This is a genomic window from Pantoea sp. X-Soil-YNGN-844, assembly GCF_059730595.1.
In genome coordinates, this window is sequence record NZ_AP036008.1 from 281,758 (window position 1) to 338,667 (window position 56,910).

A 56,910-nucleotide genomic window follows, 5' to 3' on the forward strand; every position below is an offset into this window, starting at 1 on the left:
TACTGCAATGTAAAGAGTCTGTGTCCATCAATGTGATTATATGTAAATAACAGATGGCGTCATTAGCCTTACTGGCTGCAGGAAATGTGCGCCTGCCATCGATTAGCTCGCCCTGAACACGCCTTCCAGACCGTAAAATGCCTTCTGCTCCCTTGTTTGCGTAACCGGTTCCAATTACGTTATTGCTTAAATAAAATACTGGATATTTGAACAGTTGTTTGTATAATAAATGGACTGCCCGCCGGGTATTGGTAGCGTTAGCGAGGGGTGAACCCATGATGATTTCGACTGAAAGCCTCAAATCTCTGGAACAATCGGTCACAATGAGCAGCCGTGAACTGGCTCAGATGACAGGCATTACACACGGAGAAGTGAAGCGGTTAATCAAAAGTCTGGAAACGGCTCAGCATCTTTCTCAGCCACTCAAAGTGAATGACTATGAGCGGGATGGAGAAGTGCGCCAGGAGTATCGTCTCAGCAAGCGTGACTCTCTGCTGGCTGTAGCGCGTCTTTCCCCGGGCTTTACGGCTGAAGTGCTGGACCGCTGGCAGGATCGTGAAAAAACCACGCATCTGCCTGACTTTACTAACCCGGCTGAAGCGGCTCGCGCATGGGCTGAGCAGTTTGAACAGCGTCAGGCAGCGGAGCAGCAGCTGGCCCTCTCGGCTCCCAAGGCGGCGTTCTTTGATAGCTTCGTAGAAGTTGACGACTCGCTGGGTTTTCGTCAGCTCTGCAAGATGCTGAAAGTGAAAGAGCCGGAGTTCCGCCAGTTCCTGCTGGAGCGCAACATCATGTATCGCGCCAAAGGAACGCTGACGCCGCAACACTACCATCTGCAGGCGGGCTACTTTACGCTGCATACCGGTACCGGTGAAAACCAGCACGCGTTTTCTAAGGCGCGCTTCACCTCAAAAGGGGTGAAATGGGTAGCGAGTCTGTGGGCGGGACATCTCTCTGCTCAGCCTAAAGGTGCAGCCGCATAACTTCACCTCTGGCTTTCCTGACGGCTGCCTGCACGCAACCCGTGCCGACAGGCGTGCAGCTGAAAAATGCAGATATAATAAAGGCCGCATCAGAGTGCGGCCTTTATTGATCGTTCAGGATCGATTACCGGGCGGTTTACCAGCCTTTAATGGCATCACCCTTGTAGACTTCTTCCGCTTTGGCCGCAACTTCCGGTGACTGCAGCGCAGACTTCAGCTTCTGAATTTTGTCGCTGTCTTTATTATCTTCACGTGATACCAGTGCATTGACGTAAGGCGACGAGGCACTTTCCATAAATAAGCCATCGCGGTGTGCTGATAATCCAGCCTGAGCCGAGAAATTGGTATTGATGATGGATAAAGAGACGTTTGGATCGTCTAACGTGCGGGTCAGCTGTGGCGTGTCCACTTCAACCAGCTTCAGATTTTTTGGATTTTCGATGATATCCAGCGAGGTCGGTAAATAGCCGACACCGTCTTTCAGTTTAATCAGACCCTGCGCCTGAAGTAACAGCAGGCTGCGTCCCAGCGTGGTCGCCTCGTTAGAGATAGTAACAGTGGCACCATTCTGCAGTTCACTGATGTTTTTGATTTTGTGCGAATAGGCCGCAATCGGGAACACGAAAGTCTTGCCTACCACCGCAAATTTATAACCGCGCTCTTTCGACTGATCTTCAAGATAAGGCAGGCTCTGGAAGGCGTTGGCATCAACCTCTTTGTTATTCAGTGCTTCGTTTGGCAGCACATAATCATTGAAGCTAAGAACTTCGACATCGAGCTTGTATTTATCTTTGGCAACCTGCTGTACCACCTGCCAGATTGCTTCATCCGGCCCGGTATTAATCGCGACTTTAACTTTGTTGTCGTCGTCTTTAGAGCAGGCGGATAATAATAAAACAGAACTGGCGAGTAATGCCGTAAACAAACCTTTCATTATCAGAAATCCCTCAGATAGTAGATGGCTTCAAAGATAATACAGAACGTAAAGGTTGCGTACTGACGGTGGAATATATCTTATAACCGCAATGCAAATTTCGAACATTAATTAACCATCCACTCTGCTGGCACGATCATTCCCGCTATTTTTTCTGCATTGGCTGACTGATCGTTTCCTGATTCATCACGTATGAAACCCTCAGCGCCATTTTCTTCTACGCTTATTGCTCAGTCACTACTGGCATTCTATTGAGTAACAACAGGGATTAACCATGTCAAAGCAGGATAACGAGATTAACGCGGTCGAAGTGATGCGCAGCAGCCAGGCCTGGAACGGTGAGGTGATTAATGCTTATCCCACAGGCGAACCTGAACTGACAGTGATGCGACTGTCACTGCCTGCTCATACGTCATTGCCCTGGCACACCCACCCGATGCCGAATGTGGCGTTTATTCTTTCCGGCACTCTGATTGTTGAGGATAAAGAGAGCGGCGAACAGCGCACGTTCACAGCAGGTGAAGCTCTGAATGAAACGGTTAACAGCGCGCATCGTGGTTACACTCTGGATGAACCCGCTGAACTGGTGATCACGTATGCCGGTGTAAAAGGGCAGGAACTGACCGAGCCGCTGCCGGGAGAACCCGAAGAGTTTTAAGTAGCGGCGTTTGCCATAACACATGACGGCAGTGTTTTCGCTGCCGCTGCTAACCTCTGAAATAAACCCTATCCGGATTTGATTCGGATCAGTAAACGGTGTATCTGCACAGACCAGGATTAACGTTCTTTGCTCCATCCACACTCACAATGTAAAAGGATTTTTTCATGGATAAGAACGTTGCCCTGCTGCTCGCGCCCGGTTTTGAAGAAGCTGAAGCCATTATCACGCTCGATATTCTTTCACGTCTGGGCGTTCGCGTGACCACTGTGGCCTGTCAGCCCTACAGGGAAGTGACCAGCTACCATCAGGTGAAGGTCGTGGCCGATGAGCTGCTGGAAGAGAATCGCGAGCGGCTGTTTGACGCGGTGATTGTGCCGGGCGGCCCGGACGGCAGCAAAAATCTGTCAGCAAATGCTGCGGTGATTGATTTTATTCGCCGGCATGATGAAGCAGGTCGTCTGGTCTGCCCAATCTGTTCCGCAGCGGCCAGAGTGCTGGCACCTCACGCGCTTTTAAAGGGACGGCGTTATGTCAGTTCCGGCACCTCTTCAGAGGGTGTGACCGATGGCGTTTACGTTAATGCATCGATTGTGAAAGATGGCAATCTGCTGAGCGGACAGGATCTGGGCGCGGCGTTTGATTTCGCCTTCGCCATCGCTTTTACTCTGACAGGTGAAGGCGGCAAAGCCACCGAACAGGCGGAACACATCAGTCACAAGCTTAAAGTGGATTTCACTAAGCTCTGATTCGATTTTGCGCCCCCGAAGCGTCAGGCTGACGGGGCGCACAGTAACAGAAAAAACGTTCTTTATTCACAACCAAATCCCGCATCCCGCAGTACCCTTTTTGCCTGCTCTGAACCTAAGAACGTCACCAGCCTTTGCGCCTGTGGCGTGATGACAGCACAGGCATAGCGTGCAACAGGATTAAGAGCCGCCGGAATCTCCACTATCGTCAGCCCGGCAATCCGGCTCAGGGCTGTCCGATAGCTGGCATAGCCGATAAGCAGATCCGCCATATCCTCCTGAATAATCCACTCCGCTGCCAGCCTGCCTGCGGGAATTGCTGCTGAGTCACGCCCGCCAACCAGCGGGAGGGCGCGCTGACGCACCGCTTCACCGGCATTACCCATCCGGGAGAAAAGAATCTGCGTATAGTCACCCGACGGGTCGGCACCAGGTGTGGACGTGGCGATTCGCAGCGAGTCACGGGTGAGCAACGTGTACCAGTCATCTCCAGGAAGAAGACAATCGCTGCGCACCGTAATGCAGAGCCGGTTGGTGGCAAACCGCATGACTGCCAGCGCGCGTCCGGCAGCCCGCAGCGTCTGCGGATGATCTTCACTGGCTGAAGCGAAGAGGTCGCACCGCTCACCGGCCTCAATCCGTTCGCGGAGCAGACCGGCGGGACCAAAACGGGTTTCAGCCGGCTCCGGAAAGGACGCCATTAGTGTCGGCCAGACGCCTTTCAGGCTGCCCGCCGCCAGTACCTGCATCACTCTGGCCCCTGATAAGGGGTGCGATAAAAACGCTGATACCAGCGGTTAGCCAGTTTGTTCATGTCGACATCCTGAAACTTCTGCGGATAGAGTTTTTTTGCCATCCACAGCTCGCCAAGCCCCATCGCTTCCGGCATCGGATAGCCCCAGGCTTTGGCGTAGTCCGGCATCAGATAAACGCGATGTTTTTTGACCGCGTCAATCGCCTGCCACTGTGGAGAGCTGTTGATTTCATTCACGACAGAAGGGTAACGGTCCTGGACAAAAATCACCTGCGGATCCCAGGCGATCACCTGCTCCATCGACACGGTTTTAAATCCTTTCACGGTCGCCGCGGCGACGTTAACCGCACCCGCATGATGCATCATCAGACCGGTATATTTCCCGGAACCATAAGTAGTCAGTTGCGGATTGGCCATATAGGCGCGAATACGTTTCTCCGCCGGAATGTCTTTCAGGCGGTCGCTGACGATTTTGCGACCCTGATCGGTGGCGTCAATCAGCGCTTTCGCTTCGGCGGGTTTATTGACGATCTCGCCAATCAGCGTAATGCCTTCGCGCAGACCTTTGTCATAGGCCATTTCCTCATCACTGAGAGTCGGGTTCATTTTGTCCTGTTCACCCGGCATATCATGACGCAGTGAGATAGCCACGACAGGGATCCCCAGCGCGGTAATGCTGTCGATCATCTCTTGCGGCGCATAGTTGGTGACAAACACCACCTGCGGATGCAGCGCCACCAGTTTCTCCGGATCAACATGCGTCAAATCCCCAAGCGTAGCCATGTGGTTCAGCTCAGGGGCCAGTCGCGCATAGCCGTCGCCCAGTTGCTGCTTCCAGTTCGCCATCACCCCGACGATTTTATCGGTGGCGTTCATCTGCACCAGCAGGTTCAGCGTCTGGTGCTGAAGCACTACAATGCGGTCAACGTGGTCAGGAATTGTGACCTGACGGCCAATCTGGTCGGTGATCTGGCGCGATGCCAGGGAAGAGAGCGGAAGGTGTATCAGTAAACCGAATATGCATATCTGCCAGAAGCGCTTCATTAACTATCCTCGAAAATCGTTATGCATTGGATTATATAGCGATAGGTGATGTGCGTCACGTTCTGGGGCATTATTTTGGGAAAGCAGCAGGTAGAAAAAGCGACTGATTGCGCATATCGCCCTTACCCCCAACACAGCACTGATTATGTGCAATGCCAGTTGCTGGTTCACCATCCCGGTGCCTTCTGTGCCGAAATCCGTCTACCTTGCTGATATTTCTGGCTTTAATTTCTGGCACGCCATTTGCTGAAGTCTTAGCAGTAAGCAGCGTATGACACATTGATAGCAAATAGCTGGCTAGGGTTCCGGTTCACGCAGGTGAATGTCTGGTCCGAGAGCTGGCGACCTCTGCGAGGTTACACGGCGGGACAAAAGCCCGGGAGACAGCGGCACCATCTGGTGTCCTGCGCTGCTCCCGTTTTTTTGTGCCAACCAGAGGTCAACCATGAAGAAATCCCCCCTCCTGAAGCTGATTCTTTCGCTGACGCTGCTGGTCAGCGCGCCGTCTTTCGCCGCCGTCAAAAAAGAGTTCAACATCTGCTGGACTATTTACGCGGGCTGGATGCCCTGGGGCACCATCAGCAATGAGAAGATCATTGATAAATGGGCCAGCAAATATGGCATCAAAATTCATATCACCCAGCTCAATGACTACATCGAGTCGATCAACCAGTACACCGCCGGGCAGTTCGACGGCTGCACCATGACGAATATGGATGCCCTGACCATTCCTGCAGCCGGCGGCATTGATAGCACGGCGCTGATCACCGGCAGCTATTCGGATGGTAACGACGGCGTAGTCCTGAAAGGGGAAAATAAGAAACTCAGCGATCTGAAAGGGATGTCGGTCTATCTGCCTGCGCTGTCGGTGTCGCACTATCTGCTGGTCCGCGGGCTGGAGAAAGCCGGACTGCAGGAAAAAGACGTTAAAGTTGTAAATACCTCCGATGCCGATATTGTCTCAGCGTTCGGCACCAGCAACGTTAAAGCGGCTGTGGCCTGGAACCCGCAGCTTTCGGTCATCAAAAAGACACCGCTGACGACAGAAGTATTCAGCTCATCGGCCGTGCCGGGCGAGTTAATTGACATGATGGTTGTCAATACCGACACCCTGAAAGATAACCCCGCACTCGGCAAGGCGCTGACCGGTGCCTGGTTCGAGATGATGGCGAAGATGCAGGCCGGAGACACCCAGGCGCTTAGTGCCATGGCGGCCGATTCCGGTACGGACCTCACCGGTTATAAGGCACAGCTGAAAACCACCCACCTGTTCTGGACGCCAGCCGAAACCCAGACCTTTGTCTCATCCCCTGAACTGGCGAAAACCATGCAGCGCGTCGCTGCGTTCTCATTTGATAAAGGATTGCTGGGTGAGGGCGCGCAAAGCGCTGACTTCATCGGCATGCGCTTCCCGGGCAAGGTCACCGTCGGCGACACCGCAAACATCAAACTGCGCTTTGACGACAGCTATCTGAAGCTGGCCGCTGCGGGCAAGCTGTAATCACCGGACTCAGGAGTTTTTGCCATGCGCCACATCAACCGCCATCCCCGGCAGGGAATGCGCCTGACGCTGATGCTGTTACCGTTTGTGTTGCTGATCGCCGCGTGGTTTATCAGTTCGGCAGTGCGTCTGGAGGCGAATCCCCACGACAAACTGCTGCCCGGCCTGTCGCAGATGATCGCGGCCATCGACCGGATGGCGTTCACGCCGGACAAGCGCAGCGGGGAGTATCTGCTGTGGGCGGATACGTGGATTAGCTTAACCCGTCTGCTAACTGGCCTGGCGCTCTCTTCGGTCATTGGCTTGTGCATCGGCATTGCTGCGGGCGTCTTTCCGATGACCCGCGCGGCGCTGTCACCTTTCATGACAGTGGTGTCGATGATCCCGCCGCTGGCGCTGCTGCCAATGCTGTTTATCGTCTTCGGGCTGGATGAGCTGTCAAAAGTGATGCTGATCGTCATTGGCATTACGCCGATGCTGGCGCGCGATCTGGAACATCGGGCGCGGGAGATCCCCGCAGAGCTGTTTATCAAAGCGCAAACCCTGGGAGCGAATAGCTGGACGGTGGTGCTGCGGGTTGTGCTTCCGCAACTCTTATCGCGGCTGATCACATCGCTGCGTCTGCTGCTGGGATCGGCATGGCTCTTTCTGATCTCCGCCGAAGCCATTTCCGCAACCGCCGGGCTGGGTTATCGCATCTTCCTGGTGCGACGCTATATGGCGATGGATGTGATCATTCCTTATGTCATCTGGATCACGCTGCTGGCGTGGCTGATGGACCTCGCACTGCGTCAGCTGCACAAGGCCTGCTTCCCCTGGGCAGAAGGAGGCCGGGAATGAGTTTTATCGATATCAAAAATATCTGGCAGGAGTATGGCGACCACGTGGTGCTGGAGCGCATCAATCTGCAAGTGAATGAGGGCGAATTTTGTTCGCTGGTAGGGGCGTCCGGCTGCGGTAAATCGACATTCTTACGCCTGCTGCTCGGTCAGGAGAAGCCGAAGCGGGGATCAATCACGCTGGACGGTGAGCAACTGCCCGGAGAGCCGGATCGCAGCCGTGGCGTGGTGTTTCAGCGCTATTCGGTTTTTCCCCATCTCAACGTGCTGGATAACGTCGCCATTGGCCTCGAACTTCCGGCGTCACCCTTTGCCGGGCGGCTGTTTGGTGCCCGAAAACGCCAGGCACGCGAACAGGCTAAACAGATGCTGGAGAAAGTCGGGCTGGGCCATTCGCTGGATAAATATCCGGCGCAGCTTTCCGGCGGAATGCAGCAGCGGCTGGCGATTGCACAGGCGTTTGTGATGCAGCCACGCGTACTGCTGCTGGACGAGCCGTTTGGCGCACTCGATCCCGGCATCCGCAAAGATATGCATGCGCTGTTGCTCCAGCTGTGGAGCGAAACCCGGATGACGGTGTTTATGGTCACGCACGACCTTGCCGAAGGTTTCAATCTCGGCACCCGGCTGCTGGTGTTCGACAAGGTGCGCATCGACCCGCAGGCCCCCAATGCGTGGGGCGCACGTATCACCTACGACATCCCGCTTAATGAAACGCGGCTGTCTCAGCTGGCGACCGGCAGCAGAAACAACATTTACCCTTTAAAGGAGACCGCTCAATGACAGAGCTTTTTCATTCAGCCCCGAGCCTGCGCGAAGAGTTGCTGCCCGGTGGCGCGCATACCTCGCTGATTCTGCGTAAAGGGCAGATCCTGCGCCTGACAGATGTCGAAGGCGGCGCGAACGTCAGCATGATGATGCTCAATCCGCACGAGAAAAGTGAACGGCTGAATCTGCCGGACACCCTGAAAGGCCAGCACACTGCTCGCCTGACCACCGGTCACTGTTTCTACTCCGATATGGGTCGCGTGATGGCCGCGATCGTTGCGGATAGCTGCGGCTGGCACGATCCGTTCGGCGGCGTCCTCAACGCGGCGGAAACACAGGAAAAATACGGTGCCGGGCGCTATCAGGAGCTGCGCAACGGCTTCTATCGCAACGGCGTGAATAATCTGCTGGTTGAGATGGGCAAATGGGATCTGGGTCTGCAAGATCTGTTGATGGTCGTTAACTTTTTCAGCAAGGTCACGGTTGATGACCAGGGCCGCTTCGGGTTCAGCGCAGGCAATAGCCAGGCAGGTGATTTCGTTGAGCTTTACGCGCCCATGGACGTGCTGATGGTGCTGACCGCGCTGCCACATCCGCAGGATCCCGCCACTGACTATCTCCCGCGTCCGGTCCAGCTGAGCTGGTATCAGGCCGACGATATGCAGGTTGTCAGCGATGCGATGATCACTCGTGGTGAAAATCAGCGTGCGTTTCACAACACTCAACTTTTTGCCCTGTAAGGAGGCTGCGATGACCCTTATCCACTCTGATCGTCGTCCTGAAGATGCTGTCTATCGCCACGTAATCCCGGCAGGCGAGCCGTGGCTGTTCGAAGTCAAAAAAGGGCAAACGCTGCGCCTGCTCGACCTCGAAGGCAATCAGGCGATTGATACCCTGTTTTACAACACCGACAACCCGCGTGAACGTTACGATCCTCAGCGCACGCTGCGTCGTCAGAGCAAGGTCTATCTGACCACTGGCAGCGTGCTCTATTCGAATCTCGGCAATCCATTGCTGACGATCGTCGCCGACACCTGCGGTCGCCACGATACCCTGGGCGGTGCCTGTTCTCAGGAGAGCAACACAGTGCGCTATGCCCACGATAAACGCTACATGCACAGCTGTCGGGATAACTTTCTTTGCGCCTGCCTGCATGATGGCCGTCTGCACAAGCGGGATATCGGCGCCAACATCAACTTTTTCATGAACGTTCCGGTCACGCCCGAAGGCGGTCTGACCTTTGAGGACGGCTTATCTGCGCCCGGCAAATATGTCGACCTGGTGGCCGAATGCAACGTAATGGTGCTGATCTCCAACTGTCCGCAGCTGAATAACCCCTGTAATGGCTGGAACCCGACGCCCGCCGAAGTGCTGGTGTGGAACTGAGTCAGCCCTCTGAACTTCTCCGGCCACCTTTTTAGTGCCGGTCAGCCCCGGGGACGGCCCCAGGGAATATCGTATTTTGCGGGACGACCCGCATCCCTGAGAGTTCGCCTATGTTTGATACCTTACTGATTGCTAATCGCGGCGCGATCGCCTGTCGCATCCTTCGCACGCTGCGTGCCATGCAGGTGAAAGGCGTCGCCGTTTACTCCGAAGCCGACCTGAGCAGCTTACATATTCGCGAGGCGGATGACGCGTTAAGCCTTGGCGAAGGCCCGGCGGCACAAACCTATCTGGTGACAGAAAAAATCATCGCCGCCGCGCAGCAGAGCGGGGCCAGAGCGATCCATCCGGGCTACGGTTTTCTTTCCGAAAACGCCGCCTTTGCGGAAGCGTGCGAGGCCGCCGGTCTGATTTTTGTCGGTCCCACGCCGCAGCAGTTACGGACCTTTGGCCTGAAACATACAGCCCGCGCGCTGGCGAAGGCCGAAGGCGTGCCGTTGCTGGAGGGCAGTGAGCTGCTGGCGGATGTCAGCGAGGCCCGCCGCGCCGCAGAGCGTGTCGGCTATCCGGTTATGCTGAAAAGCACGGCGGGCGGTGGCGGCATCGGTATGCGCGTCTGTGGTGATGCGAATGAACTGTCAGACGCGTTTGAAACCGTACAACGCCTCGGCCAGAACAACTTCAGCGACGCCGGGGTGTTTCTTGAGAAATATATCGAACGCGCCCGTCATCTCGAAGTGCAGATTTTCGGTGACGGGATGGGCGAAGTTATCGCACTGGGCGTCCGCGACTGCTCGGTTCAGCGACGTAATCAGAAAGTGATCGAAGAGACGCCTGCGCCGAATCTGCCAGCTGGCATGGCCGAAGCGCTCTGTTCGGCGGCTATCGCCCTGGGGAAAGCGGTGAACTATCGCAGCGCCGGAACGGTTGAATTTGTTTACGACAGCGCGGTGCAGCAGTTCTATTTCCTTGAAGTGAATACCCGCCTGCAGGTTGAACATGGCGTGACAGAGCAGGTCTGGGGCGTGGATTTGGTGCAGTGGATGATAGAGCTGGCGGCAGGCGATCTTCCGCCGCTAAGCGCATTAGCAGCCACGCTGAATCCACAGGGCCATGCCGTGCAGGCGCGCATCTATGCAGAAGATCCGGGACGGCAGTTCCAGCCTTCGCCCGGACTGTTAACTGAAGTCCATTTCCCGGCAGCCGACGGTAAAAACCTGCGCATTGACCGCTGGGTGGAGGCCGGATGCGAAGTCCCGCCATTCTTTGACCCGATGCTGGCAAAAGTGATTGCCTCGCGTCCCACGCGCGAAGACGCTATCGCCGCACTGGCTCAGGCGCTGGCAGAAACCCGTTTTTATGGCGTTGAAACCAACCGCCGCTATCTCCAGCAGATTTTAGCCTTTGCGCCCTTCACGGCGGGTGAACCCTGGACCCGCTGTCTTGAGCAACTCAGCTATCAGGCGGCAACCGTTGAGGTGCTGAGTGCCGGCACCCAGACTAGCGTGCAGGACTATCCCGGACGACTGGGATACTGGGCGGTCGGTGTGCCGCCGTCGGGGCCGATGGACGATCGCGCCCTGCGCTCAGGCAACCGTCTGCTGGGCAATGACGAGAGTGACGCCGCGCTGGAAATCACTCTGAACGGGCCCACCCTGAAATTTAACACGGCGATTCAGGCGGTGGTTTGTGGCGCGCCGCTCAGTGTCATGCTGGATGGCGTTGAACAGGCGATGGACGCTGTGTTTACCCTCCCGGCGGGATCGACGCTGAGGCTGGGCGCGATGCGTGGCGAGGGCGTCAGAAGCTATCTCTGCCTGAGCGGCGGGATACAGGTGCCGGACTATTTAGGCAGCAAAAGCACCTTTACCCTCGGTCAGTTTGGCGGACACGCTGGTCGTGCGCTGCGCAGCGGTGATGTGCTGCATCTCGCGCCACGGACTAAGAACACCGCCGGAACAGAATTGCCCGCTGCGCTGCGCACCGATCTCGCGCCGGTTCGCACACTGCGCGTGATTTACGGTCCCCACGGCGCGCCGGAGTTCTTCGCGCCGGACTATATTGCTACCTTCTTTGCCACAGAATGGGAAGTGCACTTCAACTCCAGCCGAACCGGCGTGCGCCTGATTGGGCCAAAGCCGATCTGGACACGCGACAGCGGCGGCGAAGCGGGACTGCACCCCTCGAATATTCATGACAATCCTTATGCCATTGGCGCGGTCGACTTTACCGGTGATATGCCAGTCATCCTGGGACCGGATGGCCCGAGTCTCGGCGGGTTCGTCTGCCCGGCGACGGTGATCGAAGCGGATCTCTGGCAACTGGGACAGCTCAAAGCGGGTGACAAAGTGCAGTTTGTTCCGGTAGATATCCCGACGGCACGGCGACTGGCAGAGGGACGTCGCAACGAGCTGACCACGCTACAGCCACAGGACATTCTCTGGGAGCCTGCGCCGCTGATGTCGCCGATAATAATGACCTGCGGCGAGGCGGATAAACGTCTGGTGGCGCGGCTTTCAGGCGATACGCATCTGCTGCTGGAGGCAGGCGAGCCGGAGCTGGATCTGGTGCTGCGCTTTCGCATTCACGCCCTGATGCAGGCGCTGGAAGCGCAGTCCCGCAACGGCATCATTGATATCACGCCGGGCATCCGCTCGCTGCAAATCCACTTCCAGCCCGAGACGCTGACGCCAGATGTGCTGCTGGCGTGGGTGCGCGGTGAGTGGGAGACGGTCTGCATGAGTGACGACCTTCAGGTACCCACACGCGTGGTGCATCTGCCGCTCTCCTGGGACGATCCCGCCTGTCAGAAGGCGATCGAAAAGTATATGACCACCGTGCGCCCGGACGCGCCCTGGTGCCCGAGCAACCTTGAGTTTATCCGCCGGATAAACGATCTGCCGGATGAGCAGGCGATCTGGAACACCGTGTTTGAGGCCAGTTATCTGGTCATGGGACTGGGCGATGTCTATCTTGGCGCGCCGGTTGCCACGCCGCTGGATCCTCGGCATCGGCTGGTGACGACAAAATATAATCCGGCCCGCACCTGGACGGCGGAAAACTCAGTGGGCATCGGCGGCGCTTATCTGTGCGTTTATGGCATGGAGGGGCCTGGCGGCTATCAGTTTGTCGGCCGCACGCTGCAGATGTGGAACCGATATCACGAAGTGGCCGATTTTGGCGGTAAGGCCTGGCTGCTGCGCTTTTTTGATCAGCTCCGTTTTTATACGGTTTCCGCCGAAGAACTGCTGCAGATTCGTCGCGATTTTCCACTGGGTCGCTATCCGCTGCGCATTGAGCAAAGCACGCTGCGGCTGGCGGCATATCAGGATTTTCTCGCGCGTGAAGCGGAGAGTATCGGCGAATTTCGTGAGCATCAGCAAAGCGCGTTCAATGCGGAACGTGACCGCTGGATGGCCAGCGGCCAGGCCCATTTCGACAGTCAGGAAAATGTAGCGGAAGAAGGCGGCGACGCACCGCTGCAGCCGGGCGAGCAGGGGGTTGAAAGTCCGGTATCCGGCAATCTCTGGCAGGTGCAGGCGACCGCAGGCAGCCGGGTGCGGGAGGGGGATATTCTTGTCTTGCTGGAGTCGATGAAGATGGAGATCCCACTTCTGGCTCCGTGCAGCGGCATTATTCAGCAGGTCAGCGTCCAGCCAGGCAGCGCAGTACGTGCAGGGCAACGCGTGGCGGTAATCGTTGAAGATAACGCATAACGACGATCACAACCGACCAGCCGGATAAGATCATGCTTAAGTGACAATCTGTTGCAGCCCCCGCTGGCGGCTTCATGCTGGCGGGCGCAGGCAACATGCATCACAGCAGCCAGGTATCAGCACCGCGCGCCCAGTTCTTTTAACCAGCCGAGCATCGCTTCACTGCCAGGCTGACTCAGCGTGCGTTGCGGCCACGCCAGAAAATAGGGCTTGCTCAGCGGCAGGCAAAGATCATCCACCACCACCAGGTCGCCACGCGCCAGCTCTGGCGCGATAAGGCGTCGCTGTCCCAGCAGCAGTCCCACACCAGCGACAGCCGCATCAATCGCCAGTGAGGTCAGGTTAAAGCTGAAAGCTGGTTGCGGCAGCGGTTCATCCATGCCTTTTGCCTGAAACCAGCTTTGCCAGTCCGGCAGGAATCGTCCTTCATTACCCCAGTCGAGGTGGATCAGCGGCGCCTGACTTAAGATCGTTTCCGGCGTGAAACGTCGTAGCAGAGACGGACTGGCCACCGGCAGCACCTCATCCTGAAACAATCTGATCTTATCCAGCTGCGGGTAGCGATCTTCACCAAAGCAGATTACGAAATCGGCGGGCATTGCCGTGAAATCGACCGGTGAATGGGTGCCATGTAACGAGAGATCGATATCCGGGCAACGATCACGCCAGTAGGTCAGTTCGGGCAGCAGCCATTTCGACGCCAGCGCCGGTAGTGCGTAAATCGTGAGTTTTGGGGCGCTGGCCGCATGGCGGATGTTCTGCTGGCCGAGGTGCAAAATATCAAAAGCTTCGGTGACATAGCGCAGATACTCTTTGCCGGTTTCGGTCAGCATCACGCCGCTCTGCGTGCGCAGAAACAGCGCGCTGCCGAGTTGTTCCTCCAGCTGGCGAATCTGCTGGCTGACCGCCGCCGGGGTCAAAGCCAGCTGGGCGGCGGCTTTTGCCAGGCTGCCCAGTTCGGCGGCCACTTTAAAGGACTGTATGACGCTGATTTTGGGCAACCTTGGCAATTGGGCAGGCATTAACTCTTCCTTATCAGGGCAGTAAGTTTTTATCGTTACGCAGCGTGGCAGGCGACAGGTAGAGTAACATCACACCTGTCCATCATGAGAAATGTTGCTATGTCTGGATCCCTCGTTCGTCTCGATCTTCATCCGCTGGCCGATCAGGGCTGGCGTCAGCGCTGCCGTGAGCAGTTAAACCACGCCGGCGCGCTGGTACTGCGTCAGTTTTTACAACCTCATGCTCTGGAGGCGATTATTGAAGAGGGCAATGCCCGGCGTCATCTGGCCTATCACACCCGCAGCAAACACAATGTCTATCTGATGAAGCCGGATGAGGCGTTCAGCGCGGATCACCCGCGCAACCGGGATGTGCTCAGCACCAAAGGATGCATTACAGATGATGTTATCGCTGCCGACTCGCCGCTGCGCCAGCTTTATAGCGATGACCTGTTTAAACATTTCCTGTGCGATGTGCTGGGAGAGGAAGCGCTCTATCCTTATGCCGATCCGCTTTCGTCGATTAACCTGCACTTTGCGCCTCACGGCCAGGAGCTGGGCTGGCACTTCGACAACTCCTCATTTGCTATCACCTTGCTGGTCCAGAAACCGCTGGCGGGCGGCGTGTTTGAGTATGCAAAGGATCTGCGTGATGCCGATGCCGGTGAGATGAACTTCGGCGGCGTTGACGCAGTACTGGACGCGCGCCAGCCGGTTGACGCACTGGAGATTGATGCCGGCGATCTGGTGCTGTTTCGTGGCCGTAACTCCCTGCATCGGGTGACCCCGACCGAAGGCGAGGTCACGCGGATGCTGGCGGTGCTGGCTTACAACACGCAGCCGGATATCGCGCTGTCAGAAACAGCCCGAATGACCTTTTACGGCAGACTATAAAATCAGGGCGTGTCTGTGAGGGCACGCCAGCCGCGCTGAAAGATTTGCTGCGTGCGGAAAGCCACTAACGCTCGCCAGTCCGCATCGTCAGGCCAGAATCCCTCGATCAGTTGCTGCTTTGACTTCTGGCCAGCCGCACTGGCCGGATCGCCAGTGAGATGGAGCCAGTGATCCTCTCGCACCCGCCGGTGCATTTCCTCTCCCTCGTAGGTTCCACATTCCACCACTAACGGCAATATCAGCGTGTCAGGAAGGGAACTCAGCAGGTATTGCGACAGATATCCCGCTGCAGTGGCGGTCACACCGGTTACGCTGTCACGTCCGGTACCGGTCAACAATACGGTCAGCCACTCACCGTAAATGGCTTTGCCCCACTCATGAGCAGCATAACGCTGCTCTGCAATGGACAGCAGCATCGGATGCCCCCACGCGCCAGCGCCGGTATGCAGATCAAAGCTGAGGATGGTTTTTGCAACCGAGAGATGCTGCTCGATAATCGTCTTCATCGTAAGGTGAGACCAGCAGGGCTGGTGTCCGCCGAAGAAGAACCCATCCGCAAACGTATATTGTCCGGCTTCCACCACGTGTTTAACTGCCTGCCAGCCCTGGCCCTCCAGCGTCTCAGCCAGTTGCCGATCCGCACTGACACGGTCGCCATGATAGATTCCGTGCCACTGCGCATAATCCAGGTTAACCGGAACGGTCTGGCTGAAGTCGATAAAGTTACGATTGAGATCGATATTGTCTTCGTTTACGCGCCGTAAATGGGCTGCTCCCCACGGATTGAGCAGGTGAATAAGCAGCAGCGCCGTATCAGCGGGTAATGCTTTTTCATCCAGCGCAGCGAGCCAGGCGATCTGACAATCCGAACCATAATAGCCTTCGACGCCGTGCGTGCCAGAGACAACCAGCATCAGGCGCGATGCCGTGGCGGGTCCCAACCGTGCCACATCCGTATACAGCGTTTCTCCCTGCGGGCCAGGGAGTGGGTGCGGGTAAGAGGTGATCTCTGCGCCTTTATTCTGCGCAGCGGCAAGAAAGCGTGCGCGCTGAGCGTGATAATCGGGTAATGCCATGTTCAGCCTCCTGCGATACGGCGCGCGATACGCTTCACGGATAAACGTTGAATTTGAAGTATTTTTTGGTCAGTTGATCGTAGGTGCCGTTTTTATGGATCTCTGCCAGCGCCGTGTTGATCATCTTCAGATTTGCCTCATCGCCTTTGCGTAACGCGATACCGACACCATCACCAAAGATGACTTTATCCACCAGCGTCCCTTTAATGGCGTACGGCTTGCCTTCCGATGTGGTGAGGAATCCCTGCTCAGCAGAGACCGCATTCGCCAGGCTGCCATCAAGACGTCCGGCGACCAGATCCGGGTAGACTTCCATCTGATTAGGATATGAAACGATTTTGACGCCCTGCGACTCCCATTTGGTTTTGGCGTAAGTTTCCTGGATGGTGCCCTGAGCCACACCAATTGTCTTACCGCGCAATGAGACAACGTCGGTCGTCAGCTTGCTGGCCGCGGGCGCCAGTAAGGCACTCGGCGTGTTGTACAACATATCGCTGAATGCTACCTGCTGACGACGTTTGTCGGTCATCGACATTGCCGACAGGATGGCGTCAAATTTCTTCCCCTGAAGGGCAGGGATGCTGCTGTCAAAACCCATCTGCACCCACTGGCACTTCACCTTTGCCTGCGCGCAGATGGCGTTGCCAATATCAATATCAAAGCCCTTTAACGACCCATCAGCCGCTTTAGATTCAAACGGCGGGAACGTCGGATCAACACCAAAGCGCAGTGTCTGTTGGGCCAGAGCTCCCTGGGTGAACGCGGTAAGCGAAAACAGTAATGCAAGAGATACGCTCTTTTTCATATTTTATTTCCCGACAGGTGAAATTAAGCACGACATTTAAATTTAATAACATGCGGCCTGTTTTGCTGCCAGCGAATAAACCGCGTTCTGCCAGAGTAAAATCTTATGTTATTAAGGGACTGTGCGAATTATTGATACGGTGTTAAATTATTCTTAATACTAAAAGCTGTTAGGGAAGGATGGATTGAGAGGTCCGGAACTGGAGCCTGAAAGCAGTAATTAATTTAGCTTCGACTCAATTTTATTGTTACATGCTAAATCAGTTAAACTGACTTACATCGTATGTGAAAAAGGAATTGTCCAGTGCGTACCCGTAAATCTGCACGTTTACTGATCATGAACTCTCTCAATCAGATTTTATTATTCAGGTTCAGGCATGAAAGTGATGCGCTGGCAGGCAGAGTATACTGGGCAACGCCTGGTGGAGGCGTGGAAGCAGGAGAAACTTTCGAGCAGGCAGCCCTCAGAGAACTCAGGGAAGAAACAGGTATTAATGTTGATGCGGTGGGGCAGCCGCTAACAGAGAGAACTTTTGAAATGACGCTACCCAGCGGTGAGGTAGTTATGGCGCATGAGCAATTTTATTTCATTAAAACAGGTGATGAAGATATCCGTACCAGCGGATGGACTGATAATGAAAAAACAGTCATTGCCAATTATCACTGGTGGGATCTGAATGAACTGAGAAATACTGACGATATCGTTTTTCCCTCAAATATTCCTGATATCTGCTCAATACCGGATTAGTTATCAAATATCTTCTGACTCCGGGCATGTCAATCAAGGGCTCAGGTCAAAAGCGCCGCACCAGTGGCATCATAGCCGGTCTTTCAGCATATCACGCGAAACGGCCAATCGCAGACCTTAAATGCGCACAATCTATCTTATGTTAAATAGGCTATCAAGCTCATGTCCAGTTGCCTGGTAAACTCCCCCTTTCACTTTTTGCTTAAACTCTGAGTATGTATCGCAACTAATCTTCATGATTATATCTCTCTGGCATTCCATATCTTTCAGGACAGACATTCATTCCGCTTACAGAGAACTTTTCGGCTTCTCAGGTTCAGAGAACAGCGTGATGATATCCCGTGAACCATGAAGGAGCCTCTCTATTCGGACTTCGATGTCCAGCACCCTGAACACGATAAGATAGCGTCCGTAAGCACAGGTTCTGACGCTTTGTCCCAGTTCAGGCCTCTCCTTATAGATAACCGGGGACTCTGCTATAAGCAGGCACTGCTGATACAGTTCTTCCGTGAAACTAACTGCGCGCACCGGGTTATCCTGCGCGATATAGTCACCGATGGCCTCTATATCCTGTTCTGCCAGAGGCGATATACCCAGTTTCATTACGCTTTACCACCCTCAGCCTGCCGCCGATATTTTTGCGACAAACGACCGAATACTTCTTCCGCATTTTTGCTTTCGCCGCTGTTAATACCTGCATTGACCGCTTTTTGCAGAGCATCAAGTTTTATCTGTTGTTCGCGTTCTTCCAGTGCTCTCAGACCCGCACGGATCACTTCACTGGTGTTGTTATATCGTCCACTTTCGATCTGTTCACGGATAAACGCTTCAAAATAAGGTGTTAGTGCTACGCTGGTTGGCATGCTGTTGCTCCCGCCGGGTTACTATCAGTTAGTAACTGTTAGTATTTCAGAGTAACGCTTTTCCATCAACTCCAGGCTTAACGGTCTGCTACTGCTTTGTCTGCTTAACGTAGTGGCAAAAGTGCATAACGTTCTGAACTCAATAGCAAAAACCCCGACATTTGTCGGGGTTTTAAGCCACTCACTCCTTCGCTATCGGCGTCTCGCTGACATCAATCTTCGTTTCCCCCTGAATAGTCTTAATGCGTTTCTCAACGTCATTCACCTGTTCGCTGCTGTGCAGCAAGGTGTACGTCAGGTCAAATGCCGTACTGGCGCCCGGTTGCAGTTGCTTGACGCGCTTTTGCTCGCGTTCAATGGTGACCGGATAAGCGTAACTGGTGCCTGGCTCGATGCCGGTCACGTAGCCCTGTTTCAGGGTGTCGGTATTTTTCCATAAGGTCAGCATCGGCAGCTGACGGGTGTCGAACTGAATCGATGCGCCGCTGTTTCCGGCTTTGTTAATCACTGCGGCGACGGTCTGGTGATTGCTGTCGGAAAGTGGCTTGATGTTGAATACCATCTCATCAAAGCCTTTGGTCGGACCTTCGTAGGTCTGCCACTCCTTTAAGCCGGCTTTTGCATAGTCATTGAACGGACTGATGCCGGACATCGGGGCCAGGAAACGGGCGCCCTCTTCCAGAATAGGCTGGCCGAAGTTGCTGTGATAGATAATCTGATAATCGTGCGGATAGTCAGCATGATTGGTTAACACATCATGCAGGCTGAAACTGTTGCTGCCCGGCACATAGCGCAGCTCGGTCATGGTCTGCAAATCCGTCTTCTTGAAGGTGCTCTCTTTAATCAGGCCGCGGATACGGATTTCATGCGGTGCCGAATCAGCCACTTCAACTTCCAGCTGCGAAACCGGCGTGTTACCCGCTTTACCGTGCAGCGTGTAAATGCGGCCCTGATCGGTAACCGGATGTCCGGTCCACTCATAGCCACAGCGCACCATCATCTCGTTGAATCCGTCCAGCCAGCCCAGACCATTGCGGCTTTCCAGATTGATATAAGCGGGATTAACCACCTCTTTCACCGGTGAATCCCAGCCCATACGTGTGCAAAAGCCCTCGACGCGCAGCAAATTCATGCCCCGGGTCGGGCTTAACGTAATGGTCAGGCCATCCTGGCTATGAATTGTGATGATTTTACTGCCTTCCTGCTTGCCACCATGAAGCACTTTTTGCTCAATGCTGAACGGTTTCCCCTGGAACTTCAGCTCACTGCTGGAAATCTGCCAGTTGCCCTGCTCGGTGCCCTGTTCAGCACTCGTCAGCACCCAGGTTTTCGCCGCTGCTGAACCTGAAACCAGAACCGCCAGTACTGTTAACGCCAGTTTAATCTTCATCATCCGCCTCATTTGCTGAATCGTTTTTTCATTCCACAAATGGAATCTACTGTCTGAAGCTGACCAGAAACGTGACGATGCTCACCTGCCAGAAAACCGGTGCTTTTTAACAAAATTATTGCGGGTTAAATCACATAAATTTTGTTCAACAAAGAATAACCACGACGTATTTTGTGAGTTACAGACGCATGAGCTGTACTCGATTCAGCTGACGATGCAATGAAAATCGTCAATCCGGAATCAACGTCTTCTTAAATAAAACGTTAAAAAAATTTCAAAACCGCGCAACTTTTTCCCGTTTTAAACGAACCTTAGAAAAGAGACGTCAGACAACCCCGTCTGTTCGTTAATGGAGAGAGTCACGCCAATGAAAAACACCCTGAAAACCCTGGCCGTCGCTACGCTGCTGGCACTGAGTGTTCCGGCAACATCCGCTTTTGCGGCGTTACAGGTCGGTGAAAAAGCACCGGATTTTAAACTCGACGCCGCGCTGGCGGGTAAATCGACCACCTTCTCATTACAGCAGGCGCTGAAGAAAGGCCCGGTTGTTCTTTACTTCTTCCCGGCGGCGTTCAGTGCGGGTTGTACGCTTGAAGCGCATGACTTTGCTGAAGCGACCGATGAATTCAAAAAACAGGGTGCGACCGTCATTGGTGTCACCGCCGGTAATACCGATCAGATTGCTAAATTCTCGCAGCTGGAGTGTCGTGACAAATTTACTGTTGCCGCCGATCCGGGTGCCAAAGTCGCCGAAGAATATAAGAGCACAATGGAGATGAAGGGGCAGAAAGTCTCCGACCGCACCTCGTATGTGATTGCGCCGGACGGCAAAATCCTGCTGAGCTTCACCGATAAAAATCCTGATACGCATATCCAGAAAGCGATGGATGCCGTTAAAAAATATCGCCAGGCCAATCCGGCATAACTTCATCATCTGAGCAGGTACACCATGCTGACTGCGATTGCAGCCGCCTTCCTGGGCGGCATTATTCTGAACCTCATGCCCTGCGTGTTTCCGGTGATCTCACTGAAAGCACTGAGCCTGATCCGCCACCACGAATCCCCCTCCCACGCCCGTGCTGAAGGCCTGGCTTTTTTGCTCGGCGTCGTGGTGACGATGGTTGCCTTGACCGCCGTATTGCTGCTGGCCAGGGCGGGCGGTGCGTCAGTGGGCTGGGGATTTCAGCTACAATCGCCGCTGGTTATCGCCGCACTGATTCTGGTGATGCTCGGCTCAGCACTGAACCTGCTCGGTCTGTTTGAAGTCGGACTGTCGATCCAGCGGGTCGGCGAAGTGGGCGGCGATCGCGGTGGGCTGGTGGGTTCAGCCCTGACCGGGGCACTGGCCATCATCGTCGCCACCCCCTGCAGCGCGCCCTTTATGGCCAGCGCGGTAGGCTATGCGCTGACCCAGCCTCCGCTGGTCAGTGTGGTGATCTTTATAGCGCTGGCGCTGGGCTTTGCTGCGCCCTTTACCCTGATCTCATTCTTCCCGGTGCTGGCGAGAATATTGCCAAAGCCCGGTGCCTGGATGATCACTTTAAAACAGGGTCTGGCGTTTCCGATGCTGGGAGCGGTGGGCTGGCTGATCTGGGTACTGGAACGTCAGGCAGGATCGGCGGCGCTGGCCGCGATTCTGGCCTGTTGTTTACTGTTTAGTTTTGCTGCCTGGCTGTATGGCATGGCGCAGAAACGCCGTATGATGGGACAGCGTCATGTGGTACTGCATGTTGCCACCGCGTTCTTTCTGGCGCTGGTCGTGGTGCCGTTACTGAATCTGAACAGTTTTGCCACGGCACCGGCTGAGACCGAAGCCGCCTCACCGGCCGCTGCTGCGGTGGACTGGTCGCCCCAGAATGTCGACGCAATCAAAGGCCAGGGCAAACCGATACTGGTGAACTTTACCGCCTCCTGGTGTATTACCTGCCAGGTTAACGATCGCACGTCGCTGTCGACGCAGGCGGTAAAAGCGGCGATGGCACGTACCAGCACCATTTACATGGTCGCGGACTCAACTAAATACAATCCCGATGTTGAACAGGCGCTGAGTGATTTCGGACGCGGTGGATTACCTCTCTACGTGGTCTACCCGGCTGATGGCGGCAAACCGGTGGTACTCCCGCAGGTGCTGACGCCGGGCATCGTGATTTCAGCGCTGGATCAGGCAACGGAAAAAGGAAAGAAAACCTGAGACGATTGATGAAACGATTTTCTGCTCCGGTATCAGTACACGACGACAGTGTGCTGATCTGCTAATGACTGATGTCAGACACTGACCAACGCGCACAGCACTGGCCAGCCTTAATGGCCCGGGCGCAGGCGGGCGACAGAGCAGCCTATAACCAGTTACTTAAAGCGATGGTTCCGGCCATCCGGGCACTGGTGTGCAGAAAAATCGGTGATGAGATGCTGGTTGAGGATGTGATTCAGGATACGCTGCTGGCAATCCATCGGGTGCGGCATACCTACGATCCGCAGCGCCCGATTCTGCCGTGGGTGGCCGCTATTGCTTCTGCCCGAACGATTGACGCGCTGCGCCAGCATGGACGTCGTCAGGAGGTTCAGGATGATGAGGCCCTGCAGCAGCGGCCCGCTGAAAGTGCAGAAGCCTCAGCCGATCCCGATATCCTCTCAGGCTATCTGGATACCCTCCCGCTACGTCAGCGGGAGATCGTCGAATCCGTGCATCTGCGCGAGCAGAGCCTGGCGCAGGCAGCCGCTGAAACCCATCAGTCTCTCTCTGCCGTTAAATCCCTGTTGCATCGCGCAATGGTCAATCTTCGAAAATATGGACGGGGTCATCATGAGAAATCATGACCAGTTAATCGATCAGCTCAGCCAGTCTGCCCAGCCGGTGCAGCGTGTCTGGCCCACCGCCTGGCGCGTTGCGGGCTGGATCGCGCTCGCCCTGCCTTGTGGCGCACTGACCAGTTGGGCGTTTCACAGCAGGTTTACTGACTGGAGTCAGCCTGGCGCATGGCTGGCATTTGTCGCCGTACTGCTCTCTCTTATCATCGCGGGCAGCACGCTGGCGGCAGCCTTTACGCTGAGTATCGCAGGACGTAAACCCGTCAGCCTGCGCTGGCCGCTGCTGCTGGCGTTGATGTGGCTGGCACTGAATCTGATCAACATGTCATCTGAGACCCCACATGCGGGCGCGAGCCGCTTTGGTGAAGGGATACATTGCTATCTGTTTATGCTGTCGGCCAGCGCGCCGATGATGCTGATGTCCGTGATCGCCCTGAAACGCACCCGTTCGCTCTATCCCGCGCGCAGCCTGGCGCTGAGCGGCTGTGGCAGTGCGTTTACCTCATCGATGTTGCTGTCGCTGTGCCATGACACCCATCTGCATATGCTCGATTTTTCCATGCATCTTGCGGCAGGCATCACCATTGTGGTGCTGACGGTGCTGGCAGGACGCCGCTGGGTCCGACTGGGCGCATAATGGCTTTTTAATTACTCTGCGATCAGCTCAATCAGGTTTCCATCCGGATCGCGAATAATCGCTTCATAATAGCCGTCGCCCGTGCGGCGCGGTGCCGCGACCAGAATCCCCTTTTCTGCCGCTCTGGCGGCCATCTCATCGACCTGCAGCTCATCACCGACGCTTATTGCTATGTGTGCCCAGCCAGTGACTTCCCTGCCCGGCTGCCCCTCTGCCAAATCGGGCAGGGTCATCAGCTCAATGGTTGCGCCCTGCTCCAGTTGCATAAAGAAGGAGGCGAAGCCAGGACGGTTCCGGCTTTGATAGCGCGCATTGCTCTCCGCGTTAAACCACTCGCGCCAGAATTGCTGCTGCGCCTCAAGGTGACGTGTCCAGAGTGCAACGTGGGCAATTTTCATCTGTTTTCATTTGCAGTAATGTGGCCCAGATTAAGGGTAAGAGAAACCGCGCCGACGACCAGCATCAGCGCCATGATCAGTGAAAATGAGAAACCCAGATGGGTGTAATGCGCCACGTAGCCAATGACGGCGGGCCCGCTCAGCACGCCCAGATAGCCGAGCGTGGTAATAGCCGGTATGGCGACCGCCTGCGGCATCACCGTCTGACGTCCGGCAGCGGAGAACATCACCGGCACGATATTGGCGCAGCCTGCACCGACCAGGGTGTAACCCAATAGTGACAGCGGCCAGGAGGCGATAAAGGTCACCATCGCCATGCCTGCTGCGGCAACCAGTGCACCACCCAGCACCACAGGCAGACGACCCAGCGACGAGATGATGCGATCGCCGGTCAGGCGCGCCACCGTCATCGCAATGGCAAAGCAGGTATACCCCAGCCCACCCAGTGAGACCGGAATGGCCCGGACATCAGTCAGATAGACCGCACTCCAGTCCAGCACGGTGCCTTCGGTCAGGAAGACTGCAAAGCAGATGATGCCGATAATCAGTACGCTGCCACGCGGAACCGCAAACACCGGGCCTTCAGCGGGATTAGCGTAAGTCAGTAAACCCGATACGCTGACCAGCGCCATGATAATCACCGCCGCTACCGCGAGTAAGCAGCCGGTCAGCACGCTAAAACCCATCGCCAGCAGCAACGTCATAAAGCCAGCACCCGCAATGCCGCCCACGCTGTACATGCCGTGAAAGCCGGACATCACCGGTTTTGCAGTCTGCTTTTCCACCAGGATCGCCTGAATGTTCATGGCACAGTCGGTGACCCCGATGCCGATGCCAAAAACCAGCAATGCCAGAGCCAGCAGCAGCGGATTGCTGAGTACTGCCAGCCAGGGTGTACTGATAACGATCAGCGCAATGGCAACCAGGATCACCCGGCGACAGCCAAAGCGGCTGGTGAGCCAGCCCGTCACTGGCATTGCAATTAATGCACCGACGCCCAGACAGAGCAGTAACGTGCCCAGCTGTGCTTCATTAACGCCGGTATTAGCACGCGCGAAAGGCACAATCACGGCCCAGGTCGCAGTAATAAATCCAGCCAGAAAAAAGATGATGCGTGTTGCCTGAGCGGATGAGACGTTATTAGCCATTGCGATCCTTAAGTAAATGCTGGAGAGACAAGTAAGCGTATCGATTAGCCGCTATTGACACCCAGCCTGTCCGTGAACGATCATGCTCACTATAGCGCGTTCATGAACACTCTGGAGTTTACATGCTCGATTATGCAGCTTTCCCGCAGCAGCGGCAAGCCCTGATTCGTGAGATCCTGCAGCAGAATGGTCGCGTGGTCTGCGTGGATCTGGCCCGGCAGATGGCAGTGTCTGAGCACACGATCCGCCGCGATCTGCATGAACTCAGTAAAGAGGGCTTATGCAAAAAAGTGTATGGCGGCGCAGTTTTGCAGTTGCAGGACGCAGGCACGTTTATCAGCCGAAAAGAGCACGATCACGCAGCAAAAGCCCTGATCGCGCAGCGCTGTGCCAGTCTGGTGAAAGCCAGCAGCTGTATTTTTATTGATACCGGCACCACCAATCTGGCGCTGGCAAAGGCGCTTCCGCCTGAGCTGAGTCTGACCGTTGTCACCAATGCGCCCGATATCGCCGCGCTGTTGATCAATCATCCTGTCGCAGAGGTGATCCTGCTGGGCGGGCAGATACAAAAGAGCACCGGCGGCGCAGTCGGGCAAACCGCGATTAACCAGATTCAGGGGATACTTTTCGATCAGGCGTTTATTGGCGGCTGCGCCATGAGCCCTGAAGCCGGGCTGACCGGTTTTAACTATGCGGATTGTGAATTCAAGAAAGTCGCCATGGCCCAGAGCAATCAGATTATTGTCGGGCTGACCGCGGATAAAATCCCCGCTGTGGCGCGGTTCAGCGTGGCGAAATGCCGTGACATTTCAACGCTGGTGGTGGAAGAGAAACTCGATAAAACCCTGCTTGAAGCCTTTGCGGCTGAAGAGATCACGCTTATCACGGTCTGAACCTGCGCAATGCTCAGCACGAAATAAATTAGCTCGCTCTTACCCGGCTCGCGAAACAGATCAGCGAAAACCACATAAGAGCGAGCCTGTTATTTTGTGAAAAGTGGGTCACACATGCGCCGCAAACCACGCCGTCTGCACCTTAATGACTGACGCGAAGTGCTGACCGCTGTAAATATCGTAATGACGGGCCTCTTCGGCCATAAAGAGCTGTTTGTCCTTCGCAGCGACAGCCTCAAACAGTGCGCACCCCTGCTCCGGCGGGTTCACGCTATCCTGACCGGCGACCACGATCAGCGTCGGACAGGTGACCTTTGCAGCATTCACGGCTGGCTTGTAAAGCAAGGTTTCTCTGAAGTTAAAAACGGAATTTTGATGTCCATTTTCGGGTGCTGATGCCGGTTCTCCTTAAAGAACGCTTTTGATTCGTCATCATTCAGCACGCGCGTGATAGCAACAAACATCTCCTTGCCGCTGCTCTGGCGCTTTTGATCCATTTTCTCCAGCGTAGCCATAAAGCCCGCCTTTTCTGTCGCGTCCATTTGCCCGGTTACGATCGCTTCGCCATCCGCAAAAGCCAGCTGACTGACAACACATTTCACATCCGGGTTGTTGGCTGCTGCACCAAAGACGTGACAACCACCAAAGGAAGTCCCCCATAAGCCGATCCTGTCAGGATCCAGCGCCGGTTGCTGTTTGACCCACGCGATGACCGTAAGAATGTCATCAATCTGCATTGTCGGCACCAGACGGCCCCGCTCGCCTTCACTGTCACCGAAACCACGATAATCGAAAGTCACGGTGGCGTAACCCGCCTGGGTGAATGCCTCAGCGAACGCAGGCAGTAAAATCTCCCGGATTCCGCAAAAGCCGTGACAAAGAATAATCACCGGAGATTGAGTGGCTTTTTCAGGCTGACGCAGCGTCAGCACGATGCCTTCGCGCAGCTGGTGGGTTGATGACTCCATCATTGTTAATGCTCCTTGTTAAACGGTTAGAGGTATGAATAGTCAGCCCGCACCCTTTCACAATCGAACCCTTTTTACTTCGATCCAGATCAGAAGGAGGACACTTTCTGTCTGAATTATCGACAACGCCGTACCCGTTGCTGCCAAACCTCCGGCTTTGGCGTAGGCTGAAAGCTGGCGGGTTAAATGACAAAGGAGATCGCGATGCAAACTGAAATGACAGCGCAATGCCACTGCGGCGCAGTGGCATACCGGGTAACGCTGAAGGATGGATTCAACACCGTGCGCCGCTGCAACTGCTCGTTTTGTCGGATGCGCGGCGCGGTGGTGGTATTTGCGACAAAGGTCGAGCTGACGCAGGGTGAAGCACAGCTCACACAGTATCGCTTCAACAGCAAAGAGGTGGGCCACTACTTCTGCTCCGTCTGCGGCATTTATACCTTTCACCAGAGCCGCTCGCAGCCCGATCAGTTTGGGGTTAACGTTGCCTGTCTTGAGGGAATTTCACCCTTCGATTTTACCGACGTGCCGGTTTCCGATGGCATCAACCACCCTAAAGATGGTGGCGCAGGCGGTGTAGCCGGTCATCTGATCTACACCCCCACACAATCCTGAACGATCGCAGGCTAAATTACTCGCGGGTGGGCTTGCCACTGAAGCGGGTAATTGGCTTCTGCTCTTCACGGTCAATCTGCTGTGAGAAGGCCTCCAGCGCGGCGAAGATCGGCCGCAGCCCGCGCCAGAGATCCTCGTCATTAAGTAACCGGATAATGCCGCGGATGCCCGGCGCGGCTTTGTCCTGACGCGCTTCATCGCGCGCCGGTTTGACTGCCATCGCGGCATCACGAACCGCCAGCAGCAGATGATTAAATCGCTCTGGTGGCACGCTGCCCAGCGTCATCATCAGCAGCGAAAGATTCTGAAGCGCGTTCTGGGTACCGGGCTGATTAAGACCTGAGACCAGAATTTTCCCCACCTCACTGTTTGACTTAACCAGATCGTTCGCCAGCCGCAGAAAGCCATGCTGGTGGAGATTTTCAAGCAGATCATCCATCTCCTCGCGGGCGGTCGGCTCGGTGCGTGTCGGCGTGACCTGATATTTCATCCGTTCTGCCATTAAAATTTCTCCGGTTTGTCTACGTGTTCAGGCGGTTCACGGTAGCCTGCCTGCTGCCATTTTTGTTCAATCGGCAGATGGTCCAGCGGGGTACGACTGCCGTAACGGAAGTTATGTAGCGGCAACGGATTGCGCTGCGTCCGCCGTTCGATTCGCTTCATGTTCACGGCAAGCTCTTTATAAGCCGGTGTGCTGACGTCGGGATCGTGATGTTCGCCAGTGAGTGCGTTGACGCCATCCTTACCATGATGAATCGGCATAAACAGCACGTTACCCGCTACGCGCCCGGTGATAACAACCGGGACATCCATCGAGCCGCGCCTTGAGGTAATGCGCACCCATTCTCCTTCGGTCAGCGCGCGCGAGGCAGCCAGTTCCGGTGAGATCTCAACAAAGGCATTAGGCGACAGCGACATCATGCGGCCACCCTGCCCGGTCTGGTTCATCGACTGGAAATGCTCCAGCATCCTGCCGTTATTCAGCAGCAGATTGTACTCTGCGTCCTCCTGCTCAGCAGGTGGCTGCCAGCTCAGCGGATAAAGCCGGGCTTTGCCATCCGGAAAATTGAACCGTTCCGTGTAGAGACGTGGCGTGCTTTCACCTGCAGCATTGACCGGCCAGAGCTGCGACTGCCAGCCGACCAGTTGCTCATAGCTGACGCCAGCGAAAATATCTGCAATGTTCGCCGCTTCCGCCATGATCGCGCCCGGATTCGGGTAATGCCACGGGTGACCGAGGCGCGCGGCGAGATCGGTGAAGATTTGCCAGTCTGGACGACAGTCGCCCAGCGGTTTCATGGCAGGCGAGAAGTGCTGAATGCGCCGCTCGGTGTTTACAAAGGTGCCCTCTTTCTCCACGCTTGGCGCGCCGGGCAATACCACATCGGCAAATTCAGCCGTACGTGACATGAAAATGTCCTGAACCACCATAAACTCCAGCCTGCTGAAGGCGGCATGCACGTTATCTGAATCTGCATCGGCAAACGCGGTCTCTTCGCCGGTGATGTACATTGCGCGAATTTTGCCTTCACCCGCCTCCTGCACCATTTTGAAGTTATCCGCGCCGGGCTTGTCAGAGAGTGCATCAAAAGAGACGCCCCATGCACGCGCCCATTTTTCCCGCACCGCATCGTCAGTGACTTTTTCATAGCCGGGATAGAGGTTGCTCAGGCAGCCGAAGTCGCTGGCACCCTGCACGTTATTATGTCCACGCATCGGGTAGCCGCCGGTGCCAGGCCGTCCATAGTTGCCGGTGACCAGCAGCAGGTTCGACAGCGCCGTACTGGTGTCAGCCCCGTGGCTGTGCTGGGTAATCCCCATCGCCCACAAGATACAGGCGCTGCCCGCCTGGCCGATCATCTCCGCCGCCTCTGTGAGTTCGGCTTCGCTCAGGCCGCAGATTTCGCTGGCATAGTGGAGCGTAAAGGCATCGAGCGAGGCGCGGTACTCTTCAACCTGATTAACACGCTGTGCCAGAAACGCGTCATCGGCATAACCGTGATCGAACATATATTTCGCCATCGCCGAGGCCCAGACGAGATCAGTGCCAGGCCGGATGCGCAGATAGCAGTCAGCCCGTTCCGCCATTTCGTGACGGCGCGGATCGACAACCAGCAGTTTCTGACCTTGATGTTTATGGCTCTGTTTGATGTGCGAAGCAATAACCGGATGGTTCTCGGAGAGATTGCTGCCGACCAGCACAATCAAATCGGTCTGCTGCAGATCCTCAATCGTTCCGGCATCGCCGCCGTAACCTACGGTGCGGAACAGCCCTTCTGTGGCTGGGTTCTGACAATAGCGGGAAGAGTTATCGACATTGTTTGTGCCGAAGATTAAGCGGGCGATTTTCTGGGTCAGATAGGCTTCTTCATTACTCGCCTTGCTGGAGCCGATAAAGCCTATCGCGTCACCGCCATAGTTCTGCGCAACGCCACGTAATCCATCAGCAACCCGCTGTAATGCCTCATCCCAGCTGGCAGGCCGGAAGCGGCCACTCTCGCGAATCAGCGGCGTTGTCAGGCGTTCAGGACTGTTGACGAAATCCCAGCCAAATTTGCCTTTAACACAGGTGGAGATGCCATTGGCTGGCGCTTCGGCAACCGGCTGTACTTTCAGGATATGACGATCGCGGGTCCAGATTTCAAAGCTGCAGCCCACACCACAGTAGGTGCAGACCGTTTTGGTGCGTTTGATTTCAGACTGACGCAGCGCCACGTCAATTTTTGATACGCCGGTAATCGGCTCCATGCCGATACTGTTTTCCAGCGTTTTCACAAAGTCGATAAGCGGACGCTTCAGCCCTTCATCCATGGCGGTAAACGGTCCCGCATCGGGCTGCATGGTTTTTTCCAGCAGTGCATTGCACGGGCAGACTGTAACACAGTGCCCACAGCTGACGCAGCTGGAACCGGCAATTTCTGTGCCGCCATCCCACAACACGCGTGGATGCGCCTGAGTGTAGTCAATGGAGAGCGTCTCGTTGACCTCGACATTCTGGCATGCCTCGACACAGCGACCGCATAAGATGCACTGATCAGGGTCGTAGGTGTAAAACGGATTGGAGTGATCTTTCGCGTAAGGCTTGGGCTGATGAGGATAGTACTGAATCGGAATGTGCATATCGGCTACTGCGTTATGCAGCGTACAGTCACCGGTATTGTGTTCGCAGACGGTGCAGTAAAGCTCATGACGATTAAGCAGCCGATCCATGCCCTCCTGCTGCGCGGCTTTCAGCGCACTGCCCTCGCTCCGGACCGTCAGACCCTCTTCGGTACGAAGCGTGCAGCCGCGAACCCGCTCGCCATTGGCATCGACCCAACAGACATCACAGCTTTGTAGCGGCGTTAACGCCGGGTGATAACAGACATGAGGCAGTTTTTTCCCGTGAGCATCCAGAAAATCGATAAGCGGTTGATCAGCTAACCCTTCTAACCGTTCACCATTGAAAACAATGGTGCAGTAATTTTCACTCATATGAGCCTCATGACGACAGGGCGGATAGCACTGGGCTGGAAAAATATCCCCGAAATTAAAGGGTTGTCTTCAAAGCGTAGTGAGTATTATCAGCCGCGCCATGAATACCGCTACGCTTATTGAGGTTAATCGCTGACAGTTAAGGCTTTTTTAAAATGTAATGACTTCTTACCGGATGAAATCAGGGGGTTTTTACGACTGCCTGGCGGGAACGACAAAAAAGAAGTCTTATGCTGCTAAGCGATGAACAACCGGCTGCCAAACGTCGGGTTTAATAAAAATACTTATGTATGTTGTAACTACTACGTGTGGGCAGGAACCCTTTTTTTGGTATCACGCGTACATCGCAGCACTGTTCACTCTGGAGTACGTTAACCACTGATTGCTCGTTACCGTGCCGCTTATTCCAGAGATGAATTAAGCACTGGCACGAACTTATTACGGCATTAAAAAAGCGTGGAATATTTAATCCAGTGAGCAGTTTTATGGACTATTTCAGCGAATAGCGATCACTATTCTGCTGGCCGCAAGGAAACGCTCTGTTGATTGCAGAAATATGGCGCTCAGATTACAGACCAATACCCATCAGATCGGAATGACGACGCTCAGCCTACAGAATAACGCTCACGATTTAATCATATCTATCAGTAATTTATCTGATTTTTAACATGCTGTTAATTATAAGATGATAATGATAACTGTTATGGTAACATCCTGTTGACCCTGCCGGATGCTCACTGTTCAGGGCCTCTTTACACATCATGTTTAATTAAATTATCAGTAAATCCCTGGCTGGATTGAGGTCCCTATGAATCCCATCGTATATATTGTTGACGACGACGCTGCTGTAACTTCAGCATTGCGTAATCTGCTCAGCGCCGACGATTACACGGTTATCTCTTTTTCATCGGCTGATGATTTTCTGACTCATGCAATGCCTCCCCTTCCCTGTTGCCTGATTCTCGATATTAATCTGCCCGGCGCAGATGGATTCGATGTCGCACAGGCGTTGCTTGATCGCGGTTACACGATCCCCACCATCTTTTTAACCGGCTTCGGGACCATTCCGGTCACAGTGCGGGCGATGAAAACCGGCGCTTATGAGTTTCTGACTAAACCGGTAGATCCCGATCGTATGTTGCAGGCGGTAGCGGAAGCGTTGCGCATCGCTGAAGAGAATATGGCCTCCTCTGAGGAGCGGCGGGAAATATTCCAGCGACACCAGACCCTGACGCCGCGTGAAAGCGAGGTGATGCTGCTGGCGATTAGTGGCCTGCTGAATAAGCAGATTGCCGCCGAAATGGGCGTCAGTGAAATTACGGCTAAAGTCCACAAGCGGCGGGTGATGGAGAAGATGAATGCGCGCTCGCTGACCGATCTGGTGCGTGCGGCTGAGCGGCTCAATATTGATCATACCCGCCGTCGCTAAGGCCAGCTTCTAAAGCTGGCCCGCACGCTTATTCCAGTGGCAGCGTAAACCAGAAACGGCTGCCGCCTTCCGGCCGGTTATCTGCGCCTAACTCTCCGCAATGCTTTTTGATGATCCCTTTACAGATGGTTAGTCCCATACCCATGCCGCTTTTCTTGGTGGTGTAGAACGACTCAAAGATCCGTTCACGCACGCCATCAGGCAATCCACAACCGCTATCCAGCACCTCAAATCGCAGCGTGTCAGCCGTAGGATTCTCGGAGGTGAGGCGCAGCAGGGCCGCGCGCGGTAAATCATCGGACATGGCATCGATAGCGTTGATGACCAGATTGAGCAGCACCTGCTGAATCTGAACGCGGTCGCAGAAAATATCTGCCCTGGCCGCCCTGAGTTTCAGTTCCAGTGAAATGCCCCGCCGTTCCAGCTCGATCCGGGAGAGCGCCAGAATATCACGGGCGATCAGATGCAGGTTTTCCGGCGCGAAGCTCGGTTCATGATTGCGGGTCAGCGCCTGCAGACCACGAATAATCTCTCCAGCACGTTTACCCTCTTTAATAATCTCGTTCAGACTGCTGCTGGCATTCTCCAGCATCAACGGCTCACGCCTTAACCAGCGCAGGCTGGCACCGGCGTTTGCCACAATTGACATCAGCGGCTGGTTAATTTCATGGGCGATGGAAGCGGTCAGCTGCCCGACGGTGGTGGCACGGGTGACCCGAGCCAGGTCCGCCTGCGCCATACGCGCGGTATCTTCTGCCTGGCGCTGTAAGGTGATATCCGAAATGGTGCCGAAATACTCTTTCACCTCGGGGAAATTGTCCACTGGTTCGCCGATGCCCTTGATATAGCGGCATTCCCCATCCGGCCGGAGCACACGGAACTCAGCCTGCATACTGCGCCCCTGGCTGACGCTAAGCGTGACCAGTTCACTGATGCACGCATGATCATCGGGATGAACGCGGGTCAGAAAATCTGCCATCGACAGCCCTTTTTGTTCAGCTGGCAGGCCAAGAATACGGCCATATTCTTCAGAGACCATCATCATGTCCTCTGTCACTTCCCAGCGCCAGGTACCGGTATGGCTGATCTTCTCACCGAGCATCAGCGAGGTCTTGCTGGCTCGCAGCTGCCTCTCAACCCGCCGCCGATGCGTGTTCTCCTCCAGCAGCTCCGCGTAGAGCCGTGCGTTTTCCAGGGATACGGCCGCCTGCGCACTCAGGGTTTTCACGATGTGGGAGTGCTCAGCTGTAAACGCGTCAGGCATCAGGCGATTCTCCAGATAGAGCACCCCGACCATGTTGGCCTGCCTGAACATCGGGACACACAACACCGCTGCGCCCGAAGCCACCAGATAGGGATCCTGGCTGAACGGACTGAACGCCTCCGGCTTGCCGGTGCGTATCTCCTGACCGGTACGGATCACCGCTGACAGCACGGATAAAGGCAGGTCGGTCGCGAGAGGCCGCTCTTTGACGATCTGCACCCGTACCCCCTCCGCCATGCTCTCTGCCCAGGCCTGCATCTCCGGCAGATTGCCATCCAGAATCCGTATGAGCCGACAGCGCTGAGCACCGGCCCGTTCCAGCAGCATGCGCATCAGGGTATGTATCAACCGATCAAGGTTGATCTCCTCCGTCAGGGCCCGCACGGCGGTCAGCACGCTCTCCATGTCATAGAACGCGGCATCCTGGGTAAACGGAATCGTCGCCAACGCGCTGTTTTGCAGCGGCGCAGACAGATGCGGATAGCGCTGCTCCAGCTGGCGCACCATCGCCTGCGCCCCCCAGTTTTCCCAGCTTCCTGTTGCAGCTTTAATGTACGCATCTGCTGCGGTATCCAGCTGCAAAGCCTTATAACAGCGGCCTGCCAGCTGATTCGCCAGCGCATGAATGTGCAGATAGCCCGCCTGTCTGGAGAGACGAATGGCCCGTTCATACTGCTGCAGCGCTTCGCCCGTGTTGCCATCAAGACGCGCACACTCGGCCCTGAGCAGAGCATATTTGTCTGCAAACAGAGCGGGGTTGAGGTCAGTCCAGTCAGCAAATTTATCGAGATGGCCGTGCAGCGCATTGCTGTCAGCCGCTTCAGGCTGGTGACTCAGTGACAATGCGCTGTAGAAATGAAAATCCATCAGATAGATATAAGCGGGCACTGCGCTAATCAGCGGACGAACCGCCTCAAAACAGCGCAGCGCCTCCCGGTATTCAGCCGCAAAAAAATGCGCCATTCCCCGATAAAGTCCGGCCCAGAACCGCACCATCGCTTTAGGGCCGGATATCGGCCCCGGCTCACTGCCCGCCACCAGCGGCAAAGAGGCGACGCGATCCTTTGCCCTGAATCCATTGCTGTTACGCAGTTGCATCACCAGTTGCTTCTGCATCACCAGCACGTTCTCGACATCCGGATAATAGGATTTGCGGGTAAACGCGAGTCCACGCTCAATGGAGGTCTGCACCGACTCAAGGTGATCGCCGCGTGTCAGCGTGTTCATGATCTGATGACGCAGCGAGAGGCAGGCAAAAGAGCGGTCGCCATGCATCACCGCCACGCGAAAGCTTTCGCGGGCACACTCCACGGCGACCTCCAGCGGCTGTGTCCAGATCCCGACCTGATCCAGTGGCAGCAGCGTGCGTGCTTTGTAGCGGATAAAGTTATGCTCTTCCACCAGCTCACGCGCCACACGGCCACAGGCATAGCTAAACTGCCAGGCCTGATAGCGGTCGCCAGTCAGTACGCTGAACCAGGCGAGACCAAACGCAGAAGCCCCTGTCATGCCCTGGTCCAGCGTCATCTCCAGCATCCGGCAGACCAGCATCAGATGCAGTTGCGGGCAGTCGTAGGCGGAAACAAAAATGGTGCTGGCCATCAGGTTCAGCACCGACTCCGTTTCGGCATTGTTGTTCAGCGGCAGCCGTGAAAAAGCTGCTTGCGGGGAGTCGCCGATGCGCTTCCTGAGCGACAGCCAGGCAGCGTCGATGTCCGTGTCTTCCGGATTGCGGTTGAAATGCTCACCAAAGACCGCCAGCCAGGCGAGTGCGGTTTCCAGCGCCAGATGATTGTCAGACTGGCGCATATGAATTTCAGCAGAGAGACAGGCAGCCCTGGATTTTTCACTGAGTGTGCCAGGCTCACGCAGCAGTCGGGTACAGAGCGATTGTGCGTTGCTGAGATTACCGTGCAGAAACTCGCACTCTGCCTCATCAAGACCCAGCATAAAGTCATTACCGGTGACCATTCGCTGGCTAAGCCGCTGGGCGGTGCGCAGATAGCGCAGCGCCGAGAGGTAGTCCCCGGCACGCTTAGCCCCCTGTGCCGCGCGCAGACAGAGCGGATAATAACGCTCACGCTCTGCGACACTCAGCGGCAGTTCAGCAATCATGCCAATGTGATAAACCGCGCGGAACAGTGTTTCACTGTTATCCGCCGTCACCACCGCAGCTGACAGCCAGGCCGCCGCCTGCTGGTGAAGATGCTGTTGCTGCCGGCGATCGGGCAGTAAAAATGCCGCGTTGTGAACACGGTCGTGGGTAAAGGCATAGTTGCCGCCCGTCAGGGTGATAAAACGGCCACTGACGGCCGGTTCAAGCTGCTGCTGAAGCCGTGTAACAGGCGTTCCGCTGATATGACTTATCATCGACAGTTCGCCGCTGGCGCCCAGGCAGGCCAGATCGCCCAGCAACTGCCGCGTTATCTCCGGCATCCGTACCAGCTGATTCAGCACCAGCGTCGCCACGTTGTCGGTGTACTGACGGGCAATCAGTGCCTGGCTGTCGTAATGCCATTTAAGCGGGTTCTGACGAAAGTAAATGTCCCCATCGTCCACCGCCTGACGAAAGAACTCCTGCACAGAGAGCGGATTACCGCCGGTTTTGTCGAAAATAATCTGTGCCAGTTCGCGATGGCCACCGGGACGGGTATGCAGCCTCCCCGCCAGCCAGCGGCCAATGCTTTTCACGCTGAGCGGCTGCGGCGTCAGCGCCACAAGCCGCGCCGCGGATTCTCTGAACCGCAGCAGAAAACCGGCAATCATCGGACAGGGCATCGATTCGCCCTCCCGGAAAGCGAGCACCAGCATAAAAGGCAGATGTTCACTACGAGTGATCAGCGTTTCCAGCAGTTGCAGCGTGGCATTATCTGCCCAGTGAACATCATCAATCAGCATCACCAGCGGGCGACCCGGCGTGGCAAAAGCCTCAATCAGCGCACACGCCATCTGGTTAAACTGCTCGCGGGCGTCCGGGGCGTGGCGCACCACGGGCGGTAGTGTCCGGATATTCAGCAGCTGTTTTAATTCAGGCACCAACTCAATGGCTAAATCGGTATATCCGCCCAGTAACCGCAGCAGTCGCCCCCGCCATTTGCTGACTTCCGGAGCGGACAAACCCAGCAGATAGAGCGTGACCGTACGAAACGCGGAGGCGATTGCGGCATAGGGGGCGGCAGGCGAATGCTGATCGGCCTTGCTGGCGGCCAGAAGAATCTGTCGGAGCTGCAGGTTTTTCAGTGCAGAGGCGATGATGGCAGATTTCCCGGAACCGGGCGCCCCGCTGAGCATCACCAGACTCTGCGTGCCGCTGCGGTTGACCGCCTCCAGCGTGGTCAGTAATGCGCGCGCCTGCGGGTGGTGTGTGAACAGCGTCTCGGGGCGGAAACTGCTGCTGAACCGCTCCTGCAGACCGGGCGTAAACGGTGCAATGGTGTTTTCGGCAGTGAGGGTCGCCTGACAGCGGCGCAGATCGGCTATCAGTCCCTGCACGGTCTGATATCCCTCTGCGGGCGACTTTGCCAGCAGACGCAAAAGAATCACCGAGAGCATCGTCGGCACATCGTCTCTGACCTGATCGGCGGGCCGGGGTGCGGTAGCGATGTGATGATGAATCCACTCTGCTTCACCCGCGTCGGGTGAGCCAAATGGCAGTCTGCCGGTCAGGTACTCATACAGCACGACACCCAGGCTATAGAGATCGCTGAGGCTGCTGACCGGATGCGGCGTGCGACCGGTATGCTCAGGAGACATATAGGCCAGCGTACCGCCTGAAGCGCGCAGACTGGTTTTGTCCGCCGACTGCGCGGCCAGCGAGGCCAGTCCAAACCCGCCCAGGCGAAAGCGCCCCTCGTCAGTCACAAAAAAGTGGCCCGGCTTGATATCGCCATGCACGATGCCCTGATGATGCGCCTGACCGAGCGTGTAGCAAAGCTGCAACGCAACCTGCAGAAAGTCGGCGATGTGTTCAGGTGGCGTGGCGAGATTGTGAGCCAGAGTACGAAACGGAAACGAAGGATAAATCAGGGCATAACGATTGTGATAACGGGTGGTGCTGGTCGCGGTGATTGCCCAGCGCGGTGAAAGATAGCCTGCCAGCGCACGCTCATTTTTGAGCCGCTGCGTCGCCTGAAAGGTGACGTCGTCACTTTGACTGGTGGCGATAATCATGGATTCACCAGACTGACAGCGCGCCAGCATCCAGAGCAGACAGCCATCCTGCGCCAGCGGCGTCAGCGTGTCGAAATGGTCAATCGCGATCCCTGCGTCGTCATTTTCCTGGACATTAACCGAAAGCATGCTCATCAGCGGGCTTCTCCCCTGGATAACTCGCAACGGATCAGTGTCAGCAGCGTATCAACATCAATGGGCTTTCGCAAAAACGTGACCGCGCCCAGGGCGATGGCATACCACAGGGTGGTGTCATCCAGGTCTGCCGAAATAAAGATGACCGGGGGCAGTTCTGTCTGCTGTTTTAGCAGAACAAACAGCTCAAAGCCGGACATGCCCTTGAGTCCGACATCAATAATCAGCATGCCCGCCTCTGAAAGGGCATCGTCATCGCTCAGGAGCGCCTCACCGGACTCATATAAGCGTGTCGGGTAGCCGTCTGAGTGCAACAGATTGCTCAGTCCACTGCGGACCGCGCGTTCATCATCAACAATGATAATACGCTGTGACAGCGCCATGCCGTTATTCTCCGGAACGCCTCACTGTGCGGTACGCGAGGACTTAAGGGGTGTTATCGCCATCGGGTGGCGGTGTCCCACTGATTTTTGGCACACACTCATGGCGAAACCACTTCAGCGTCACCGGCTGACGGCGAAGCAGACGTTTAGCCAGCGGAATGACCTGTTCACCCACCAGCATGCCGAACAGCCCCACCAGAGCAATAATAGGCGGAGCCGGAGAGTTAACGTTAATCAGCGCATAGATTACCCCGGCAAGCAGGCCCACCGTGAGAGAAATAATGTAGGATTTCAACATGTTCAGCTTATCCGCAACGGGTGTGTTTCAGGCTGATCGCTGAGCGAATGCAGGACGGTCGCATGCGCCGCGGGTATCATCGCCTGCACCAGCGCCCCGCCCAGTAACATTCCTAGCAGGCCTACCAGCGCAATCGCAGGCGGAGCGGGTGAACGGACCTTAAGCAGGCCGTACAGCACGCCAATCAGCACCCCTGCCGCCAGGGAAAGAAGTAAAGGATTCATGACCGGACTCCTGTGATGCCCGTCTGCTGACCGGCAGCACGTGCCGATCAGCAGAGCGACCCTTAGCGGACCGGCGCGTGAACCGGTGCCAGAGTACGGTGTTCACTTTTCTGACGAGACGGTGCCTTATGCACCATGGTGTAGGCGTAATCCACACCAATGCCATAGGCACCTGAATGCTCTTTAGCGATGTTCATCACCGCATCGTAAGTGTCACGGTTGGCCCAGTCACGCTGCCACTCCAGCATCACCTGCTGCCAGGTCACCGGCACCACTCCCGCCTGGATCATGCGCTGCATCGCGTAGTCGTGCGCTTCTTTGGTGGTACCGCCTGACGCGTCGGCCACCATATAGATTTCGTAGTCGCCTTCCAGCATCGCGCACAGGGCAAAGCTGTTGTTACAAACCTCTGTCCAGAGTCCCGACACCACCACTTTTTTCCTGCCGTTCACCGCCAGGGCATCACGCACTTTCTGGTCATCCCAGGAGTTCATCGAGCTGCGCTCCAGGATATCCTGACCAGGGAAGACATCCAGCAGCTCCGGATAGGTATGACCGGAGAAGCTTTCGGTTTCGACCGTGGTAATGATGGTCGGGATATCGAAGACTTTTGCCGCCTTCGCCAGCGCAACGGTGTTGTTTTTCAGCACCTGACGGTCAATCGACTGCACGCCAAAGGCCATCTGCGGCTGCTGGTCGATGAAGATAATCTGGCTGTTATGTGGCGTGAGGACTTCAAGCTTTGCGTTGGACATGCGTTCACCCATAGAGGTTAAGTAACGGAATTTCCGCCAACCGGCGCGGAGCAAAAATACGGTCAGGGCAGGTTTGTTGTCCTGCTGCTGGCTGTCTGGTCGAAGTGTAGGGCGACGCGCCACGGCAAACTATTATCTCTGCGTATAACTATACGAAGGTATAGGTATCCCTCTGTATAACTAGACGATCCCTCAGCCCGCTCACCATAATCCGGCTTATTCGTGCCCTGCTTATTGCGGCACTTCCTGTCCCGCGCTGAGTCGGACAACCCCGTTGAGGAGGAACTATGGTTACGCTGGGTAAAGCTGAACTGATACTGACCCATGGCAAATTTCATACTGTTGACCGCAGCAATCCGGTCGCAGAAGCCGTGGCAATTCGTGATGGCAAATTTGTTGCGGTCGGTACGCTGGCAGAGGCGATGGAGTATCACTGTGACGGCACCAAAGTGATCGATCTAAAAGGCCACACCGCCGTGCCGGGCCTGAACGATTCACACCTGCATCTGATCCGCGGCGGGCTGAACTACAACCTTGAGCTGCGCTGGGAAGGTGTACCGTCGGTGGCCGATGCGCTGCGGATGCTGAAAGCACAGGCGCTGCGTACCCCGTCACCGCAGTGGGTACGTGTCGTCGGTGGCTGGACCGAGTTCCAGTTTGCCGAGCGCCGGATGCCGACGCTGGATGAGATCAACGAAGCGGCCCCTGACACACCGGTTTTCCTGCTGCACCTTTATGACCGCGCCCTGCTCAACCGCGCCGCACTGAAAGTGGTCGGCTATACCAAAGAGACGCCGAACCCGCCAGGGGGTGAAATCCAGCGCGATAGTAACGGCAATCCCACCGGCCTGCTGATTGCCCGTCCCAATGCGATGATCCTCTACGCCACGCTGGCGAAAGGCCCGAAGCTGCCGCTGGAACAGCAGATCAACTCCACCCGCCAGTTTATGCGCGAGCTGAACCGTCTGGGCCTGACCAGCGCAATTGACGCCGGTGGCGGCTTCCAGAACTATCCCGAAGATTATGAAGTGATCGCTGAGCTGCATCAGAAAAAACAGATGACGCTGCGTATCGCCTATAACCTCTTCACGCAGCGTCCGGGGCATGAACTGGAAGATTTTGAGAAGTGGACGGACATGCTGACGCCAGGCCAGGGCAGCGACTATTTCCGTCACAACGGCGCAGGTGAAATGCTGGTCTTCTCGGCTGCTGACTTCGAAGATTTCCTGGAGCCGCGTCCCGACCTGTCGCCCGGTATGGAAGATGAGCTGGAGCGCGTGGTGCGGCATCTGGTGGAGCATCGCTGGCCATTCCGCCTGCATGCGACTTATGACGAGTCGATCAGCCGGATGCTGGATGTATTCGAAAAAGTGAATCGCGATATCCCGTTCAATAATCTGCACTGGTTCTTTGACCATGCGGAAACGATCACCCAGCGCAATATTGATCGTATTAAAGAGCTGGGCGGTGGCATTGCCGTGCAGCATCGTATGGCATTCCAGGGTGAATATTTTGCTGAGCGCTACGGCATCGAAGCGACCCGCCACACGCCGCCGGTGCAGAAAATGCTGGAGACCGGCGTTCCGGTAGGACTCGGCACCGATGCGACCCGCGTCGCCAGCTACAACCCCTGGACCGCGCTCTACTGGCTGGTTTCCGGTCGCACCGTGGGCGGCATGCAGATGTATGACGTCAGTGCCCGCCCTGACCGTGAAACGGCGCTGATGCTCTGGACCCAGGGCAGCGCCTGGTTCTCCAGTGAACAGGGTAAAAAAGGCCAGATCAAAATCGGGCAATTGGCGGATCTGGCCGTGCTGAGCAAAGACTTCTTCAGCGTCCCTGAAGAAGAAATCAAAGGCATTGAGTCGGTGCTGACCGTGGTGGATGGCAATATTGTCTATGCCGCTGGTTCGTTCAGCGCGGATGCGCCACCCGCGATTCCGGTCCTGCCTGAGTGGTCGCCAGTGGTTAACGTGCCGGGTCACTATCGCAGCGCCCCGCCGGTTGCGCAGAGCCGTGCAGGTATGATGCCCGCCGTCCACCACTGCAGCGGTCCGTGTGGGGTTCATCAACACTCGCATGATATTGCGCGGGGTTCCAGCGTGCCGGTCGCCGAAGATAACGCCTTCTGGGGCGCGCTCGGCTGCAGCTGCTTCGCGTTTTAATCATGAATAGCGCTATTACTCTTTCGCCCCGTATCAACGCGGGGCTGTTCTTCCTGCGGCTGACCGGCAGCCTGCTGCTGTTGCAGGTGCATGGATTGCCGAAAATTCTCCATTTCAGCGAAGAACTGACGCGTATCGAAGATCCCTTCGGGCTGGGACCGATGATGAGCCTGTTGCCGGCGATCGTAGCGGAAGTCATCTGCCCGATTTTTATTATCATCGGCTGGGGAACCCGGATGGCCTGCCTGCCGATCATCGCGGTGCTGCTGGTGGCGATGCTAGTGGTTCACCCTGGCTGGTCACTGGCTGAAGGCCAGTTCGGCTGGCTGCTGCTGATTATCTTTACCACGCTCGCGCTGACCGGGCCTGGCGGCTGGCGCATCGGCGCGACAAAACCTCAGGGGAGACGTTATGGCACAGGTTCATGATATCCACCAGCTCGATCAGGAACAGCCTGAGGCGACTTCAGGTGAGTTTTCACCACTACAGCCGTTGCGCCAGCCGGTGTTCCGCATGCTGTGGATCGCCACCGTGGTCTCCAATATCGGCTCCTGGATGAACGATGTGGGCGTGAACTGGAGCATGCTGACGCTGAGTGCCGACCCGCTGGCCGTAGCGCTGGTGCAGGCAGCCAGCAGTCTGCCGATGTTTCTGTTCGCGCTGCCCTCAGGCGTGATGGCAGATATCGTTGATCGCCGCAAATATCTGCTGTTTTCCCAGCTCTGGACCTTTATTGCCGCGGCCGGGCTGACGGTGTTAGCCTGGACCGGCCATGTAACACCTGAAGTGCTGCTGGGCGCTGCTTTTTTGCTGAGCGCGGGTGCTGCCATGAGTTCACCGCCCTTCCAGGCGATCGTGCCGGATCTGGTGACTAAACCGGAACTGGGGGCCGCCATTGCGCTTAACTCGCTCGGCATTAATATCAGTCGCGCTATCGGTCCGGCGCTGGGCGGCCTGATCCTCTCATTCACCGGCCCCTGGATGGTTTTCCTGCTCAATGCGTTGTCCGTGCTGGGCGTCGCCTGGGTGCTCTGGCGCTGGAAAGCGGAGCCGAGCGTGCAGCGCCTACCGCCGGAGCATTTCTTCCCGGCGGTGCGTGCCGGTCTGCGCTATGTGCATGCGGCACCGGTCCTGCGTAACGTGCTGGTGCGGACCTTCGCGTTCTTCCTTTTTGGCAGCGCAGGCTGGGCTTTGCTGCCGCTGGTCGCGCGTCGTGAACTCGGCCTCGGCCCCGGTGGCTACGGCATTATGCTGGCCTGCATCGGCGTCGGCGCGATTACCGGTGCCGTGCTGCTGCCGCGTCTGCGTCGTCGTCTGAGCTCCGATCGCCTGATGGTGCTCGCCAGTCTGATCTTTGCCCTGACTATGCTGGCGCTGGCCTTTGTACGGCACTTCTGGCTGCTGAACGCGTTTGAGTTCTTTACCGGCTTTGCCTGGATAGCGGTACTCTCGACGCTGAATCTCGGCGCACAGCGCAGCGCCGCGAAATGGGTAAAAGCGCGTGCGCTGGCGGTTTATCTGACGGTCTTCTTTGGCTCCATGACCGCAGGTAGCGCACTCTGGGGACAGCTCGCCTCTCACTTCAGCATTCCGCTGTCGCTCTGTATCGCGGCGCTGGGTATGGTGCTGGCCAGCAGCACCGTCTGGCGCTGGCGACTCGATCAGGATCCCGATCTCAATCTCGACATGATCGGTGACGGCGTCAATGCACCTGCGCTGGATATTCGTCACGAACGCGGGCCGGTTATGGTGAATTACGAATACCGGATTACTATTGATGATGCACACGCTTTTATCGTCTGCATGCAGGATATGCGACGGGTCAGACGCCGCGGTGGCGCCATCAACTGGTCGCTTTATGAAGATATTCTGCAGCCCGGCATTTTCGTTGAGACGTTTGTGGTCGGCTCCTGGGTCGAGCATCTGCGTCAGAAAGAGCGCTACACCATCAACGATAAAAAAATAGAGCGGCGGGTTTTCGCTTTTCATCAGGGCGAGAGCTCACCCGAAGTTCGCTATCTGGTGGCGCCAGTGTGACTGGCGTAATACCAACTTTTTATCCATCACGTCATACAGAGGGCAATACCATGAGCACCTTTAAAACGACCGACGGCACACAAATCTACTTCAAAGACTGGGGTACCGGTAAGCCTGTGTTGTTCAGCCACGGCTGGCCGCTGGATGCCGATATGTGGGACAGCCAGATGAAATTCCTGGCCGATAACGGCTATCGGGTTATTGCATTTGACCGTCGTGGTTTTGGTCGCTCCGATCAGCCCTGGACCGGTAACGACTACGATACCTTCGCCTCGGATATTAATGACCTGATCACCCATCTTGACCTGCAGAACGTGACGCTGGTGGGCTTTTCCATGGGTGGCGGCGACGTTACGCGCTACATCGGCAGTTACGGCAGCGATCGCGTCGCGGCGCTGGTGCTGCTGGGTGCCGTTACGCCTATCTTTGGCAAAACGGCAGACTACCCGCAGGGTGTCGATATGTCGGTATTCGAGGGGATTCGTGAGGGTCTGCTCAAAGATCGCGCGCAGTTTATCAAAGAGTTCGCCACACCGTTTTATGGCACCAACGCCGGACAGACCGTTTCAGATGGCGTGATGACGCAGACGCTGAATATCGCGCTGCTGGCCTCGCTAAAAAGTACCGTGGACTGCGTTACCGCGTTTGCGGAAACCGATTTCCGTGCTGACGTAGCGAAAGTGAATGTGCCGACGCTGGTGATTCATGGCAGCAACGACCAGATCGTGCCGTTTGAATCCACCGGCAAAGTGGCGGCGGAGATGATTGAGGGTGCTGAACTCAAGGTCTATGACAATGCGCCGCATGGTTTCGCGGTAACGCATCAGGATCAGCTGAATCAGGATCTGCTGGCGTTCCTTAACGCGCAGTGATGAAAAAAAACTGCGCGGTGAAAGCCGCGCAGTTTCTGTTTTAACGGGTTGGATGATTCACTTCATTAGGACGCAGATCGAATAACAGCACTTCTGCCCCGTCACCGTGACTGAACGACAGCGTTTTCTCATCACGCACCCGCGCGCCGTCTCCGGCCTTAAACTGCAGGCCATTGACCCGCACACTGCCCCGCGCCACATGAATATAGGCGTAGCGATCGTCCGGCAGCGTGATCGTCTGCTGCTCATCGCCCTGGAACAATCCCGCGTAGATGCGAATATCCTGACGCACCCGCAACGTCCCGTTTTCACCCTCTGGCGAAATGATCAGTCGCAGATTACCGCGTTTATCCGCTTCGCTGACGGAGATCTGCTGGTAACCTGGCGGCGTGTTCTTCTCAGCAGGCACCACCCAGATTTGCAGGAAATGCACGCCGTCAGTACCTGAGTGGTTGAACTCACTGTGGGTCACCCCACTGCCCGCACTCATCAGCTGCACATCGCCGGGAACAATCACCGAGCCGGTGCCCATTGAGTCTTTGTGCTCCAGCGCGCCTTCCAGCACATAAGAGATGATCTCCATATTGCTGTGCGGATGAGCACCAAAACCACGTCCTTTAGCGACACGATCATCATTGATCACCAGCAGATCGGAGAAGCCCGCCTGTTTTGGGTCCCAGTAGTTTGCAAAAGAGAAGGTGTGACGTGAATTCAGCCAGCCGTGATCGCCCACACCACGTTGCTCTGACAATCTTTGCTCAATCATATTCTGCCCCTTCGTTGATTCGGGAAGTGCGAATGCCCTTCGATGGAAACAGCATATAAGTAAACCAGAGAGTCACACAATGGCATTAAATGGCAATCACTGTCGCTTTTTAGTGGACAATAGAGGCGTGGTTAAACGGAGTAATGGCAGGCGAGCCGCGTGTTTAGCTGCTGCCCCGAACCACCAGCTCACCCGGCATGATCACGCATTGTGAAGGCGCATCGGGCCGGGCAATTTTCTGCAACACCAGTTCACAGGCCCGACGGCCTATCTCCTTTGAGGGCTGCGCCAGCGTCGTCAGTGGCGGCGAGACCATTTCAGCCAGTTCGCTGCCGTCAAACCCCACCACGGCGATATCATCAGGTATCCGTAACCCCGCCTGCTGAATCGCCGTCATGGCACCAGCGGCAAGCGTATCAGACACGGCAAAGACCGCGTCAGGAACGGTTTCGTCCGCCAGCAGCTGCTCCATCGCCGCTTTACCCGCGCTGAAGCTTAACTCGCTGGCATAGGCAATCGCCTGCCAGGTCAGGTGCTGTTCTTTGAGCTGGCGGGTGTAGCCCTGCTGACGCAGTCGGGCATATCGGTAGCGGAGGTCGTGATTGATTAACGCGATGCGCTGACGTCCCCGCGCCGCAAGGAACTGCACCACGGACTGCGCAGCGACATCATCGTCAATACCGACGCAGGAAACCTGGCCCATGTCATCATGTTCGGCGCACTGAACCCAGGGTGCCGCGCCTATCAGCTGACTCAGCTCAGGCAGCTTGCTGAAGGCATCCATCGTAATGATGCCATCCACCATTTTGCCGGAGAGCAGTTGCAGGCTGGAGCGTGAACGTTCTATCTCCGCGCCCGAGTTGCACAGCAGGATGCGATAGCCATTTTTCTCGGCGTGCGCCTCTATGCCTTTAACCACCTCGGCGCAGAACGGGTTGGAGATATCTGAAACCAGCACCAGAATCATCGAGCTGCGCGCCGTGCGCAGCTGACGAGCCAGCAGGTTGGGCTGATATTGGCTCTCATCGATAGCCGCGAGCACCTTCTGACGATTAGCCGGTTTTACGCTGTCGCTGTTATTCAGCACCCTGGAAACCGTGGCAACTGAAACACCCGCCATCCGGGCGATTTTCTGAACAGACATAAAGATCCCTCTGATTTAATACGAGCAAAGCCGACTCACCGCTCATCCGCTGAATCCACACCGCCATTTCAGGCATTGCGATCCAGACCCAGCTGGTGGCGTACCGATGGGGCGTTCTCTGCTAACGCAAAATCATCAAACGCGCGGTCAGCTACGGGAATAATATGGCGACGGATAAACGCTGCACCTTGGCGCGCCCCGGTTTCGCCCTCCTTCAGGCAGCACTCCCACTCCAGCACGGCCCAGCCGTCATAGTCATACTGCGCCAGCTTGCTGAAGATACCATTGAAGTCGATCTGCCCGTCGCCCGGCGAGCGAAAGCGTCCGGCACGGGCCAGCCAGGGCTGATAACCGCCATAGACGCCGCTGCGTCCGTTAAGCTGATATTCAGCATCCTTAACGTGAAAGGCTCTGATACGCGAATGGTAGAGGTCGATGAACTGCAGATAGTCGATGTGTTGCAGCAGCAGATGGCTGGGGTCAAACAGAATATTGCAGCGCGGATGGTGATTCACCTCTGTCAGAAAACGCTCAAACGTGACACCGTCATGCAGGTCTTCGCCGGGATGAATCTCATAGCAGAGGTCAACGCCGTGATGGTCAAACACATCCAGTACCGGCAACCAGCGCCGGGCCAGCTCGGTAAATGCCTCGTCGAACAGCGCTTCATGGTGCGGCGGCCAGGGATAGAACCAGGGCCACGCAAGCGAGCCGGAAAACGTCGCGTGTGCGCGCAGACCGAGTTTTTCCGAGGCTGCCGCCGCACGCTTCAGGGCGGCGGTAGCCCAGTCGGTGCGCCGGGCGGGATCGCCACGCAGTGTTGCTGGCGCAAAATTATCAAATGCGAGGTCGTATACCGGGTTCACCGCCACCAGCTGCCCTTCAAGATGGGTAGACAGCTCGCTGATCTCCAGTCCGAAACCGGCCAGCATTCCCCGGACATCATCACAATAAGTCTGGCTGACCGCTGCCTTTTCAAGGTCGAATATAGCGGGCTGGTGACAGGGGATCTGCAGCGCCCGATATCCCAGCGCGGCGGCCCACTCCGCCAGACCCGCCAGCGAATTAAACGGCGGCTGTGAAGTGATAAACTGCGACAGAAAGATGCCCGGACCCTTAACTGTTTTCATCAGTAGCTCCTGTTTTTCGCTACCGCCTAATCACGGTATTTAAACGAGAAGAAGAAGATAATCGCAATCAGTGCAGCGGCAACCGCAGGGATCCACCAGAAGATTGCCCAGCTCTGCGCGCTGGCGTGACCTGCAACCAGATGGTTATAGAGTGCGCCGGAGATTTGCGACCCCAGCAGCATGCCTATGCCGTAGGTGAACATCACCACCATGCTCTGCGCCTGCCCTTTTACCTTTTCACCGGCAATCCGATCGGTATAGATAAAGCCCACCACGAAGAAGAAGTCATAGCAGACGCCATGCAGCAGAATGCCGAGGTAGATCAGCGTGCGCGTCTCATCACTCATGCCCAGCGCAAACAGGGCATAGCGGACAAACCACGCCGTCATCCCAATCAGCAGCATGTACTTCACACCCAGGCGACGAAACAGCAGTGGGATGATCAGCATGAAGGCGATTTCAGACATCTGGCCCAGCGACATCAGCGTGCTGACTTCGCGGATACCGGCATCAGCTAGCCAGGAGGCGGTAAAGGCGTAGTAGGTGCCGAGCGGAATGGAGATCAGGGTGGCGCACAGCGCAAAGACCATGAAATGCCGCAGGCGCAGTAAGGCGAAGGCGTCGGCGCAGAAGAGATCGCGGACTTTTAATGGTAAACCTTTAGCCGGTGCCGGTGTGTGAGGCAGCGTCAGGCTATAAATGGCCAGCAGGACCGAACAGAGTGCCGCCAGCTGGAACACCGCGACGCTGTCCGCAATGCCGGTCACGCCGATAAAGATCCCCGCCACGATCCAGCCGATAGTGCCGAAGACCCTGACAATGGGGAAACTCTTCTCACTGCTGGCGAGACTGTGAAAGGCGATGTTATTCGAGAGCGCCAGCGTCGGCATAAAGCAGAGCGTATAGCCAAATAACAGGGCGATTAGCAACGCGCCGTTTTCTGCGATCAGTGCCTGCGGCACGAACCAGAGAATCGCTGCACCCGCCAGATTCATCACGGCCATCACTTTTTGCGAGGGAAAGAAGCGGTCTACCAGCATACCGAGCACAAACGGCGAGAGAATCGACGCAATAGGCCCGGCTGAAAACGCATCCCCAATCAGCAACGGCATATTGTGACGGGTCATCACCAGCCCCAGCGTTACCGACCAGCTGCCCCAGATAAAGAACTGCATAAACATCATCAGAGAGAGGCGCGGCACCAGCAGCTTATGCTGTACCCGCTGACCTGCACTCTCCTGCACTGTCGCAATCATGAGAACCTCAAAAATAAGTAATCGATTACTTTCTGCCGGATTTAAAAGTAATCGATTACAACCGTTCATTCTTTCGCCGCGATCACAAATTGATAACAGTACGTTATCATCATTTCGTTATTCATCATTGTGATGTGACATCTGCTCAGGTCGTGATATCCGCTAACCGCGCTTTACGAAAACGGTAGCGCTCATAAAGCACTGAATAGAGGCCGCCGCACACCACCAGAACCGCACCGATGACCGTAGTGGTAGTCGGCAGGTTACCCAGCAACAGATAGCCCACCGCGACAGACCAGATCAGCGTGGTGTAATCGAACGGCGCCAGCAGCGAGGCTTCGGCGTAGCGCAGGCTCAGGGTCATCAGAATCTGCGTGATTCCGCCCAGCAGCCCACAGCCTATCAGTAGCGCTACCTGATTACCGTGCGGCACTATCCAGCCGCCCGGCAGCGTGATCAGCGACGTTAACGCTGTGGTGACGGCGAACCAGAAGGCGATGGCACCCGGCTTCTCTACGCCGTTAAGAAACCGAATCTGGACCAGCGCACAGGCGGTACAGAAAGCCGCCATCAGCGCCAGCAGAATGCCCGCCGACGCGGAGAGCGAGAATGACGCCGACTGCGTCAGCGAAAGATGCCCGGAAAACATCACCAGAATGCCGCTGAAACCGGTAAAGACCGCCACCCAGCGATGGTGCCGCACTTTTTCACGCAGCAGCAGTGCCGCCAGCAGCACGGTAAACAGCGGCGCAGCATAGTTAATCGCGGTGGCGTCGGTCAGTGAGATGTAGAGCAGCGACAGATAGCTGAAATAGAGGCCGCCGGTTCCGGCCAGTCCGCGCACAAAATGCCCACGAATATTACGGGTGCGGATGCCCTCCAGCACGCTGCCCTGGAAACGCAGCCAGATAAGCAGCGGGACCAGTGCCAGCACAGAGCGGAAAAAGATCACTTCGCCGACCGGGATTGTGCCATCCAGTCCTTTTACACAGGCCAGCATCAGCGTGGAACTCAACGCAGCTGTGATCTTCATCGCTATGCCAGCGGACGCGTTCATAGGGTTTTTAATCTCAGTGGGGAAAATAAGCAGTAAAATCAGCACACCCAGACAACATACTGGCACAATGCTGTGCAGCAATCTGCTGTGATTGCGCCGCAGACGGCAGATTATCTTTTTTTGCCGCCGCATCACGGCATGAACAGGCATGTGGGTCCGTGTTCGTGCTGGTAGACTTCTGCGTTCTGCCCTGTTTTTATGGGCCGCTTCTCATATGGAACGGGAGTTAATGATGTCCACGCTGCGTTTACTGTTATCGGAATCCAGTGATCCCTGGTTTAACCTCGCGGTCGAAGAGTGCATTTTCCGGCAGATGCCCGCCACCCAGCGGGTGCTGTTCCTGTGGCGGAATGCGGAGACGGTGGTGATTGGGCGGGCGCAGAATCCGTGGAAAGAGTGTAACACCCGGCGCATGGCGGAAGATGGTATCCGTCTGGCGCGTCGCAGCAGCGGCGGTGGCGCGGTGTTTCACGATCTCGGCAACTGTTGTTTTACCTTTATGGCCGGCAAGCCGGAGTACGATAAAAGCGTTTCAACTGCCATTATCCTGCGCGCACTGAACGCGCTGGGCGTTCCGGCGGAAGCATCCGGCCGTAACGATTTAGTGGTGAACACCGCTGACGGACTCCGCAAAATCTCCGGGTCTGCGTATCGTGAAACACCCGATCGCGGTTTTCATCACGGCACTATTTTGATGGATGCCGATCTTTCCCGGCTGGCAGATTACCTTAATCCTGATGTGAAGAAACTGCAGGCCAAAGGGATTACGTCAGTGCGCGCCAGGGTCGCCAATCTGACGGAGTTAACGCCGGGTATCAGCTATCAGGCGATCTGCTCCGCGGTGACGGACGCATTTTTTGAACATTTCGGCGAGCAGTGTGAGCCGGAGATGATCTCTCCCGATGCCCTGCCCGACCTGCCTGAATTTACTGAGCAGTTCGCAAAGCAGAGTAGCTGGGCGTGGAATTTCGGTCAGGCACCTGACTTCTCGCATCTGCTGGACCAGCGTTTTGTCTGGGGCGGTGTGGAAATTCACTTCGATGTCGAACGCGGCGCAATCAGCCGCTGTCAGATTTTCAGCGACAGCCTCAATCCCGCGCCGCTCGAAGCGCTGGCCCAGCGGATGCAGAACGTCACTTACCGGCCCGATGCACTGGAGCGAGTGCTGAGTCAGCTGGTTGCCGATTTCCCGGCACAGCAGGCGGAGCTGACAGAATTGCAGCAGTGGCTAATCGCAAGCTTAAGATGAACAGGCTCAGTCTGAGACTGGCCCGCGCGAAACGCTGTCGCGGACGAAGACATCGCGCATATATTCAGCCAGGCATAAACGCAAAAAACCCGCACAAGGCGGGTTTTTTTATTATCAATTCAGGCTTATCTGCTCAGGCTATTGCCGTCATCGCGATTGTAAGCGTTATTGATAACAGAGGCTTACATAGGAACTACGTTTGCCGCTGAAGGACCTTTAGCGCCGTTTTCAATCGTGAATTCGACCTGCTGGCCTTCGTCCAGAGTTTTATAATCGTTGCTCTGGATTGCAGAGAAATGTACGAATACATCTTTGCTGCCGTCCTGAGGAGAGATAAAACCGAAGCCTTTACCCGCGTCAAACCATTTTACTAAACCAGTCATTTTATCAGACATCGATATTTCCTTAATTTATGAGCCACAAGTGGCGAAGATGGCCTGTCTTCCAGAAGGTTACTTACCAGGATTTTAGGAGGAGACTCATGAAGAAGGGGTATCTAGAGATATCGCTTGCACTGAGGACTGCTTTACTAAAACTGCTTTGATAAGGTCTGTGTTCCAAACCGAGGTCGCTATTAAGTCATGCCTGAGCGACTTAAGCAAACATTATTTTAATTTAATTTTAACATCCAGACGTCCGGAGCGCTCTGATTGATTTTTAAAGCCTTTTCAATTTTCAGGGCTGTCGGATGGATAATGATTGCTGAACGGTCAGATTAATTAAAACGACGTGATTAGCGTTGGAGAAAAATAATACGGCAGGTCCGGGCAAATGCGGCGCAGCGGCCATGTCTGTCGCTGCGCCCTGCACTATTTCGGTCAGGCTGGCTGAACCTGCTGACGCGCAGCATGGCGCGCCGCCATCACAAACACCATCAGACCGGCCACACCCAGCGCCACGCCGACCCAGGCTGTTGAGATCCAGCCATAGCCCAGCGACACCGTCAGGCCACCGAGATAAGCGCCCATCGCATTGGCGATATTCAGCGCCGAATGGTTCATTGCAGCCGCCAGCGTTTGTGAATCATTGGCGACATCCATCAGGCGAATCTGTAACGACGGCAGCAGCACCGAGCAGGTGCCAATCAGGAAGGTCGCCAGCAGCCCGGTGGCCACATGCTGAACCAGTACCGGGAAAGCCAGCATCACCAGCACGTTCCATAACAGCGTCCAGCCAATAATGTTGAGCACCGCACCATCAGCCAGGCGGCCACCGACCAGATTACCGATGATCATTCCCAGTCCAAACGCCACCATTGCCCATGGGATGAGTGAAGGAGAGATGCCAGCGATATTAATCAGCGTCGGGGCGATATAGCTGAAGATCGCGAACATGCCGCCAAAGCCGACCGCGCCTACCAGCAGGGTCAGCAGCACCTGTGGGTTTTTCAGCGCGCCCAGTTCGCGCAGCGGATGTGCATCCGCATCGCCTGGCGTGTAGGGCACATAGCGACCAATCAGCAGGCAGGTCAGAAGACCAATCGCGCCCACAAAGGTGAACACCACGTGCCAGCTGAATAGCTGCCCAATCCATGAGCCCAGCGGCACGCCAATCAGCGTCGCCACCGTCAGTCCCAGCATCAGGGACGCCAGCGCACGACCGCGCCGTTCAAGCGGCACCAGTGAAGCCGCCACCAGCGATGCCACGCCAAAGTAAGCCCCGTGCGGCAGGCCGGTCAGAAAGCGCGCCACCAGCAGGCCGTGATAGCTGTCGGCCATCGCGCTGGCGACATTGCCGACGCTGAACAGCGCCATCAGGATCAGCAGCAGCGATTTGCGCGCCATCCGCGCCGCCAGAACGGCAATAAACGGTGCGCCCACTACCACACCCAGCGCGTAACTGGCGATGGCGTTGCCCGCCTGCGGTTCGGTGATCGACAGAGAGCGTGAAACATCGGGCAGCAGGCCCATCATGATGAACTCACCGGTTCCGATCCCAAAGCCGCCTAGCGCAAGAGCGAGTAATGCCCAGCGGACAAAACCGGCATCGTCGGTTTTATGATTTTTTCTTAACAAAATTGATTCCCAATGGCCTGAACTGAAAAGCTGACGTGAGCCGGCGGGAGAAAGCAGAACGTGTTCCCGTCCGGATGAAGCGGTTTGACTATAGAAAGTCATGCCGCGCTAAGCAACCCATTTTGTGATCTGACGCACAGTTAAGGCTGTTCCAGCGGCAGGCTTGCACTGTGCAGGTCTCGAGCGAATCGTTATGTGCCCGCTCACAATCCGGAGAGGCCATGCAGGCTTAAGTCGGGAATGTCTGCTTAACTGACCGGTTAACGCGTCTTTTTTTAACAGGTTACTTAACAGGAATCAGCAGATGACGACCAGAGTGATCCTTCTTACCGGTGCCAGCGGACGCATTGGCCGGACGTTCTTCGCCGCCACCCAGAGTCGCTACCGTTTTATCCTGACGGATGTGCGGCAGCCCGACTACGCAATCCCCGCCCCGAATCGGTTTATCGCAGCGGATTTGTCGCAACCGGATGCGGCAGCGAGCTTACTGTCAGACGAATCTGTCGATACCGTCATCCACCTCGCCGGTATCCCTGATGCACAGGCCAGTTTCGACGATCTGCTGCCCGCGAACATTCTCTCCACCACCTGGTTACTGAAGGCAGCCGCAGAGCATCGCTGTCGTCGTCTGGTGTTTGCCAGCAGTGCGCAGACCATTGAGGGCTATCCGACAGATGTTCAGTTACATCCCGGCATGGCTGTCTGTCCTGCAAATCTGTATGGCGTCACCAAATGTTATGGGGAAGCCCTTTGCGCTTTCTATTCCAGCCAGCAGGGTCTGAGCTGCGTGGCACTGAGAATCGGAGCGTTTGAAGCAAAACTGGATAACAGCCAGCACACGGCGCGGGATTACAGCGCCTGGCTGAGTCCGGATGATGCCGTCCGCTTGCTGACCGGGGCAGTCGAAGCAGAGAACATCACCTTCTTTATTGGCTACGGCATTTCCGATAACCGCTTTAAACGCTTCGATCTGACACAGACGCGCGAGGTGCTGGGCTATATGCCGTCCGATAACGCATTCAGCGCCTTTACGCCGGGCGAACTGGATTATTAACCCAGCTCCCGCGGTCGTTGCGGTGCCGGGTTCTGGCGCTTTATCTCAACAGCCGCCGGGCAGTCCGGCGGTTGCTTCAGCTATGTGCCAGAGATCGGCAAATCAGTGCGTGCCGGTATTCACCCGACGGCCAATGTCTTTGAGCTGTGAATATTTCTCCAGCAGCTGAGGGCCATCATCCAGGCTCATGGCAAACATCCACATATAGGTCATTACCGAATAGATATGACCGGCATTGGTGCCGCCACGGCCCGACATCACCGCGATGGTGACCGCAAACAGCAGTGCCGCCACGCTACCGATAGCCAGATAGCCGCACGCTTCCCGATCCGAGAGGCGGATCCGCAGACTGGCCAGCACGCCATAGTGTCGTCCCAGTGACGCGGCGTTCGCGTTGCTGACAAAGCTCACTTCTTTCTCCAGCCGGTTGTTAAGACGACCAAACAGCGCATCGTTCTTGCGGGTAAATCCCGGCAGGAAACAGGCGAAGAACAGCAGGATCGCCAGACAGGCTGCGCCGGTCCAAAACTCGATAGCCAGCAGCATTACTGCCGCACCGGTCATTGACGCCAGCGAAGTAATCAGCACCGGCAGATGCTTCTCGAAAAAGTCGACAAACTCGCGAGACAGCGCCACCCGCGCAGCAATCGTCGACGCGCTCTGTTTTTCGCTGCGCTGTGCCACAATCACCGGCACGGCCAGCTCAGCATAGATGCGGGCAAAAGTCCGGGTATCGACACTGCGCCGCGCTGCGCCGATGGCCCACATGGTAAAGACCATCGCCGCATAGAGCACCGCATGCCAGGTCCTGCCGGAGAGTATGGCGTTGATAGCGAAGCCCGCCAGCAGCGGATAAAGCAGATACATGACGTTTTCCGCCACCACCAGCAGCAGCGTGAGGAATAGCTTACGGCTATGGCGGCGGCCAAGCATTTTTAATGTCAGAATAGCGCTGCGGGGAGCCGCAACGGGCAGGATCGTTTTTGAGGAAGACATAGTTTCTGTTTCTGATAGCGTCACTCTTGAGCGGTTGCTCAAGTACGAAAAGCAGTCTATTTGAGCAGTTGCTCAAAGTCAACGTGGCAGTGATAGAGAGAATAATGAAAGAGTCAGCTGAGGCATTAAGAGCCAAAATCCTGGATGCAGCGATAGTCCTGTTTATTGAGAAAGGGATCGAAAAAGTGACCACCCGTGAACTCACCGAGTCAGTAGGTATTTCACGCAGTCATATTTACCACTACTTCAGCAACTGGCAGACACTCTGCCTGGCGGCGCTGGAACGCTTCATGCGGGTCGATTTTGAAAATTTTGCCGACACACTGGCCGTGCTCACACCGCGTCAGCGGCTGCATACCCTGTTTGAAAGCCATCTGCCGAGTGCGCCGGATGCCACCTGGCAGCTCTACGCCTCTTTCTGGCAGATGGCTGCGCACAATGATGCTTATGCTGCACTGGCTGAAGAGATGACTGAAGTGTGGCAGGCACTGATGGAGGGGATAATCCGTGACGGTGTCACCGACGGCACGCTGCGGTGTGATGATGTTCCCCGCACCGCCAGGCAAATCAGCGCCATGCTGAACGGCTATGCGGATTTGCTGACCATGAATCCTTCAGAGTCCAAAGCTCGCGAAGCCATGGCAGACCTCGACCAGTTTGTTGAATTTGTCCTGGGGTCATGCCCTTAATCCCGGTTATTACGGTTTACCTTTCGCCATATATTAATTAAATGTTAAAGAAAGGTTTATTATTTTAATTAGCCTGCAGTTTTAAGCGTCTATAAATGCGAGTTCGTCAGTTAAGCTGACTTATGCTTTTTACGTCTGAAAAGCCCCCTTTTTGATAGCGTTTTTCGCCGGAAACAGCTGTTTACACAGATTATTATCATTGACTTAGCGCCTGGTGAAACGGGTAAGCTGGTGTTTTTACGCCATTTATTAGAAAGCGGTTAGCGTAGCGGCAATAATGCATGCGGTCACAAACCCACCAACTGATTGATTCCTATAGCAAAGAATCCGTTATCTGCCGACAAAATTAATCATTGAGTCGGACCTGAAAAACACCTATATTGGCCGCGCTTTACACATAGCCACCCATTTTAATTCATTTATTCAACTGTGACGCTACGCCCGTCCCGGTTGTAGGAGAGATATGATGACGGATAAAGTCCGTATTGATAGTTTGAATGCACAGAACTTAAACGCAACCAACGAAACCTATTTAGCCCGTCAGGCTGAATTTGAATCAAACGTTCGAAGTTATCCTCGCAAATTGCCGTTCGCGATTGCGAAAGCTCAGGGTGTCTGGATCACCGACGTCGAGAATAATCAGTATCTCGACTGTCTTGCCGGAGCCGGAACGCTGGCGTTGGGTCATAACCATCCAGACGTTCTGCAGAGCATTCAACATGTCATTACCAGCGGCTTGCCGTTACATACTCTCGATTTAACTACGCCGTTAA

The 56,910-nt window shown here is 55.9% G+C and carries 52 protein-coding genes, 1 pseudogene and 1 riboswitch (1 of these 54 only partly in view); of the genes and pseudogenes, 26 read left to right on the forward strand and 27 right to left on the reverse strand.

Annotated features, from left to right (window positions below; genetic code table 11):
- Positions 1-275: 275 nt before the first annotated feature.
- Entirely contained in the window at positions 276-983 is a 708-nt protein-coding gene (locus tag AC6I8C_RS20155; protein ID WP_497823579.1) for a phage antirepressor KilAC domain-containing protein, read from the forward strand.
- Positions 984-1,119: 136 nt separating this feature from the next.
- Here the strand turns inward: AC6I8C_RS20155 and AC6I8C_RS20160 are convergent, their stop codons facing one another.
- Complete coding sequence (locus AC6I8C_RS20160) at positions 1,120-1,917, reverse strand: MetQ/NlpA family ABC transporter substrate-binding protein (protein ID WP_497823580.1); 798 nt, start codon at positions 1,915-1,917, stop codon at positions 1,120-1,122.
- Positions 1,918-2,191: 274 nt separating this feature from the next.
- Here AC6I8C_RS20160 and AC6I8C_RS20165 point away from each other — a divergent pair, with 274 nt between their 5' ends.
- Together AC6I8C_RS20165 and AC6I8C_RS20170 are read left to right on the forward strand one after the other, a co-directional pair.
- On the forward strand, positions 2,192-2,575 hold the full coding sequence (locus AC6I8C_RS20165; RefSeq protein WP_497823581.1) for a cupin domain-containing protein: 384 nt from the start codon (positions 2,192-2,194) through the stop codon (positions 2,573-2,575).
- 167 nt (positions 2,576-2,742) lie between these two features.
- Positions 2,743-3,324 carry a DJ-1/PfpI family protein gene (locus tag AC6I8C_RS20170; protein WP_497823582.1) on the forward strand — a complete coding sequence of 194 codons (582 nt, stop codon included), beginning with the start codon at positions 2,743-2,745 and terminating at the stop codon, positions 3,322-3,324.
- Between the two features lie 62 nt (positions 3,325-3,386).
- Here AC6I8C_RS20170 and AC6I8C_RS20175 read toward each other — a convergent pair whose 3' ends face one another.
- Both AC6I8C_RS20175 and AC6I8C_RS20180 read right to left on the reverse strand, forming a co-directional pair.
- Positions 3,387-4,073, reverse strand: a complete 687-nt coding sequence (locus AC6I8C_RS20175) for a molybdate ABC transporter substrate-binding protein (protein WP_497823760.1) — start codon at positions 4,071-4,073, stop codon at positions 3,387-3,389.
- Positions 4,073-5,122 (reverse strand): ABC transporter substrate-binding protein, encoded by a 1,050-nt coding sequence (locus tag AC6I8C_RS20180; RefSeq protein ID WP_497823583.1) that lies wholly within the window; start codon positions 5,120-5,122, stop codon positions 4,073-4,075. The genes AC6I8C_RS20175 and AC6I8C_RS20180 overlap by 1 nt, the downstream gene beginning before the upstream one ends.
- 286 nt (positions 5,123-5,408) lie before the next feature.
- A riboswitch (guanidine-I (ykkC/yxkD leader) is annotated at positions 5,409-5,507 on the forward strand.
- Positions 5,508-5,567: 60 nt separating this feature from the next.
- On the opposite strand from AC6I8C_RS20180, the gene AC6I8C_RS20185 reads away from it, so the two are divergent.
- The 6 genes from AC6I8C_RS20185 (at position 5,568) to uca (ending at position 13,332) form a co-directional block, all read left to right on the forward strand.
- Positions 5,568-6,623, forward strand: coding sequence for a putative urea ABC transporter substrate-binding protein (locus tag AC6I8C_RS20185; RefSeq protein WP_497823584.1), 1,056 nt, complete (start codon positions 5,568-5,570; stop codon positions 6,621-6,623).
- Positions 6,624-6,647: 24 nt separating this feature from the next.
- On the forward strand, positions 6,648-7,463 hold the full coding sequence (locus AC6I8C_RS20190; RefSeq protein WP_497823585.1) for an ABC transporter permease: 816 nt from the start codon (positions 6,648-6,650) through the stop codon (positions 7,461-7,463).
- Complete coding sequence (locus AC6I8C_RS20195; RefSeq protein ID WP_497823586.1) at positions 7,460-8,245, forward strand: ABC transporter ATP-binding protein; 786 nt, start codon at positions 7,460-7,462, stop codon at positions 8,243-8,245. The genes AC6I8C_RS20190 and AC6I8C_RS20195 overlap by 4 nt, the downstream gene beginning before the upstream one ends.
- Positions 8,242-8,970, forward strand: a complete 729-nt coding sequence (locus tag AC6I8C_RS20200; protein WP_497823587.1) for an urea amidolyase associated protein UAAP1 — start codon at positions 8,242-8,244, stop codon at positions 8,968-8,970. Before AC6I8C_RS20195 ends, AC6I8C_RS20200 begins: the two co-directional genes overlap by 4 nt.
- 10 nt (positions 8,971-8,980) lie before the next feature.
- Positions 8,981-9,616 (forward strand): urea amidolyase associated protein UAAP2, encoded by a 636-nt coding sequence (locus tag AC6I8C_RS20205; protein ID WP_497823588.1) that lies wholly within the window; start codon positions 8,981-8,983, stop codon positions 9,614-9,616.
- Positions 9,617-9,726: 110 nt separating this feature from the next.
- Complete coding sequence (gene uca / locus AC6I8C_RS20210; RefSeq protein WP_497823589.1) at positions 9,727-13,332, forward strand: urea carboxylase; 3,606 nt, start codon at positions 9,727-9,729, stop codon at positions 13,330-13,332.
- A gap of 116 nt (positions 13,333-13,448) precedes the next feature.
- Here the strand turns inward: uca and AC6I8C_RS20215 are convergent, their stop codons facing one another.
- Positions 13,449-14,354, reverse strand: a complete 906-nt coding sequence (locus tag AC6I8C_RS20215; protein ID WP_497823590.1) for a LysR substrate-binding domain-containing protein — start codon at positions 14,352-14,354, stop codon at positions 13,449-13,451.
- Positions 14,355-14,453: 99 nt separating this feature from the next.
- On the opposite strand from AC6I8C_RS20215, the gene AC6I8C_RS20220 reads away from it, so the two are divergent.
- Positions 14,454-15,227, forward strand: a complete 774-nt coding sequence (locus AC6I8C_RS20220; RefSeq protein WP_497823591.1) for a HalD/BesD family halogenase — start codon at positions 14,454-14,456, stop codon at positions 15,225-15,227.
- Between the two features lie 2 nt (positions 15,228-15,229).
- Here AC6I8C_RS20220 and AC6I8C_RS20225 read toward each other — a convergent pair whose 3' ends face one another.
- Together AC6I8C_RS20225 and AC6I8C_RS20230 are read right to left on the reverse strand one after the other, a co-directional pair.
- Positions 15,230-16,303, reverse strand: coding sequence for a DUF2817 domain-containing protein (locus AC6I8C_RS20225; protein WP_497823592.1), 1,074 nt, complete (start codon positions 16,301-16,303; stop codon positions 15,230-15,232).
- A gap of 34 nt (positions 16,304-16,337) precedes the next feature.
- Entirely contained in the window at positions 16,338-17,108 is a 771-nt protein-coding gene (locus AC6I8C_RS20230) for a transporter substrate-binding domain-containing protein (RefSeq protein ID WP_497823593.1), read from the reverse strand.
- A gap of 303 nt (positions 17,109-17,411) precedes the next feature.
- Here AC6I8C_RS20230 and AC6I8C_RS20235 point away from each other — a divergent pair, with 303 nt between their 5' ends.
- On the forward strand, positions 17,412-17,855 hold the full coding sequence (locus AC6I8C_RS20235; RefSeq protein WP_497823594.1) for an NUDIX hydrolase: 444 nt from the start codon (positions 17,412-17,414) through the stop codon (positions 17,853-17,855).
- A gap of 288 nt (positions 17,856-18,143) precedes the next feature.
- Here the strand turns inward: AC6I8C_RS20235 and AC6I8C_RS20240 are convergent, their stop codons facing one another.
- From AC6I8C_RS20240 to AC6I8C_RS20250, 3 genes are all read right to left on the reverse strand, one after another.
- A complete protein-coding gene (locus tag AC6I8C_RS20240; protein ID WP_497823595.1) occupies positions 18,144-18,458 on the reverse strand; it encodes a type II toxin-antitoxin system RelE/ParE family toxin in 315 nt (104 codons plus the stop codon).
- Positions 18,458-18,718, reverse strand: a complete 261-nt coding sequence (locus AC6I8C_RS20245) for a type II toxin-antitoxin system ParD family antitoxin (RefSeq protein WP_013196250.1) — start codon at positions 18,716-18,718, stop codon at positions 18,458-18,460. The genes AC6I8C_RS20240 and AC6I8C_RS20245 overlap by 1 nt, the downstream gene beginning before the upstream one ends.
- Before the next feature lie 181 nt (positions 18,719-18,899).
- Complete coding sequence (locus AC6I8C_RS20250) at positions 18,900-20,108, reverse strand: aldose 1-epimerase family protein (RefSeq protein ID WP_497823761.1); 1,209 nt, start codon at positions 20,106-20,108, stop codon at positions 18,900-18,902.
- 367 nt (positions 20,109-20,475) lie between these two features.
- On the opposite strand from AC6I8C_RS20250, the gene AC6I8C_RS20255 reads away from it, so the two are divergent.
- The 4 genes from AC6I8C_RS20255 to AC6I8C_RS20270 all read left to right on the forward strand — a co-directional run bounded on the left by AC6I8C_RS20255 (position 20,476) and on the right by AC6I8C_RS20270 (position 23,553).
- Positions 20,476-21,033, forward strand: a complete 558-nt coding sequence (locus tag AC6I8C_RS20255) for a peroxiredoxin (RefSeq protein ID WP_033735696.1) — start codon at positions 20,476-20,478, stop codon at positions 21,031-21,033.
- A 24-nt stretch (positions 21,034-21,057) separates the two neighbouring features.
- Entirely contained in the window at positions 21,058-22,299 is a 1,242-nt protein-coding gene (locus AC6I8C_RS20260) for a protein-disulfide reductase DsbD family protein (RefSeq protein WP_497823596.1), read from the forward strand.
- Between the two features lie 71 nt (positions 22,300-22,370).
- A complete protein-coding gene (locus tag AC6I8C_RS20265; RefSeq protein ID WP_497823597.1) occupies positions 22,371-22,925 on the forward strand; it encodes a sigma-70 family RNA polymerase sigma factor in 555 nt (184 codons plus the stop codon).
- Positions 22,912-23,553 (forward strand): DUF1109 domain-containing protein, encoded by a 642-nt coding sequence (locus AC6I8C_RS20270; protein WP_497823598.1) that lies wholly within the window; start codon positions 22,912-22,914, stop codon positions 23,551-23,553. Before AC6I8C_RS20265 ends, AC6I8C_RS20270 begins: the two co-directional genes overlap by 14 nt.
- 11 nt (positions 23,554-23,564) lie before the next feature.
- On the opposite strand, the gene AC6I8C_RS20275 is transcribed toward AC6I8C_RS20270, so the two are convergent.
- Complete coding sequence (locus AC6I8C_RS20275; RefSeq protein ID WP_497823599.1) at positions 23,565-23,951, reverse strand: VOC family protein; 387 nt, start codon at positions 23,949-23,951, stop codon at positions 23,565-23,567.
- Positions 23,948-25,099, reverse strand: coding sequence for an MFS transporter (locus AC6I8C_RS20280; protein WP_497823600.1), 1,152 nt, complete (start codon positions 25,097-25,099; stop codon positions 23,948-23,950). Before AC6I8C_RS20280 ends, AC6I8C_RS20275 begins: the two co-directional genes overlap by 4 nt.
- Positions 25,100-25,221: 122 nt before the next feature.
- On the opposite strand from AC6I8C_RS20280, the gene AC6I8C_RS20285 reads away from it, so the two are divergent.
- Positions 25,222-25,992 (forward strand): DeoR/GlpR family DNA-binding transcription regulator, encoded by a 771-nt coding sequence (locus tag AC6I8C_RS20285; protein ID WP_497823601.1) that lies wholly within the window; start codon positions 25,222-25,224, stop codon positions 25,990-25,992.
- 108 nt (positions 25,993-26,100) lie between these two features.
- On the opposite strand, the pseudogene uilS reads toward AC6I8C_RS20285, so the two are convergent.
- Positions 26,101-26,960, reverse strand: a pseudogene (uilS, locus tag AC6I8C_RS20290) (UilS family quorum-quenching N-acyl-homoserine lactonase).
- Between the two features lie 204 nt (positions 26,961-27,164).
- Here uilS and AC6I8C_RS20295 point away from each other — a divergent pair.
- A complete protein-coding gene (locus AC6I8C_RS20295) occupies positions 27,165-27,575 on the forward strand; it encodes a GFA family protein (protein WP_497823602.1) in 411 nt (136 codons plus the stop codon).
- A 16-nt stretch (positions 27,576-27,591) separates the two neighbouring features.
- Here AC6I8C_RS20295 and AC6I8C_RS20300 read toward each other — a convergent pair whose 3' ends face one another.
- Positions 27,592-28,077, reverse strand: a complete 486-nt coding sequence (locus AC6I8C_RS20300) for a helical membrane plugin domain-containing protein (protein WP_497823603.1) — start codon at positions 28,075-28,077, stop codon at positions 27,592-27,594.
- Entirely contained in the window at positions 28,077-31,049 is a 2,973-nt protein-coding gene (fdhF, locus tag AC6I8C_RS20305; protein WP_497823604.1) for a formate dehydrogenase subunit alpha, read from the reverse strand. The genes AC6I8C_RS20300 and fdhF overlap by 1 nt, the downstream gene beginning before the upstream one ends.
- 808 nt (positions 31,050-31,857) lie before the next feature.
- Here fdhF and AC6I8C_RS20310 point away from each other — a divergent pair.
- A complete protein-coding gene (locus tag AC6I8C_RS20310; protein WP_497823605.1) occupies positions 31,858-32,478 on the forward strand; it encodes a response regulator transcription factor in 621 nt (206 codons plus the stop codon).
- A 28-nt stretch (positions 32,479-32,506) separates the two neighbouring features.
- On the opposite strand, the gene AC6I8C_RS20315 is transcribed toward AC6I8C_RS20310, so the two are convergent.
- From AC6I8C_RS20315 to AC6I8C_RS20335, 5 genes are all read right to left on the reverse strand, one after another.
- The gene (locus AC6I8C_RS20315; protein ID WP_497823606.1) at positions 32,507-38,047 is read right to left on the reverse strand and encodes a trifunctional serine/threonine-protein kinase/ATP-binding protein/sensor histidine kinase; all 5,541 of its coding nucleotides are present in this window, start codon (positions 38,045-38,047) and stop codon (positions 32,507-32,509) included.
- Complete coding sequence (locus AC6I8C_RS20320) at positions 38,047-38,430, reverse strand: response regulator transcription factor (protein WP_033735675.1); 384 nt, start codon at positions 38,428-38,430, stop codon at positions 38,047-38,049. Before AC6I8C_RS20320 ends, AC6I8C_RS20315 begins: the two co-directional genes overlap by 1 nt.
- A gap of 43 nt (positions 38,431-38,473) precedes the next feature.
- Positions 38,474-38,728, reverse strand: coding sequence for a XapX domain-containing protein (locus AC6I8C_RS20325; protein ID WP_013196233.1), 255 nt, complete (start codon positions 38,726-38,728; stop codon positions 38,474-38,476).
- 2 nt (positions 38,729-38,730) lie between these two features.
- Entirely contained in the window at positions 38,731-38,952 is a 222-nt protein-coding gene (locus AC6I8C_RS20330; RefSeq protein ID WP_497823607.1) for a DUF1427 family protein, read from the reverse strand.
- 62 nt (positions 38,953-39,014) lie between these two features.
- A complete protein-coding gene (locus AC6I8C_RS20335; protein ID WP_497823608.1) occupies positions 39,015-39,707 on the reverse strand; it encodes a hydrolase in 693 nt (230 codons plus the stop codon).
- A 287-nt stretch (positions 39,708-39,994) separates the two neighbouring features.
- Here AC6I8C_RS20335 and AC6I8C_RS20340 point away from each other — a divergent pair, with 287 nt between their 5' ends.
- From AC6I8C_RS20340 to AC6I8C_RS20355, 4 genes are read left to right on the forward strand one after another with little or no spacing between them, the layout of a single operon-like run.
- The gene (locus tag AC6I8C_RS20340) at positions 39,995-41,872 is read left to right on the forward strand and encodes an amidohydrolase (RefSeq protein ID WP_497823609.1); all 1,878 of its coding nucleotides are present in this window, start codon (positions 39,995-39,997) and stop codon (positions 41,870-41,872) included.
- A 2-nt stretch (positions 41,873-41,874) separates the two neighbouring features.
- A complete protein-coding gene (locus AC6I8C_RS20345) occupies positions 41,875-42,300 on the forward strand; it encodes a DoxX family protein (RefSeq protein ID WP_497823610.1) in 426 nt (141 codons plus the stop codon).
- Positions 42,284-43,909 (forward strand): MFS transporter, encoded by a 1,626-nt coding sequence (locus tag AC6I8C_RS20350; RefSeq protein WP_497823611.1) that lies wholly within the window; start codon positions 42,284-42,286, stop codon positions 43,907-43,909. Before AC6I8C_RS20345 ends, AC6I8C_RS20350 begins: the two co-directional genes overlap by 17 nt.
- A 50-nt stretch (positions 43,910-43,959) precedes the next feature.
- Positions 43,960-44,781, forward strand: coding sequence for an alpha/beta fold hydrolase (locus AC6I8C_RS20355; RefSeq protein ID WP_135910825.1), 822 nt, complete (start codon positions 43,960-43,962; stop codon positions 44,779-44,781).
- 40 nt (positions 44,782-44,821) lie between these two features.
- On the opposite strand, the gene AC6I8C_RS20360 is transcribed toward AC6I8C_RS20355, so the two are convergent.
- From AC6I8C_RS20360 to AC6I8C_RS20380, 5 genes are all read right to left on the reverse strand, one after another.
- Positions 44,822-45,547, reverse strand: a complete 726-nt coding sequence (locus AC6I8C_RS20360) for a pirin family protein (protein ID WP_497823612.1) — start codon at positions 45,545-45,547, stop codon at positions 44,822-44,824.
- Between the two features lie 163 nt (positions 45,548-45,710).
- Positions 45,711-46,691: a LacI family DNA-binding transcriptional regulator gene (locus tag AC6I8C_RS20365; RefSeq protein ID WP_497823613.1), complete on the reverse strand. Its 981-nt coding sequence runs from the start codon at positions 46,689-46,691 to the stop codon at positions 45,711-45,713.
- Positions 46,692-46,759: 68 nt separating this feature from the next.
- Positions 46,760-47,821, reverse strand: coding sequence for a sugar phosphate isomerase/epimerase family protein (locus tag AC6I8C_RS20370; protein ID WP_497823614.1), 1,062 nt, complete (start codon positions 47,819-47,821; stop codon positions 46,760-46,762).
- A 26-nt stretch (positions 47,822-47,847) separates the two neighbouring features.
- Positions 47,848-49,077: an MFS transporter gene (locus tag AC6I8C_RS20375; RefSeq protein WP_095707771.1), complete on the reverse strand. Its 1,230-nt coding sequence runs from the start codon at positions 49,075-49,077 to the stop codon at positions 47,848-47,850.
- A 145-nt stretch (positions 49,078-49,222) separates the two neighbouring features.
- Positions 49,223-50,134, reverse strand: a complete 912-nt coding sequence (locus tag AC6I8C_RS20380) for a DMT family transporter (protein ID WP_497823615.1) — start codon at positions 50,132-50,134, stop codon at positions 49,223-49,225.
- A gap of 232 nt (positions 50,135-50,366) precedes the next feature.
- Between AC6I8C_RS20380 and lplA the strand changes: the two genes are divergently transcribed.
- Positions 50,367-51,383 (forward strand): lipoate--protein ligase, encoded by a 1,017-nt coding sequence (gene lplA, locus AC6I8C_RS20385; protein ID WP_497823762.1) that lies wholly within the window; start codon positions 50,367-50,369, stop codon positions 51,381-51,383.
- 182 nt (positions 51,384-51,565) lie between these two features.
- On the opposite strand, the gene cspE is transcribed toward lplA, so the two are convergent.
- Together cspE and AC6I8C_RS20395 are read right to left on the reverse strand one after the other, a co-directional pair.
- Complete coding sequence (gene cspE / locus AC6I8C_RS20390; RefSeq protein WP_150011447.1) at positions 51,566-51,778, reverse strand: transcription antiterminator/RNA stability regulator CspE; 213 nt, start codon at positions 51,776-51,778, stop codon at positions 51,566-51,568.
- Between the two features lie 423 nt (positions 51,779-52,201).
- The gene (locus AC6I8C_RS20395; RefSeq protein ID WP_497823616.1) at positions 52,202-53,398 is read right to left on the reverse strand and encodes an MFS transporter; all 1,197 of its coding nucleotides are present in this window, start codon (positions 53,396-53,398) and stop codon (positions 52,202-52,204) included.
- A 304-nt stretch (positions 53,399-53,702) separates the two neighbouring features.
- On the opposite strand from AC6I8C_RS20395, the gene AC6I8C_RS20400 reads away from it, so the two are divergent.
- Positions 53,703-54,452 carry an NAD-dependent epimerase/dehydratase family protein gene (locus AC6I8C_RS20400; protein ID WP_497823617.1) on the forward strand — a complete coding sequence of 250 codons (750 nt, stop codon included), beginning with the start codon at positions 53,703-53,705 and terminating at the stop codon, positions 54,450-54,452.
- A 102-nt stretch (positions 54,453-54,554) separates the two neighbouring features.
- On the opposite strand, the gene AC6I8C_RS20405 is transcribed toward AC6I8C_RS20400, so the two are convergent.
- Positions 54,555-55,448, reverse strand: a complete 894-nt coding sequence (locus tag AC6I8C_RS20405; RefSeq protein WP_312118627.1) for an ABC transporter six-transmembrane domain-containing protein — start codon at positions 55,446-55,448, stop codon at positions 54,555-54,557.
- Between the two features lie 104 nt (positions 55,449-55,552).
- Between AC6I8C_RS20405 and AC6I8C_RS20410 the strand changes: the two genes are divergently transcribed.
- Complete coding sequence (locus tag AC6I8C_RS20410) at positions 55,553-56,137, forward strand: TetR/AcrR family transcriptional regulator (RefSeq protein WP_497823618.1); 585 nt, start codon at positions 55,553-55,555, stop codon at positions 56,135-56,137.
- Between the two features lie 463 nt (positions 56,138-56,600).
- A protein-coding gene (locus AC6I8C_RS20415; protein ID WP_135910834.1) for a diaminobutyrate--2-oxoglutarate transaminase crosses the window boundary here: on the forward strand, positions 56,601-56,910 show its start. 1,076 nt of this gene lie beyond the right edge of the window; the window shows 310 of its 1,386 coding nt (coding positions 1-310); it begins with the start codon at positions 56,601-56,603; its stop codon lies off the right edge, out of view.

Bases quoted from the DNA above. Each gene is read 5' to 3' on its own strand.
- AC6I8C_RS20375 (WP_095707771.1), bottom strand. From the start codon at position 49,077: ATGATTGCGACAGTGCAGGAGAGTGCAGGTCAGCGGGTACAGCATAAG.
- AC6I8C_RS20265 (WP_497823597.1), top strand. From the start codon at position 22,371: ATGTCAGACACTGACCAACGCGCACAGCACTGGCCAGCCTTAATGGCC.
- AC6I8C_RS20205 (WP_497823588.1), top strand. From the start codon at position 8,981: ATGACCCTTATCCACTCTGATCGTCGTCCTGAAGATGCTGTCTATCGC.
- AC6I8C_RS20155 (WP_497823579.1), top strand. From the start codon at position 276: ATGATGATTTCGACTGAAAGCCTCAAATCTCTGGAACAATCGGTCACA.
- AC6I8C_RS20355 (WP_135910825.1), top strand. From the start codon at position 43,960: ATGAGCACCTTTAAAACGACCGACGGCACACAAATCTACTTCAAAGAC.
- AC6I8C_RS20280 (WP_497823600.1), bottom strand. From the start codon at position 25,099: ATGGCTAATAACGTCTCATCCGCTCAGGCAACACGCATCATCTTTTTT.
- lplA (WP_497823762.1), top strand. From the start codon at position 50,367: ATGTCCACGCTGCGTTTACTGTTATCGGAATCCAGTGATCCCTGGTTT.
- AC6I8C_RS20275 (WP_497823599.1), bottom strand. From the start codon at position 23,951: ATGAAAATTGCCCACGTTGCACTCTGGACACGTCACCTTGAGGCGCAG.
- AC6I8C_RS20300 (WP_497823603.1), bottom strand. From the start codon at position 28,077: ATGGCAGAACGGATGAAATATCAGGTCACGCCGACACGCACCGAGCCG.
- AC6I8C_RS20200 (WP_497823587.1), top strand. From the start codon at position 8,242: ATGACAGAGCTTTTTCATTCAGCCCCGAGCCTGCGCGAAGAGTTGCTG.
- AC6I8C_RS20255 (WP_033735696.1), top strand. From the start codon at position 20,476: ATGAAAAACACCCTGAAAACCCTGGCCGTCGCTACGCTGCTGGCACTG.
- AC6I8C_RS20285 (WP_497823601.1), top strand. From the start codon at position 25,222: ATGCTCGATTATGCAGCTTTCCCGCAGCAGCGGCAAGCCCTGATTCGT.
- AC6I8C_RS20400 (WP_497823617.1), top strand. From the start codon at position 53,703: ATGACGACCAGAGTGATCCTTCTTACCGGTGCCAGCGGACGCATTGGC.
- AC6I8C_RS20350 (WP_497823611.1), top strand. From the start codon at position 42,284: ATGGCACAGGTTCATGATATCCACCAGCTCGATCAGGAACAGCCTGAG.
- AC6I8C_RS20330 (WP_497823607.1), bottom strand. From the start codon at position 38,952: ATGAATCCTTTACTTCTTTCCCTGGCGGCAGGGGTGCTGATTGGCGTG.
- cspE (WP_150011447.1), bottom strand. From the start codon at position 51,778: ATGTCTGATAAAATGACTGGTTTAGTAAAATGGTTTGACGCGGGTAAA.
- AC6I8C_RS20365 (WP_497823613.1), bottom strand. From the start codon at position 46,691: ATGTCTGTTCAGAAAATCGCCCGGATGGCGGGTGTTTCAGTTGCCACG.
- AC6I8C_RS20325 (WP_013196233.1), bottom strand. From the start codon at position 38,728: ATGTTGAAATCCTACATTATTTCTCTCACGGTGGGCCTGCTTGCCGGG.
- AC6I8C_RS20320 (WP_033735675.1), bottom strand. From the start codon at position 38,430: ATGGCGCTGTCACAGCGTATTATCATTGTTGATGATGAACGCGCGGTC.
- AC6I8C_RS20405 (WP_312118627.1), bottom strand. From the start codon at position 55,448: ATGTCTTCCTCAAAAACGATCCTGCCCGTTGCGGCTCCCCGCAGCGCT.
- AC6I8C_RS20220 (WP_497823591.1), top strand. From the start codon at position 14,454: ATGTCTGGATCCCTCGTTCGTCTCGATCTTCATCCGCTGGCCGATCAG.
- AC6I8C_RS20270 (WP_497823598.1), top strand. From the start codon at position 22,912: ATGAGAAATCATGACCAGTTAATCGATCAGCTCAGCCAGTCTGCCCAG.
- AC6I8C_RS20360 (WP_497823612.1), bottom strand. From the start codon at position 45,547: ATGATTGAGCAAAGATTGTCAGAGCAACGTGGTGTGGGCGATCACGGC.
- fdhF (WP_497823604.1), bottom strand. From the start codon at position 31,049: ATGAGTGAAAATTACTGCACCATTGTTTTCAATGGTGAACGGTTAGAA.
- AC6I8C_RS20370 (WP_497823614.1), bottom strand. From the start codon at position 47,821: ATGAAAACAGTTAAGGGTCCGGGCATCTTTCTGTCGCAGTTTATCACT.
- AC6I8C_RS20240 (WP_497823595.1), bottom strand. From the start codon at position 18,458: ATGAAACTGGGTATATCGCCTCTGGCAGAACAGGATATAGAGGCCATC.
- AC6I8C_RS20295 (WP_497823602.1), top strand. From the start codon at position 27,165: ATGCAAACTGAAATGACAGCGCAATGCCACTGCGGCGCAGTGGCATAC.
- AC6I8C_RS20230 (WP_497823593.1), bottom strand. From the start codon at position 17,108: ATGAAAAAGAGCGTATCTCTTGCATTACTGTTTTCGCTTACCGCGTTC.
- AC6I8C_RS20245 (WP_013196250.1), bottom strand. From the start codon at position 18,718: ATGCCAACCAGCGTAGCACTAACACCTTATTTTGAAGCGTTTATCCGT.
- AC6I8C_RS20160 (WP_497823580.1), bottom strand. From the start codon at position 1,917: ATGAAAGGTTTGTTTACGGCATTACTCGCCAGTTCTGTTTTATTATTA.
- AC6I8C_RS20380 (WP_497823615.1), bottom strand. From the start codon at position 50,134: ATGAACGCGTCCGCTGGCATAGCGATGAAGATCACAGCTGCGTTGAGT.
- uca (WP_497823589.1), top strand. From the start codon at position 9,727: ATGTTTGATACCTTACTGATTGCTAATCGCGGCGCGATCGCCTGTCGC.
- AC6I8C_RS20190 (WP_497823585.1), top strand. From the start codon at position 6,648: ATGCGCCACATCAACCGCCATCCCCGGCAGGGAATGCGCCTGACGCTG.
- AC6I8C_RS20410 (WP_497823618.1), top strand. From the start codon at position 55,553: ATGAAAGAGTCAGCTGAGGCATTAAGAGCCAAAATCCTGGATGCAGCG.
- AC6I8C_RS20180 (WP_497823583.1), bottom strand. From the start codon at position 5,122: ATGAAGCGCTTCTGGCAGATATGCATATTCGGTTTACTGATACACCTT.
- AC6I8C_RS20195 (WP_497823586.1), top strand. From the start codon at position 7,460: ATGAGTTTTATCGATATCAAAAATATCTGGCAGGAGTATGGCGACCAC.
- AC6I8C_RS20225 (WP_497823592.1), bottom strand. From the start codon at position 16,303: ATGGCATTACCCGATTATCACGCTCAGCGCGCACGCTTTCTTGCCGCT.
- AC6I8C_RS20335 (WP_497823608.1), bottom strand. From the start codon at position 39,707: ATGTCCAACGCAAAGCTTGAAGTCCTCACGCCACATAACAGCCAGATT.
- AC6I8C_RS20250 (WP_497823761.1), bottom strand. From the start codon at position 20,108: ATGAAGATTAAACTGGCGTTAACAGTACTGGCGGTTCTGGTTTCAGGT.
- AC6I8C_RS20170 (WP_497823582.1), top strand. From the start codon at position 2,743: ATGGATAAGAACGTTGCCCTGCTGCTCGCGCCCGGTTTTGAAGAAGCT.
- AC6I8C_RS20185 (WP_497823584.1), top strand. From the start codon at position 5,568: ATGAAGAAATCCCCCCTCCTGAAGCTGATTCTTTCGCTGACGCTGCTG.
- AC6I8C_RS20165 (WP_497823581.1), top strand. From the start codon at position 2,192: ATGTCAAAGCAGGATAACGAGATTAACGCGGTCGAAGTGATGCGCAGC.
- AC6I8C_RS20340 (WP_497823609.1), top strand. From the start codon at position 39,995: ATGGTTACGCTGGGTAAAGCTGAACTGATACTGACCCATGGCAAATTT.
- AC6I8C_RS20260 (WP_497823596.1), top strand. From the start codon at position 21,058: ATGCTGACTGCGATTGCAGCCGCCTTCCTGGGCGGCATTATTCTGAAC.
- AC6I8C_RS20310 (WP_497823605.1), top strand. From the start codon at position 31,858: ATGAATCCCATCGTATATATTGTTGACGACGACGCTGCTGTAACTTCA.
- AC6I8C_RS20215 (WP_497823590.1), bottom strand. From the start codon at position 14,354: ATGCCTGCCCAATTGCCAAGGTTGCCCAAAATCAGCGTCATACAGTCC.
- AC6I8C_RS20345 (WP_497823610.1), top strand. From the start codon at position 41,875: ATGAATAGCGCTATTACTCTTTCGCCCCGTATCAACGCGGGGCTGTTC.
- AC6I8C_RS20175 (WP_497823760.1), bottom strand. From the start codon at position 4,073: ATGCAGGTACTGGCGGCGGGCAGCCTGAAAGGCGTCTGGCCGACACTA.
- AC6I8C_RS20315 (WP_497823606.1), bottom strand. From the start codon at position 38,047: ATGAGCATGCTTTCGGTTAATGTCCAGGAAAATGACGACGCAGGGATC.